The 57120-nt window shown below is 58.1% G+C and carries 49 protein-coding genes and 2 pseudogenes (1 of these 51 only partly in view); 22 read left to right on the top strand and 29 right to left on the bottom strand.

Annotated features, from left to right (window positions below):
• Both ACTJK9_RS12020 and ACTJK9_RS12015 read right to left on the bottom strand, forming a co-directional pair.
• A protein-coding gene (locus ACTJK9_RS12020; RefSeq protein WP_440814009.1) for a pyridoxamine 5'-phosphate oxidase family protein crosses the window boundary here: on the bottom strand, position 1 shows a 1-nt sliver of it. 605 nt of this gene lie to the left of the window's left edge; just 1 of its 606 coding nucleotides falls inside the window; only part of the start codon is in view: it crosses the left edge, with 1 base visible at position 1; its stop codon lies beyond the left edge, outside the window.
• Between the two features lie 17 nt (positions 2 to 18).
• Positions 19 to 504: a GNAT family N-acetyltransferase gene (locus ACTJK9_RS12015; protein ID WP_440814007.1), complete on the bottom strand. Its 486-nt coding sequence runs from the start codon at positions 502 to 504 to the stop codon at positions 19 to 21.
• 141 nt (positions 505 to 645) lie between these two features.
• Between ACTJK9_RS12015 and ACTJK9_RS12010 the strand changes: the two genes are divergently transcribed.
• Genes ACTJK9_RS12010 through ACTJK9_RS12000 form a run of 3 tightly spaced genes read left to right on the top strand, consistent with a single transcriptional unit; the run spans position 646 to position 2678 of the window.
• Entirely contained in the window at positions 646 to 1071 is a 426-nt protein-coding gene (locus ACTJK9_RS12010; protein WP_085610764.1) for a YybH family protein, read from the top strand.
• Between the two features lie 40 nt (positions 1072 to 1111).
• Positions 1112 to 1456: a YciI family protein gene (locus ACTJK9_RS12005; protein WP_007951101.1), complete on the top strand. Its 345-nt coding sequence runs from the start codon at positions 1112 to 1114 to the stop codon at positions 1454 to 1456.
• A complete protein-coding gene (locus tag ACTJK9_RS12000) occupies positions 1449 to 2678 on the top strand; it encodes an RNA polymerase sigma factor (RefSeq protein WP_221397965.1) in 1230 nt (409 codons plus the stop codon). The genes ACTJK9_RS12005 and ACTJK9_RS12000 overlap by 8 nt, the downstream gene beginning before the upstream one ends.
• Before the next feature lie 87 nt (positions 2679 to 2765).
• Here the strand turns inward: ACTJK9_RS12000 and ACTJK9_RS11995 are convergent, their stop codons facing one another.
• On the bottom strand, positions 2766 to 3491 hold the full coding sequence (locus tag ACTJK9_RS11995) for an SDR family oxidoreductase (protein WP_440814003.1): 726 nt from the start codon (positions 3489 to 3491) through the stop codon (positions 2766 to 2768).
• A gap of 111 nt (positions 3492 to 3602) precedes the next feature.
• Between ACTJK9_RS11995 and ACTJK9_RS11990 the strand changes: the two genes are divergently transcribed.
• Positions 3603 to 4439 (top strand): LysR family transcriptional regulator, encoded by an 837-nt coding sequence (locus ACTJK9_RS11990; RefSeq protein ID WP_440814000.1) that lies wholly within the window; start codon positions 3603 to 3605, stop codon positions 4437 to 4439.
• A gap of 1 nt (position 4440) precedes the next feature.
• On the opposite strand, the gene ACTJK9_RS11985 is transcribed toward ACTJK9_RS11990, so the two are convergent.
• Positions 4441 to 5295 (bottom strand): LysR family transcriptional regulator, encoded by an 855-nt coding sequence (locus ACTJK9_RS11985; RefSeq protein ID WP_085745156.1) that lies wholly within the window; start codon positions 5293 to 5295, stop codon positions 4441 to 4443.
• 88 nt (positions 5296 to 5383) lie between these two features.
• Here ACTJK9_RS11985 and ACTJK9_RS11980 point away from each other — a divergent pair, with 88 nt between their 5' ends.
• Positions 5384 to 5821, top strand: coding sequence for a multidrug/biocide efflux PACE transporter (locus tag ACTJK9_RS11980; RefSeq protein ID WP_440813997.1), 438 nt, complete (start codon positions 5384 to 5386; stop codon positions 5819 to 5821).
• Between the two features lie 60 nt (positions 5822 to 5881).
• On the opposite strand, the gene ACTJK9_RS11975 is transcribed toward ACTJK9_RS11980, so the two are convergent.
• Positions 5882 to 6637, bottom strand: a complete 756-nt coding sequence (locus tag ACTJK9_RS11975; RefSeq protein ID WP_440813993.1) for an SDR family NAD(P)-dependent oxidoreductase — start codon at positions 6635 to 6637, stop codon at positions 5882 to 5884.
• A 120-nt stretch (positions 6638 to 6757) separates the two neighbouring features.
• Between ACTJK9_RS11975 and ACTJK9_RS11970 the strand changes: the two genes are divergently transcribed.
• On the top strand, positions 6758 to 7654 hold the full coding sequence (locus tag ACTJK9_RS11970; protein ID WP_440813990.1) for a LysR family transcriptional regulator: 897 nt from the start codon (positions 6758 to 6760) through the stop codon (positions 7652 to 7654).
• 53 nt (positions 7655 to 7707) lie between these two features.
• On the opposite strand, the gene ACTJK9_RS11965 is transcribed toward ACTJK9_RS11970, so the two are convergent.
• Positions 7708 to 9321 (bottom strand): inorganic phosphate transporter, encoded by a 1614-nt coding sequence (locus ACTJK9_RS11965; RefSeq protein WP_007951093.1) that lies wholly within the window; start codon positions 9319 to 9321, stop codon positions 7708 to 7710.
• 256 nt (positions 9322 to 9577) lie between these two features.
• On the bottom strand, positions 9578 to 10600 hold the full coding sequence (locus ACTJK9_RS11960) for a transporter (RefSeq protein WP_064598851.1): 1023 nt from the start codon (positions 10598 to 10600) through the stop codon (positions 9578 to 9580).
• Between the two features lie 275 nt (positions 10601 to 10875).
• Between ACTJK9_RS11960 and ACTJK9_RS11955 the strand changes: the two genes are divergently transcribed.
• Both ACTJK9_RS11955 and ACTJK9_RS11950 read left to right on the top strand, forming a co-directional pair.
• Entirely contained in the window at positions 10876 to 12498 is a 1623-nt protein-coding gene (locus ACTJK9_RS11955; protein WP_440813986.1) for a methyl-accepting chemotaxis protein, read from the top strand.
• 112 nt (positions 12499 to 12610) lie between these two features.
• The gene (locus ACTJK9_RS11950; protein ID WP_440813983.1) at positions 12611 to 13054 is read left to right on the top strand and encodes a hypothetical protein; all 444 of its coding nucleotides are present in this window, start codon (positions 12611 to 12613) and stop codon (positions 13052 to 13054) included.
• A gap of 70 nt (positions 13055 to 13124) precedes the next feature.
• Here the strand turns inward: ACTJK9_RS11950 and ACTJK9_RS11945 are convergent, their stop codons facing one another.
• Positions 13125 to 13430, bottom strand: coding sequence for a PepSY domain-containing protein (locus ACTJK9_RS11945; protein ID WP_007963131.1), 306 nt, complete (start codon positions 13428 to 13430; stop codon positions 13125 to 13127).
• Positions 13431 to 13568: 138 nt separating this feature from the next.
• Positions 13569 to 14696, bottom strand: coding sequence for a glycerophosphodiester phosphodiesterase (locus tag ACTJK9_RS11940; protein WP_221397958.1), 1128 nt, complete (start codon positions 14694 to 14696; stop codon positions 13569 to 13571).
• A 218-nt stretch (positions 14697 to 14914) separates the two neighbouring features.
• Here ACTJK9_RS11940 and ACTJK9_RS11935 point away from each other — a divergent pair, with 218 nt between their 5' ends.
• Positions 14915 to 15241 (top strand): DUF2025 family protein, encoded by a 327-nt coding sequence (locus tag ACTJK9_RS11935; RefSeq protein ID WP_007951085.1) that lies wholly within the window; start codon positions 14915 to 14917, stop codon positions 15239 to 15241.
• 147 nt (positions 15242 to 15388) lie between these two features.
• Here the strand turns inward: ACTJK9_RS11935 and ACTJK9_RS11930 are convergent, their stop codons facing one another.
• Positions 15389 to 15703, bottom strand: coding sequence for an antibiotic biosynthesis monooxygenase family protein (locus ACTJK9_RS11930; protein ID WP_440813979.1), 315 nt, complete (start codon positions 15701 to 15703; stop codon positions 15389 to 15391).
• On the bottom strand, positions 15700 to 16407 hold the full coding sequence (locus ACTJK9_RS11925; RefSeq protein WP_221397957.1) for a CTP synthase C-terminal region-related (seleno)protein: 708 nt from the start codon (positions 16405 to 16407) through the stop codon (positions 15700 to 15702). Before ACTJK9_RS11925 ends, ACTJK9_RS11930 begins: the two co-directional genes overlap by 4 nt.
• A gap of 15 nt (positions 16408 to 16422) precedes the next feature.
• On the opposite strand from ACTJK9_RS11925, the gene ACTJK9_RS11920 reads away from it, so the two are divergent.
• Positions 16423 to 17364, top strand: coding sequence for a LysR family transcriptional regulator (locus ACTJK9_RS11920; protein ID WP_440813976.1), 942 nt, complete (start codon positions 16423 to 16425; stop codon positions 17362 to 17364).
• 6 nt (positions 17365 to 17370) lie between these two features.
• On the opposite strand, the pseudogene ACTJK9_RS11915 reads toward ACTJK9_RS11920, so the two are convergent.
• The 4 genes and pseudogenes from ACTJK9_RS11915 to ACTJK9_RS11900 form a co-directional block, all read right to left on the bottom strand.
• Positions 17371 to 17808 (bottom strand): annotated as a pseudogene (locus ACTJK9_RS11915) (methyl-accepting chemotaxis protein); the annotation flags it as partial.
• A 108-nt stretch (positions 17809 to 17916) separates the two neighbouring features.
• A pseudogene (locus ACTJK9_RS11910) lies at positions 17917 to 18600 on the bottom strand (PAS domain-containing protein); the annotation flags it as partial.
• 265 nt (positions 18601 to 18865) lie between these two features.
• Positions 18866 to 19918 carry a diguanylate cyclase gene (locus tag ACTJK9_RS11905; RefSeq protein WP_221399726.1) on the bottom strand — a complete coding sequence of 351 codons (1053 nt, stop codon included), beginning with the start codon at positions 19916 to 19918 and terminating at the stop codon, positions 18866 to 18868.
• A gap of 146 nt (positions 19919 to 20064) precedes the next feature.
• Positions 20065 to 20673, bottom strand: a complete 609-nt coding sequence (locus ACTJK9_RS11900; protein WP_440813973.1) for a TetR/AcrR family transcriptional regulator — start codon at positions 20671 to 20673, stop codon at positions 20065 to 20067.
• Positions 20674 to 20888: 215 nt separating this feature from the next.
• Between ACTJK9_RS11900 and ACTJK9_RS11895 the strand changes: the two genes are divergently transcribed.
• Positions 20889 to 21941, top strand: coding sequence for an MBL fold metallo-hydrolase (locus tag ACTJK9_RS11895; RefSeq protein WP_440813971.1), 1053 nt, complete (start codon positions 20889 to 20891; stop codon positions 21939 to 21941).
• A 43-nt stretch (positions 21942 to 21984) separates the two neighbouring features.
• Here the strand turns inward: ACTJK9_RS11895 and ACTJK9_RS11890 are convergent, their stop codons facing one another.
• The 3 genes from ACTJK9_RS11890 to ACTJK9_RS11880 form a co-directional block, all read right to left on the bottom strand.
• Positions 21985 to 22245 carry an XRE family transcriptional regulator gene (locus tag ACTJK9_RS11890; protein ID WP_163976215.1) on the bottom strand — a complete coding sequence of 87 codons (261 nt, stop codon included), beginning with the start codon at positions 22243 to 22245 and terminating at the stop codon, positions 21985 to 21987.
• Between the two features lie 11 nt (positions 22246 to 22256).
• Entirely contained in the window at positions 22257 to 22574 is a 318-nt protein-coding gene (locus tag ACTJK9_RS11885; protein ID WP_440813968.1) for an XRE family transcriptional regulator, read from the bottom strand.
• Between the two features lie 93 nt (positions 22575 to 22667).
• Positions 22668 to 23435, bottom strand: a complete 768-nt coding sequence (locus ACTJK9_RS11880) for an AraC family transcriptional regulator (RefSeq protein ID WP_440813966.1) — start codon at positions 23433 to 23435, stop codon at positions 22668 to 22670.
• A 112-nt stretch (positions 23436 to 23547) separates the two neighbouring features.
• On the opposite strand from ACTJK9_RS11880, the gene ACTJK9_RS11875 reads away from it, so the two are divergent.
• Positions 23548 to 24363 carry a sulfite exporter TauE/SafE family protein gene (locus tag ACTJK9_RS11875; protein WP_440813963.1) on the top strand — a complete coding sequence of 272 codons (816 nt, stop codon included), beginning with the start codon at positions 23548 to 23550 and terminating at the stop codon, positions 24361 to 24363.
• A 63-nt stretch (positions 24364 to 24426) separates the two neighbouring features.
• The gene (locus tag ACTJK9_RS11870) at positions 24427 to 25575 is read left to right on the top strand and encodes a hypothetical protein (protein WP_440813961.1); all 1149 of its coding nucleotides are present in this window, start codon (positions 24427 to 24429) and stop codon (positions 25573 to 25575) included.
• Positions 25576 to 25578: 3 nt separating this feature from the next.
• On the opposite strand, the gene ACTJK9_RS11865 is transcribed toward ACTJK9_RS11870, so the two are convergent.
• The 7 genes from ACTJK9_RS11865 to ACTJK9_RS11835 form a co-directional block, all read right to left on the bottom strand.
• On the bottom strand, positions 25579 to 26565 hold the full coding sequence (locus tag ACTJK9_RS11865; protein ID WP_440814096.1) for a hypothetical protein: 987 nt from the start codon (positions 26563 to 26565) through the stop codon (positions 25579 to 25581).
• Between the two features lie 155 nt (positions 26566 to 26720).
• Entirely contained in the window at positions 26721 to 27512 is a 792-nt protein-coding gene (locus tag ACTJK9_RS11860) for a hypothetical protein (protein ID WP_440813958.1), read from the bottom strand.
• Positions 27512 to 28417: a hypothetical protein gene (locus ACTJK9_RS11855; protein ID WP_440813956.1), complete on the bottom strand. Its 906-nt coding sequence runs from the start codon at positions 28415 to 28417 to the stop codon at positions 27512 to 27514. Before ACTJK9_RS11855 ends, ACTJK9_RS11860 begins: the two co-directional genes overlap by 1 nt.
• On the bottom strand, positions 28414 to 30267 hold the full coding sequence (locus ACTJK9_RS11850; protein ID WP_440813953.1) for a hypothetical protein: 1854 nt from the start codon (positions 30265 to 30267) through the stop codon (positions 28414 to 28416). The genes ACTJK9_RS11855 and ACTJK9_RS11850 overlap by 4 nt, the downstream gene beginning before the upstream one ends.
• Positions 30264 to 31262, bottom strand: a complete 999-nt coding sequence (locus ACTJK9_RS11845) for a PD-(D/E)XK motif protein (RefSeq protein ID WP_440813950.1) — start codon at positions 31260 to 31262, stop codon at positions 30264 to 30266. Before ACTJK9_RS11845 ends, ACTJK9_RS11850 begins: the two co-directional genes overlap by 4 nt.
• Positions 31255 to 33891: a Z1 domain-containing protein gene (locus tag ACTJK9_RS11840; protein ID WP_440813947.1), complete on the bottom strand. Its 2637-nt coding sequence runs from the start codon at positions 33889 to 33891 to the stop codon at positions 31255 to 31257. The genes ACTJK9_RS11845 and ACTJK9_RS11840 overlap by 8 nt, the downstream gene beginning before the upstream one ends.
• Before the next feature lie 212 nt (positions 33892 to 34103).
• Complete coding sequence (locus tag ACTJK9_RS11835) at positions 34104 to 34523, bottom strand: very short patch repair endonuclease (protein WP_440814094.1); 420 nt, start codon at positions 34521 to 34523, stop codon at positions 34104 to 34106.
• A gap of 34 nt (positions 34524 to 34557) precedes the next feature.
• On the opposite strand from ACTJK9_RS11835, the gene ACTJK9_RS11830 reads away from it, so the two are divergent.
• The gene (locus tag ACTJK9_RS11830; protein ID WP_440813945.1) at positions 34558 to 36189 is read left to right on the top strand and encodes a DNA cytosine methyltransferase; all 1632 of its coding nucleotides are present in this window, start codon (positions 34558 to 34560) and stop codon (positions 36187 to 36189) included.
• A 170-nt stretch (positions 36190 to 36359) separates the two neighbouring features.
• Here the strand turns inward: ACTJK9_RS11830 and ACTJK9_RS11825 are convergent, their stop codons facing one another.
• The 3 genes from ACTJK9_RS11825 to ACTJK9_RS11815 form a co-directional block, all read right to left on the bottom strand.
• On the bottom strand, positions 36360 to 37223 hold the full coding sequence (locus ACTJK9_RS11825) for an HNH endonuclease (protein WP_440813942.1): 864 nt from the start codon (positions 37221 to 37223) through the stop codon (positions 36360 to 36362).
• A gap of 148 nt (positions 37224 to 37371) precedes the next feature.
• Positions 37372 to 38622, bottom strand: coding sequence for a ribonucleotide-diphosphate reductase subunit beta (locus ACTJK9_RS11820; protein ID WP_007951068.1), 1251 nt, complete (start codon positions 38620 to 38622; stop codon positions 37372 to 37374).
• A 554-nt stretch (positions 38623 to 39176) separates the two neighbouring features.
• Entirely contained in the window at positions 39177 to 39437 is a 261-nt protein-coding gene (locus ACTJK9_RS11815) for a DUF2790 domain-containing protein (RefSeq protein WP_011335542.1), read from the bottom strand.
• A 452-nt stretch (positions 39438 to 39889) separates the two neighbouring features.
• Between ACTJK9_RS11815 and acs the strand changes: the two genes are divergently transcribed.
• The 7 genes from acs to argR all read left to right on the top strand — a co-directional run bounded on the left by acs (position 39890) and on the right by argR (position 47747).
• Positions 39890 to 41845: an acetate--CoA ligase gene (gene acs, locus ACTJK9_RS11810; RefSeq protein WP_007951065.1), complete on the top strand. Its 1956-nt coding sequence runs from the start codon at positions 39890 to 39892 to the stop codon at positions 41843 to 41845.
• Between the two features lie 657 nt (positions 41846 to 42502).
• Complete coding sequence (locus ACTJK9_RS11805) at positions 42503 to 43276, top strand: ABC transporter substrate-binding protein (protein ID WP_011335541.1); 774 nt, start codon at positions 42503 to 42505, stop codon at positions 43274 to 43276.
• Positions 43277 to 43367: 91 nt separating this feature from the next.
• The gene (locus ACTJK9_RS11800) at positions 43368 to 44057 is read left to right on the top strand and encodes an ABC transporter permease (protein ID WP_007951063.1); all 690 of its coding nucleotides are present in this window, start codon (positions 43368 to 43370) and stop codon (positions 44055 to 44057) included.
• Positions 44054 to 44752: an ABC transporter permease gene (locus tag ACTJK9_RS11795; protein ID WP_039772064.1), complete on the top strand. Its 699-nt coding sequence runs from the start codon at positions 44054 to 44056 to the stop codon at positions 44750 to 44752. The genes ACTJK9_RS11800 and ACTJK9_RS11795 overlap by 4 nt, the downstream gene beginning before the upstream one ends.
• 1 nt (position 44753) lies before the next feature.
• Positions 44754 to 45866, top strand: coding sequence for a succinylglutamate desuccinylase/aspartoacylase family protein (locus tag ACTJK9_RS11790; protein WP_085610736.1), 1113 nt, complete (start codon positions 44754 to 44756; stop codon positions 45864 to 45866).
• Positions 45867 to 45889: 23 nt separating this feature from the next.
• Positions 45890 to 46654 (top strand): ABC transporter ATP-binding protein, encoded by a 765-nt coding sequence (locus tag ACTJK9_RS11785; protein WP_003227281.1) that lies wholly within the window; start codon positions 45890 to 45892, stop codon positions 46652 to 46654.
• 112 nt (positions 46655 to 46766) lie between these two features.
• A complete protein-coding gene (gene argR, locus ACTJK9_RS11780) occupies positions 46767 to 47747 on the top strand; it encodes a transcriptional regulator ArgR (RefSeq protein WP_085610735.1) in 981 nt (326 codons plus the stop codon).
• A gap of 45 nt (positions 47748 to 47792) precedes the next feature.
• Here the strand turns inward: argR and ACTJK9_RS11775 are convergent, their stop codons facing one another.
• A complete protein-coding gene (locus tag ACTJK9_RS11775; RefSeq protein ID WP_440813937.1) occupies positions 47793 to 55301 on the bottom strand; it encodes a dermonecrotic toxin domain-containing protein in 7509 nt (2502 codons plus the stop codon).
• Between the two features lie 537 nt (positions 55302 to 55838).
• Here ACTJK9_RS11775 and ACTJK9_RS11770 point away from each other — a divergent pair.
• Positions 55839 to 57059 (top strand): aspartate aminotransferase family protein, encoded by a 1221-nt coding sequence (locus ACTJK9_RS11770; protein ID WP_064598809.1) that lies wholly within the window; start codon positions 55839 to 55841, stop codon positions 57057 to 57059.
• Positions 57060 to 57120 lie beyond the last annotated feature (61 nt).

The following is a 57120-nucleotide window of genomic DNA, read 5'->3' as shown; positions in this document are numbered from 1 at the left end:
TCGTTGCTCCCTCGACGATTAGAAGAACAACCCCATGCGTCGCTCGTAACCGATGCGGCCCTTGTACGCTTCGCCGCTGTCGACAAAGCCGTACTTGGCGTACAGCGCAATCGCGGCGTCGTTGTCGGCGTCCACTGACAGCTCCAGCCCTTTGATTTCCGGCCAGGCCTGGCGCGCAACTTCCGGCAACGCCAGCAGGCAGGCTCTGCCGTAACCCTTGCCCTGTGCGCGGTGATCGACCTGCAACGCATGCAGGGTGGCGCTGTGTTCATCGGCCCATTCCGGCAGAACCGGCGGGCGCTTGAGCAGCAGGAACGCCACTGGCTTATCTTCGGCCAGCAGGGCAAAACCCTTCACGCCAGGGCCGGGTTTCGACAGCAGCGTGTGCAGGGCGCCGTGGATGTCGCCGGAGAACTTGATCTGCTCGGCGTGGATTTCAATCGCTTCGACCTGCTGACGCTGCATGGCGTTAAGGCTCTCGTACGGCACGAGTTTGGCTGACAAGGGAATTTCCTTTTTCCTACAAAGATGAGCCTCGGATTCTAGCGACTTTGCGTTCGCTGGAATTTTTTTGTTTCAGCTGTCGATCCGGCAAATCGCCGAACGACTAAGGGTGTCTTCACAACAAAAACCACGGAGAACACCATGAGCGCACAAAGCGATATCCAGACCCTGATCAACACCTACCGCGAAGCCGTCATGACCAAGGACGTCGAGAAAGTCATGGCGCTGTACGCCGACGACATCCTCTCGTTCGATGCGATCAAGGCCCTGCAATTCAAGGGCAAACCGGCCTACCGCGCGCACTGGGTGGATTGCATGGAAATGTGCCCCGGCCCGCACATCTTCGAGTTCCACGAAATCGCGATCGAAACAGGCGACAACATCGCCTTCGCCCACTGGGTTGCCAACTGCGGCGGCACCAATGAACAGGGCGAAACCCAGAGTTGCTGGATGCGCGCCACCGCCTGTTATCGGCTGGTCGGCGGTGCCTGGAAAATTGCCCACGAGCACTGGTCGGCGCCGTTCGATCCGATGACCGGCTCGACCCTGTTCGATGCGAAACCCTGATCTTCAGCCATAGTTGATTCGTCCGATTCAGGAGAACGCCATGAAGTATTTATGCCTGGTCTACAGCGATGAGCGCCTGCTGCATTCGTCACCCGACAGCCCGGAGGACGCCGAATGCTGGGCCTACGCCGAGTCGATCCAGGGCAGCGGCCGAATGGTCGCCGCCGAAGCGCTGGAGTCGGTGCAGACCGCCACCACGGTGCGCATGCGTAACGGCAAGCTGTCGATCACCGACGGGCCGTTCGCCGAGACCAAGGAGCAGTTGGCCGGCTTCTACCTGATCGACGCGCGGGACCTCAACGAAGCGATTCAGGTCGCCGGCAACATTCCGGCGGCCCGGGTCGGCAGCGTCGAAGTGCGTCCCGTGCGCCAGTTGAATGTCTGAAGTCAGGGCGCGGGTCGAGCAGGTCTATCGCGAAGATTCGCGGCGGATCCTCGCGACCCTTATTCGCTTGCTCGGCGATTTCGACCTCGCCGAAGAAGCCTTGCACGAGGCGTTCTTCGTCGCGGTCGAACGCTGGCAGCGCGACGGCGTGCCGGACAATCCGCGGACCTGGCTGGTGTCCACCGGGCGCTTCAAGGCCATTGACGTGTTGCGCCGTCGCGCACGGTTCAAGGCCTCGCAACCGTTGTTGCTGGCGCAACTGGAAGAACTGGAACAGTCCGAATGGGACGCCGAAGACGTGGAAGACGATCGCCTGCGCCTGATCTTCACCTGCTGCCACCCGGCGCTGGCGGCGGACGCGCAGGTGCCGCTGACCCTGCGTGAAGTCTGCGACCTCACCACCGAGGAAATCGCCCGGGCATTCCTCTCGGCCCCAGCGGCGATTGCCCAGCGCATCGTGCGGGCCAAGGCGAAGATCCGCGACGCGAAAATCCCTTATCAAGTACCGAGCCTGAGCGAATTGCCCGAACGCCTCGACAGCGTGTTGCGGGTGATTTATCTGGTGTTCAACGAAGGCTACTCGGCATCCGGTGGCGCCCAGGTGACCCGCGAAGACCTGACCCGTGAGGCGATCCGCCTCGGGCGGTTGCTGCTGGAGTTGTTGCCGGACCCGGAAGTCATGGGGCTTCTGGCGTTGATGCTGCTGCATGAATCGCGGCGCTCGGCGCGGTCGACGCCGGATGGAGAACTGATTCTGCTGGATGATCAGGATCGCGGATTGTGGAATGCCGAGCTGATCGCCGAAGGCTGTGATCTGGTGGAAAAGGCGCTGACCACGGGACGCTTTGGGCCTTACTGCCTGCAGGCAGCGATTGCGGCGGTGCACGCCGAAGCGCCGACGGCGGGGGAAACGGACTGGGCGCAGATCGTCGGGCTGTATGACGTGTTGCTGCGAGCGGTGCCGTCGCCGGTGATCGAATTGAACCGGGCGGTGGCGGTGGCCAAGCGTGACGGGGCGCTGGCGGGGTTGACCTTGATCGAGGGGATTCTGGGGCGTGGGGAGTTGCAGGATTACCACCTGGCGCATTCGGCGCGGGCGGAGTTTTGTCGGCAGTTGGGGCGGGTTGAGGAGGCGCGGGTGGCTTACCGGCGAGCCTTGGAATTGACCCGGCAGGAGCCGGAGCGGCGGTTTATCGAGGGGCGGCTTAAAGCATTGGACTGATCCGAAAGGATCGTTGGCAATATTGGCCTCTTCGCGGGCAAGCCCGCTCCCNCCCGCGAAGGGGCCATCAAGGTCTGTAACAATGGATCAGGCTTGCTGACGCGTGGCAGCCATCACAATCTCGCGAATACAAACCCCCTGCGGCTGCTCATACGCATAAGCAATCGCCGTCGCCACATCCTCGGCGCTCAGCACCGTGCCGCCCATGTCCTGTTTCCACGCCTGATACCCGGTCTTGATCGCCTCATCCGTGGTGTGGCTCAGCAACTCGGTCTCTACCGCACCCGGCGCAATCGTGGTCACCCGCACGTTATGCGGCGACAGCTCTTCACGCAGGTTTTCCGACAATCCATGCACCGCAAACTTGGTCCCGACATAGGCCACATGGTTGGGGAAGGTCTTGCGCCCGGCCACCGAGCTGACGTTGATGATGGTGCCATGCTTGCGCTCGATCATCCCGGCCACCACCGCGTGCACGCCGTTTAGCAGGCCTTTCACGTTGACGTCGAGCATCTGGTCCCACTGCGCCGGGTCCTGTTTGCTCATCTCGCCCAGCAACATCACCCCGGCATTGTTGATCAGCGCATCGGCCGGGCCGAACTGCGCTTCCGCTTCGGCCACAGCTTCCAGCAATGCGGCGCGGTCGGTAATGTCGACACGGCGGCTGAGGGTGTTCGGCAGTGCCAGAGCTTCAAGGCGTTCGATGCGCCGCGCCAGCAACAACAGTGGATGGCCGGCCGCGCTCAAGCGGCGGGCGGTGGCTTCGCCGATGCCCGAGCTGGCGCCGGTGATGATGATCAAGGGCTTGCTCATGGTTGAACTCCTGAAATAAGAAAAACAAATAACCAGATTCGTGACGCAGTATATTTAGCCCGCTGGAGGCTGAAAAATGCCTTATTCCTCTGTCTGCTATCGGAATCTCCTATGGATATCCGCCATCTCAAAGCCTTCCTCGCCGTGTTTGAGGAACGCAACATCACCGCTGCCGCGCAACGGCTGTTCATCAGTCAGCCCACGTTGTCGGTGACCATCAAACAGCTGGAAGAAGAGCTCGGCGCGACGCTGTTCGTGCGTCAGCCCCGTGGTGTGGACGTCAGCGACGAAGCGCGACTGCTGTACCCGCAGGCACGCCGGATGGTGGCCGAATCCGAGGCGCTGAGCCGGATGTTTCGCGGCCGCGAAAATCGCGTACCGCTGACCCTCGGCATCGAGGGCGACATCGCCGCCAGCCACATCGAAGCCTTCGTGCGGATGGCTCATCAGGCGTTGCCCAATCTGCTGCTGACCCTGGAGGAGGGCTGTCATGGCGACGGTCGATTGGCGGTCGAGGAAATGTGCTGCGAGGACGAACTGTTCCTGCCGCTGTGGGAAGAGTCGTATGTGATGGCGCTGCCTCTCCACCATCCGATGGCCAACGCGCAGGCAGGCTGGGCGCCGATCGAAGACTGGATCACCTGTCCGCAACATCCTTCGCATCAACGGTTGATGGCGCTGTACGGACGCTCGCCGGAAGTAGTGGCCGGGCATGCCGGTTCACTGCAACAGGCGTTGCACATGGTGGCGGCGGGTGTCGGCGTGGCGATGTTGCCGCAGTCGCTGGTGAGCGGGCACGAGCGCATCGTTGTAAGAGCGCTGCACCTGCCGGCGCCGACCCGGCGGGTGGGATTGTGCTACGCGGCGCAGGCGCTGGAGTTGCCGACGATGCGGGGGTTGCACACGTATTTTCAGGTCAATCGCCCGGCAGCCATCGAAGCCGCCTGAGCTATTCCAGCATCTTGCTCAGCAACCAGCTCCCCGCCGGCCCCGGCGGGTACAGCCGCGACCACAGCGCATCGACGAACACCGGTTTCGGCCAGCCGCGCACCTTCAGTTCCACCAGCAAGTCATTGCCGAAACGCTCCACCAGCCAGCGCGGCAGCGGGGCCCAGCCGAAACCTTTCTCGGCCATCTCCAGCAGCATCAGATAACTCGGCGCCGACCACACCCGGCCTTTGCCGCGACTGTCATAGGGATTGACGATGGTGGCCAGGCGCAGCTCGCGATGCTGTTCAAGGACCGTTTGATCGATGGATTCCTGTGTCGCCAACGGATGACCACGCCCCACGAACAAGGCGATTTCCGTACGCTCGGCGACGGTCGCGCTCGCCAGATCCGGTGGGTAGTTGTCCTGCATTTCGGCGAACGCCAGATGCGCTCGACCGCGCTGCACCAGTTCGACCAGGTCATCGCACTCGGCGATCAAGCATTCCAGCTCCAGATCCGGATAACGCTGCTCGAACCCCACCAGTGCCGCTTCGAAACGGTCGGACTGATAAGTGTCGGAAATCGCCACCGTCAGTTTCGGCTCGACGCCCTGAGCCAATTGCCGGGCGGTCATTTCCAGGCGGCTGGTGGCCGACAGAATCGCCTCGGCCCGTTGCAGCATCACGTGCCCGGCCGGGGTCAGCGTCGGCTTGCGGCTGCTGCGGTCGAACAGCACCAGATCCAGATCAATCTCCAGACTGGCCACCGCCGCGCTCACGGTCGACTGACTGCGCCCGAGTTTGCGCGCCGCCGCGGAAAACGAGCCTTGAGTCGCCGCCTGGACAAATGCCAGCAACACTTCCTGAGACGCCATGAACTATCGCCTTGATCGATGGTTATTGGTTATGAAGTATCGGTGTGGTGCTGGATCATGGCAACCATCTTCACAGAGGACTTCGGCCATGACTGCCAACAAATCCATCACTGAGCGTATCTTCCAGGCCATCGGTTTCGAACTGCTGGCGATCCTGATCTGTACCCCGTTGCTGGCGTGGATCATGGGCAAACCGCTGGTGGAAATGGGCGCCGTCACTATCGCCATCGCGTTGCTGGCCCTGGGCTGGAACGTGGTGTTCAACGCCTTCTTCGACCGCATGCTCAAGCGCTGGAACATCGCCCACAACGCCTGGGTGCGAGTGGCGCACGCGCTGCTGTTCGAGGGCGGGTTGATCGTGATGGGCGTGCCGCTGATTGCCTGGTGGCTGTCGGTCAGCCTGTGGCAGGCGTTCCTGCTCGACATCGGCGTGCTGCTGTTCTTCCTGCCGTACACCTACATCTACCACTGGGGTTATGACGTGGTGCGCGAGCGACTGGTGATGCGCAGCGCTTGCCAGAACTGAAAGCAAAAAATCGCCGCCTGTGAGGGCAGCGATTTTTTTTGTCCTGGATTTTTGCCGGGTTTAGAGAAACATCCCGCCGGACGCTTCAATCCGCTGACCGTTGATCCACTGCGCCCCCGGCGACAGCAACAGCGCCAGCGCACCGCCGATGTCATCCGGCTGCCCGGCACGGCCCAGGGCGGTGTTGCTGGCGACCATCGCATTCAACGCCGAATTGTCGCGCACCGCGCCGCCGCCGAAATCGGTTTCGATGGCACCCGGTGCCAGGATATTCACGGCGATCTGCCGCGCCCCCAGCTCCTTGGCCTGATAACGGGTCAACACTTCCATCGCGCCTTTCATCGCCGCGTAAGCCGCGTAACCCGGCAGGGTGAAGCGCGCCAGACCGCTGGAGATGTTAATGATCCGCCCGCCATCGTTGATCAGCGGCAGCAGTTGCTGAGTCAGGAAGAACGGCCCTTTCAACTGCACATTCATCAGCAGGTCGAACTGCTCCGGCGTGGTGTCGGCGAACGACGCATGCACGCCAATTCCGGCGTTGTTGATCAGGAAATCGAAGCGCGGACGCTCGAGCTGTTGCAGCGCCTGCTCGACTCGCTCAGCGAAATCGGCAAAGCCTTCGCTGCGGCCGACATCCAGTTGCAGCATCACGGCTTTGGCGCCGAGTGTTTGCAGTTCCTGCACCAGCGCCTGGGCTTCATCGGCGCGGCTGTTGTAGGTGCCGATGATGTCCACGCCTTGCGCGGCGAGGTGCAGGGCGGCGTTCTTGCCGAGGCCACGGCTGGCACCGGTGATCAATGCGATTTTGCGGTTCATGGGTCTTCCTCGATGGCAGTGACGGTTGATGGGGCACAGTTTATTTATCCGCTGTGAGGTGATAAACAGACTGAAACCGGAATCACTGGTCGGATTGTCCGAACAATCAATGGGTGGCCCATGAACAAACTGGAACTGCTGCGCACCTTCGTCCGGGTCAGCGAATTGTCGAGTTTTACGATGGCGGGGGAGGATCTGGGGCTGCCGCGCTCGACGGTGTCCGAGCAGGTGCAGGCGCTGGAAACCCTGCTCGGCACGCGCCTGCTGCAACGTACCACGCGCAAGGTCCAGGCGACTCAGGACGGCCTCGCGCTGTATGAACGCAGCAAGGATCTGCTGTCGCACATGGACGAAATCGAAAACCTGTTCCGTCAGGACGAAGCGTCGCTGACCGGGCGGATCCGGATTGACATGCCGAACATTCTGGCGCGGCGGCTGATCATGCCGAAGTTGCCGGAATTCATGGCCAGGCATCCGAACCTGGAGCTGGAAATCAGCAGCACGGATCGCCGGGTAGACCTGCTCGCCGAAGGTTTCGATTGCGTGCTGCGCATCGGCGCGCAGCCCGATCAATCGGTGGTGGCGCGGCACCTGGGGGATTTCAGCATGATCAACTGCGCCAGCCCCGCGTACCTGGAGCGCTACGGCGTGCCGCAGACCATTGAAGATCTGGCGCAGCATCGACTGGTGCACTACGTCGGTGTGCTGGGTTCGCGTTCGGAAGGGTTTGTCTACGAGCAGGACGGACAGGTCCACCGGGTGCCGATGACCGGCAGTGTGACGGTCAACAGCACCGATGCGTACGAGTCGGCATGTCTGGGCGGGTTTGGTCTGATCCAGGTGCCGCGCACCGGGATGAACACCTATCTGGACAGCGGCGAGATCGTCACCGTGCTGCCGCAATACACCGCGCCGGCGATGGGCATTTCACTGCTGTACGCGCGGCAGCGTCATCTGCCGTTGCGGGTGCGGGTGTTTATGGACTGGCTGGGGGATTTGATTCGTTCGACGCTCTGATTCCTGCCGCAAATCCCTGTGGGAGCAACGGCTCTCACAGGGATTCGGCTGGATCAGAAAATCTGGGTAAACAGCCAATACAGGCTGCCCGACAACAGAATCGCCGCCGGCAAGGTCAGTACCCACGCCATCAGCAGATTGCGGATGGTCTTCATCTGCAAACCGCCACCGTTGGCGACCATGGTCCCGGCCACGCCCGAGGACAGCACATGAGTGGTCGACACCGGCAGACCAAACATGTCGGCGGCGCCGATGGTCAGCATCGCCACGGTTTCCGCCGAGGCGCCCTGGGCGTAGGTCAGGTGGGTTTTGCCGATTTTCTCGCCGACCGTGACCACGATCCGCTTCCAGCCGACCATGGTGCCCAGCCCCAAAGCAATCGCCACCGCGATCTTCACCCACAGCGGAATGAACCGCGTGGCGTTGTCGATCTGTTGCTTGAACAGTTGCAGCTTGCCGCTGGTGTCGGCGTCGAAGGTGCCGACCTTGTTCTTGTCCATCAGGCGAATGGTTTCGCTGGCCAGGTACATGTCGTTACGCACGTTGCCCATGGCCTCGGCCGGTACTTTCGCCAGCGAGCCGTAGCCTTTGACTTCTTCACCGATGTGTCCGGTCAGCGAGGCAAGGGCCGGGATCAGTTGCGGCGTAGCTTCCTTGCTGCGCACGTAGTCGGAGAGCACGGCGCGCGGATCGGCCGGTGCCGGCAGTGGTGCACTTTTCACCAGCGCTTGCTGGGTCACTTGGGCGACGGCGGCGAATTGCAGCGACTGTTCTTCCGGCATCGTGCGGTTCAGTGCATAAGCCATCGGCAGGGTGCCGACCAGAATCAGCATGATCAGGCCCATGCCTTTCTGACCGTCGTTGGAACCGTGAGCGAACGAAACGCCGGTGCAGGTCAAAATCAGCAAGCCACGAATCCACCACGGCGGCGGGGTATTGCCTTCCGGCGCCTTGTACAGCGAACGGTTTTTCACGAACGCGCGCAACGCCAGCAGCAACAGCGCCGCGCAACCGAAACCCACAAGCGGCGACAGCAGCAGCGCGTAACCGATCTTGGTCGCCTGGGCCCAGTCCACACCGCTGGTGCCGTCGCGGCCGTGCATCAGCGCGTTGGCCACGCCGACGCCGATGATCGAACCGATCAGCGTGTGCGATGACGAAGCCGGCAGGCCCAGCCACCAGGTGCCGAGGTTCCACAGGATCGCCGCGATCAGCAGGGCGAAGATCATCGCGAAACCGGCGGACGAACCGACCTGCAGAATCAGTTCCACCGGCAGCAGCGCAATGATGCCGAACGCCACCGCGCCGCTCGACAGCAGCACGCCGAGGAAGTTGAAGAACCCCGACCAGACCACTGCGAAATGGGGCGGCAGCGAATGGGTGTAAATCACCGTGGCCACGGCGTTGGCGGTGTCGTGGAAACCGTTGACGAACTCAAAACCCAGCGCAATCAGCAGCGCCACACCGAGCAGCAGGAACGGGGTCCAGGTGGTGACCACCGTGCCGAGTTCGTGCATGTCGTGCATCAGGCTGTAGGCGGTGAACAGCAGCCCCATCGCCAGCACCGCGAAAAACACCACGTAGGTGAACGGGCCGGTTTTCTTGTCGAGGGCCGGCCTGCCACTGGCAGCGGGGGCCGGGCTGGCGGTCAGGGAGGGAGTAGCCATGGGCGGACAATCCTGAGCGGGGGAAGGAGTGTCGCCCATGATCGTTGCTAAATATTACAGAGAGGCTGCGACAGATCAGTGTTTGGCGGATTAGCCGCGCCGCTGATCTGAAGGGTGATGAAGATCCAATGTGGGAGCGAGCCTGCTCGCGATAGCGGCATATCTCACACATTACTTTCGGATGTGCCGATGTCATCGTCGGATCGCCGCCCGGAACAGGCTCGCTCCCGCAGGGGAAGTCGGCGCTCGGCAGCGTTTAGTAATCCCGCCGCTTGCGAAACGCCCAGCGCCCGGCGATCACCGTGAACGTCGCCACCAGCGCCACCAGAATCCAGAACCCCTCCGGATCGGTGGCCAGTGGCACACCGCCGACGTTCATGCCGAAGAAACCGGCAATGATGTTGATCGGCAGCGCCAGCACCGTGACCACGGTCAGAGTGAACAGCGTGCGGTTGCTCTGTTCGTTGAGGTTGGCGGCGATCTCTTCCTGCAACAACTTGATCCGCTCGCCGAGGGCGGTCAGGTCGTTGATGATCAGCGCGAACTCCTCGGTGGACTTGCGCAGCTCCTTCACGTCTTCCTTCTGCAACCAGGGCGGCGGCCGATTGAGCAGGCGCAGCAGCGAGCCCGGTTCCAGCGCCAGCAGCCGTTGCAGGCGCACCAGCACCCGCCGGTTGGCGCCGAGTTCGGCGCGGTTGGTCGACAGTCGCGAGGAGAGCAATTCGTCCTCGACCTGATCGACGCTCATGCTGGTCTTGCGCACGATCTGGGTCAGCACTTCGCCCTGGTCGCGCAGCAGGTGCACCAGCAGTTCCAGCGGCGAACGAAAACACTCGCCGGACTTCACCGACGACCGCAGCTTGTCCACCGAGTGCAGCGGTTGCAGGCGCGCACTGACGATCAGTTTGCTGCGCACGCAGACCCACAACGTCGAAACGTCTGAAGAAACCATGCTGCTGAGGTTGAACACCACATCGTTGACCACCGCCAGCAACGCCGAATCGACATGCTCGATGCGGGTCGAACGCGAACCTTCGTGCAGCGCTTCGAAAAATTCTTCGGGCAATTGCAGATGGCTTTTCATCCAGCGCTCGCACGCAGCGTGGGCCAGGTTCAGGTGCAGCCAGAGAAACTCATCGCTGTCGCTATCGTCTTGCAGGCAGCGCAGGGCGGTCGCCGAATCCACCTCGCGCCCGCGTTCGCCGGGTCGAAATCGAAAGCCGTAAAGCAGGCCGAACAGGTCAGGATCGCGATGGCTGATATCGAGGCTGTGGTTCATGAAGGCTCGCTGCGAGGAGGCGTCTGTCGCGGGATTTGCAGATTCACCTGAGCCGCATCATCGCAACGTCACATGACGCTTGTGTGACAGCAAAATGACGTCAAATCAACGCGTTACCGGCGGTCGGAAATCGCTCAAGAAGGCCTCTGGCACGCCGATCACGCATGAGTTAGGTTGCGCGCCTTCGGCCAAGAGCCAAGGTCCGCCGACACGGATGTCCGGCTAAAAAATCACGTCTTACCGGACGTGCCTCATCCCTGTCCCGAGTACCTGCAATGCTGCAAAAATCCCTGAGAGCGCAAATTCTCGCCCTGCTGAGCGGCAGCCTGCTGGCGATGCTGTTGATCGCGCTGGCCTGCTTTCACTTCCTGTCCAACGGCGTGCAGAGTTACAGCCAGTTGATCGCCGGCCCCTTGCACACTTCGCAACTGATCGACGAAGCCAACCTGCAATTCAAGGTGCAGGTCCAGGAGTGGAAAAACGTCCTGCTGCGCGGCAAGCAACCGGCGGATCTGGCCAAGTACTGGGGCCAGTTCGAAGACCGTCAGCGCGATGTGCAGGGCATCCTCGGTGAGCTGGCCAACCAGAAAGGCCTCGAGCCTGCGCTGAAAACCCGCATCGAACGCCTGCGCGAAGAACATCGTCTGCTCGGCGCTGCGTACCAGAAGGGTCGTGATGCCTACGTCGCCGCCGGTGCCGATCCGACTGCTGGCGATGCCGCCGTCAAAGGCGTTGACCGTGCCGCCAGCGATCAGATGAGCGAACTGGTCGCCGAGTTGCGCAAGCAGGGCACCGAGCAATCGGCGCAGATCAGCGCCAGTGCTGATCGCACTGTGTGGCTGGGGCTGCTGGTGATGCTCGCGTCGGGTTTGCTGATTGGTTTGCTGAGCCTGTGGCTGGTCAACCGCAACCTGGTCGAGCCGATCCGCAAGCTCATCGACTACGTCACCCAGTTGAGCAGGGGCCGAATGGTCGAGCGCGTGGTCAGTGACCGTCAGGACGAGCTGGGCAACCTGGCGGCTGCCGCCAACACCCTGCGCGATTTCCTCGCCGAAACCTTCAATCATCTGCAACGCAGCGCCAAGGATCTGGACAACGCCAGCGGCGAGTTGAATGCCATCGCCACGCTGATGGCCGGCGGCACCAACGAACAGTTCAACCGCACCGATCAGGTGGCCACCGCGATGAACGAAATGTCCGCCACTGCCCAGGAAGTCGCCCGTCATGCGGCCGACGCCGCTCGTGCTGCCGACGATGCCGATCAGTCCGCGCAACAGGGCGAGAAGGTCATGCAGAGCACCATCCACAGCATCACCCAGATGCGCGGCGAAATCGCCAACACCGCCACGGTCATACGTCGTCTGGAAGCCGACAGCGGCCGCATCGGCAAGGTGCTGGAAGTGATTCGCGGGATCGCTGAGCAGACCAACCTGCTGGCGCTCAACGCTGCCATCGAAGCGGCCCGGGCCGGTGAAGCCGGGCGTGGTTTTGCCGTGGTTGCCGACGAAGTTCGCAACCTCGCGCAGCGTACGGCGGAGTCGATCATCGAGATCAACCAGATCATCCACAGCGTGCAGACCGGCGCGGTGGATGCGGCCCACGCCATCGACAGCGGCCAGACCCGCAGCGATGAAAGCGTCGAGCAAGTGACCCAGGCCGGCGCCATGCTCGAGCGCATCACCCACGCGGTGGAAGCGATCCGCGACATGAACCGTCAGATCGCCACGGCGGCTGAAGAGCAGACTTCGGTGGCCGAAGACATCTCGCGCAACCTGACCGAGATCACCTCGATCGCCAGCACCAACCTCGACAACGTGCAGCGCACCGAAAGCGCCAGCCAGAACCTGCATGGCCTGTCCGGCCAACTGAACGACGTCACCGCTCGCCTGAGCGTCTGACCGGCCAGTGACTGTGTACCGGTTCGGATACCGAGTCGGTACACAGTCGATCTCAATTCGTGCAGACCGCCGCCGATGCCCGGTTATCTATCACCGGCATTGGAGATTTCCCATGGTCAGCATCACGTCTGTTTCGATCAATCAGACCGTCACTACGTCTACCAGCAAAACCTCGATTGCCGACACGGGCGACGACACTTCGACCACCGCGGCGGCCGGCACCGCTGTGAAGGCCGACACCAGCAAAGTCGCAGCAGGCGGCGGTGCGGCGCCGGCGGGCGACAGCAGTTCCAGCAGCGATGAATCGGACACCGTGAAAGCACTGCGCAAGCAGATCGCCGAGCTGCAGAAGCAGTTGCAGGAAGAGCAAAAGGCGCTGCAAGCGGCCCAGGCCAAGCAGGAAAGTCAGGATGCCAAGGCGGCGGATGTCGCGGCTGCGCAGTCGCAGATCGCGACGACGTCGGCTTCATTGCAGACGGCGACGGCGGCGTTGTTGGCGGCATTGCAGGACTCGGACAGCAGCACTTCCGGCTCGCTGGTCAGCACCTCAGCTTAAGGTCACCACAAAACAATGTGGGAGCGAGCCTGCTCGCGATGGCGNCTCCCACGGGGATTGTTGGGGTGAATCAAGTGTCTTGCTTGTTGCTCAACACTTTGCCGGTGGTGGCATCGAAGTCCACATCGAATTCTTTGCCATCGGCAGTTTTGAGTTCAACTTCGTACTCATAACCATTGAAGTGGTTATCCAGGTCGGTGTCGGTAATGGTCGCACCCGGATGCAGTTTCAGCGCTTCTGCGTTCATCGACTCCAGCGACTTGATCTTGCCTTCCTTGACCAGTTGCGGGATCTGGTCAACGCGAACGTCAGCCTGGGCCAGGCCAGCGGTGAGGGTCAGGGCGGCAGCGGTAAACAGGGCAGTCAAAGTTTTCATCGGTTATTCCTTTGGGTGATTCGTTTAAGTGAGTTCAGGTTAATCGCCGCAACTTAATTCACCCTTAAAACGCAGCGAGCAGGCCGGACTCCCCGAGGGAGCGAGCCTGCTCGCGATACTGACGCCCGAATTTGCAGATCAGAAGCCGTTGTTCTTCAACACCTGATCCACACTGGCGGCGGCCGGGCGTTTGTAGAACTTCAGCAGTTCGCTGGCGCGGTTGGTGAAGATGCCGTCGACGCCGGCGGCCATGACTTTCTCGAAGTCCACCGGCTCATCCACGGTGTAGACGTGCACCAGCAGGCCCTGATCGTGGGTGTACTGGTTCATCCAGGGCTGCACCAGATCCGAATAGCTCTGATCGCCGCCGTGGGTCAGCTTCGCCGAAGGACCAGTGCCGATCGCGCCCTGAGCCTTGGCGTAGTCGATCCACTGCTTGAACTCGGCTTCGGATTTCGGCTCCTGCTTACCGTAGAAAGCGTTCTTGTCCTTCTCGCCGGATTCGGCAAAGGTCACTTTGGATTTCGGCTCGATGCTGCCTTCGCCGACCCACAGCAACAGGATTTTCGGCACCTGCGGCATTTCCTTCTGCAGCATTTCCAGGCTGCTCTTCTCGAACGTCTGCAGGATCACCTTGCCTTTGCCCTGACCGACACCGAGAGCGCTTTTCGCCAGTTTCGAACCGGCCGGGCTCAACCAGCCGCGATCCTGGAGTTTTTCCTTCAGGTCATGCTCGATCCCCGGAAACAGCTTCGGCTCCTTGGTTTCAATGTACAGGCCGGGTTTGTGCTTTGGGTTGGCCTGGGCGATGTCGATGATTTCGTCGAGGGTCAGAATCTTCAGACCGACGTAGGACGGGCGGGCGCGATCCGGGTACTTGGCGTTGTACCAGCTGCCGGCGTCGAGGGTTTTCAGTTCGGCCATGGTGAAGGCATTGGCCGGGCTGTCCTTGCGCTCCGGGAACTTGGTGGCGACGTCGGTGGTGCGTTGCAGGTTGTCGTCGTGCAGGGCGAACAGCACGCCGTCCTTGCTGCGTTGCAAATCCATTTCCAGGTAATCGGCGCCCAGGTCGCGGGCCAGTTTGTAGGACGCAGCGGTGGATTCCGGGGCATCGAAGGAGGCGCCACGGTGGGCGATCACCGCCGGGTGCGGAATGCCGTGAGTGGCGGCCAGTGCGACGGGGCTCGACTGGTTGGCGGCGTGGGCCTGACCGAGGCCGAGCATCAGGCTCAGCAGCAGTGCGCTTTTGGTGAAAGTGGCGGGCATTATCGAGTTCCTTTCGCAGGCATTTTCAAAGATGTACCTTTTAGCAACTCAAACGAAAACCTGCTATCGCGAGACCGACATAAACGTACTGAAAGCGAAAATTTGCGCACTTTTGTGCGTTCGTTTGCAGTACGCTTGGCCACGGCAACCGCCCCGGCAGAGGGCGCGCCACCCATTGCCCTGCGTGTAAACCTTCGATCACTTTTGTGAGGTTTACCATGCGCATCACATCGCAACTCATCTGCCAGGCCGCCGACGACCTCAAGGGCTTTGTCGGCCTCAACCGCAAGACCGGCCAGTACATCGTGCGCTTCAGTGAGGATTCGTTCGGCATGGACGTGGCCGATGACGGCATCATTCCGTGCAGCGAATTCGTCTGGGCACCGACCACCGAACAGACCATGACCCTCAAGCGCGAACTGATCCAGTTGCTGCTGGACCAGAACATCGATGACCGGATCAACATCACCGAGCCGTTGCGCGTTTATATGAATAAACGCGAAGTGCCGGAGATTGAGGCGGTACGTAGTCTGGTGAAGGGCTGAGATTCTGCTGCGACTGTTCTGGCCCCTTCGCGGGCAAGCCCGCTCCCACAGGTACCGCGTGATCTTGAGAACAAGGCAGTACCCTGTGGGAGCGGGCTTGCTCCGGGCGGCGTTCCGACGAAGGGGCCAGTGAGTACACCTTAATAGTCACTGGCCGAACCGATATTCCCGCTCCACCCGACACACCCGCGTCTGATACGCCGAATACCACTCGGCCCGCCCACGCGCCTGAATCACCCGGTGCTCCGGATGCTCGCGCCACGCCAGAATTGCCGCCTCACTCTCCCAGTACGAAACCGTAATCCCCACCCCCTCCGCGCCCCGGATCGAATCGACGCCGAGAAAACCCGGTTGCTCGGCAACCAATTGCATCATGCGCTCGGAGGCCTCGGCATAGCCGTTATCGCCCTCGGTGCGGGTCGAAGTGAAGATCACGGCGAAACACGCAGTGTTCGGATTCATCGACAGTGCTCCGAGCAGGCTTCGACAAACGCTCGCACCAGCGGTGGCAAGTTCCCCTTGAGCGCCGCACGCTCCGGCTGGAACAGTGTGGCGACAAAGAACACATGGTTTTGCAGTTCGATGGCGCGCAGATCGCCTGCCGAATCGTGACCCACGGCGTGTAGTTCATGGGTCAGCAACTCCCTTTCGAACTGCGGATTCACACCGTAGCGGCAGCGATAGCCTTCGCGAATTTCCGACGTTTCGTACGCCCTGGCGATCAACGAACCGGGCACCAGATGAATGCTGTCCACTGCCTCCACCAGCGAGCAGGTCAGCGGTGTGAGCACCGCGCGGCTGGAGTCTGGCGAGGTTTCGCCATGCTCGGCGTCGGCCCAGCCCAGCACGTGGCGGGAAAACTCCAGCGCCGCATGCTGAAAACCGCCGCAGGTGCCGAGGAAAGGGCGCTGCTGCTCGCGGGCAAAGCGGATGGCCCGCAGGGCCCCGTCTTCACTTTTATAGGGGCTGGCCGGCACACACCAGAAGCCGTCGAAATGTTCCAGCGGTGTCTCCGGCAGGATTCGGTCGGTGGCCAACCATTCGAAATCGATCGGACGGCGATGGTGTTCCGCCGCCAGTCCAAGGGCGACCGGGATGGCTTGGTGGGCGGTGACTTGCGGGTCGAAATCACCGATCAGGGCGATGCGCAGGGCTCTGGATTCCATGAGGACTCGCTGTGCTTGTTGAGGGACGAAGCTCACTATAGATTGGCGTTCACGCACTCGAAATTGGCGTTTGCCCAAGTGATCAATGCAGCCACGCAATACCAACTGGATTTCCCGGATCTGGCCCTGATCCTCGCTTTAGTGCGCGGCGGCTCTCTGGCCCGGGCCGCGCAGCTGTTGAGGGTCGATGTGTCGACGGTGTTTCGCGCCGTGCGCCGACTGGAAGCGTCACTCGGCCAGCAACTGTTCGAAAAAAGCCGCGCCGGTTATTTGCCCACCAGCCTCGCGCAGACCTTGGCCGAGCAGGCCGAACGTGCCGAGCAAGCACTGGAAGCGGCGCGTATCGGTGTGGAGCAGGGCGGCGAAGTGGTCAGCGGCACGGTGCGCCTGACCTGTACCGATTCGGTGTTGCAAGGTCTGCTACTGCCGGCGCTCGCGCAGTTCATGCCGAACTATCCGGCGCTGACCATCGAGCTGAGCACCTCCAACGATTTCGCCAACCTCAGCCGCCGTGATGCCGACATCGCCCTGCGCCTGACGCGTACACCGCCGGAGCATCTGGTCGGACGTGAGCTGGCGAAGATTTCCTACCGGGTCTGCGCCAGTCAGCGTTATCTACAAAAGGTTGAAGCGACCGATCTGGCGGCGCTGACCTGGATCGCCCCTGACGACTTTTTGCCTGATCACCCGACCGTCGCCTGGCGCCGTCAGCAGTTGCCCGGTGTGACGCCGAGCTATCGCTGCAACAGCATGCTGTCTGTCACGGAACTGGTCCGCGCCGGACTGGGCGTGGCGGCGTTGCCGGACTTTCTGATCGGTGATGGTCTGCAAGCCCTGAGCGAACCCTTGCACGGTTACGACACCGCGTTGTGGTTGCTCACCCGCCCGGACTGCCGCGCATTGCGCTCGGTGGTCACGCTGTTCGATGAACTGGGGCGGGCGCTGCGGTGGCCGTGATCGCGTTTAACCCGGCGCCCGGTCATTGGCGAACATGCTCACGGCTTCCACCGCTTCGCTGGCGCCGTCACGAATCTGCAAAATCACCGTACCGGCCTGATCCGCCAGCTCAACACCCTGCGCCGCGCGACCACGGGTGCCATCCATGCTTTTGATCGCCTGACGGGTTTCGGTCTGGATCAGGCCGATCATGTTGGAAATTTCCGCTGTCGAGCCGCTGGTGCGCGCCGCCAGTTGCCGCACTTCATCGGCCACCACGGCAAAACCGCGACCCTGCTCACCGGCTCGCGCGGCTTCGATGGCGGCGTTCAGGGCCAAAAGATTGGTCTGATCGGCAATCGCGCGGATGGTGTTGACGATGGCGGTGATCTGCTCGGAGCGCTCGCCGAGTTGTGCGATCAGGGTTGAGGATTCGGCGATGTCGTCGGCAATTTCGCGCATTTCACTGGCCGCTTGCTGAATCACTTGCGTACCTTGCTCAGCGACTTTTCGGGTGGCCACCGAGATGTGATAGGCGGCGCTGGCACTGCGCGCATCCTGCTCGTGCTGCTCGACCCGGGCGGTCACGTCCGACGCGAACTTCACCACTTTGCACAAGCGGCCGGCGGCGTCGTAGACCGGGTTGTAATTGGCTTCAAGCCACACGGTCTGCCCGCGTTTGTCGACGCGTTCGAACTGGCCCTGAAACAGTTCGCCCTGATTCAGTCGGCGCCAGAAATCCTGGTAGGCGCTGCTGTTGACCAGTTGCGCGGGGCAGAACAAACGGTGATGTTTGCCTTTCAGTTCGGCGAGGGTGTAGCCCATGCGCGTCAGAAAATTCTGATTGGCGGTGAGGATATTGCCGTCGAGATCGAATTCGATCACCGCCATGGCGCGGTCGATCGCCTGCAATTTCGCATTGGCTTCGCTTTCCTGCTGCACTTTGGCGGTGACATCCATGGCGTACTTGACCACTTTCACCACGCGACCCGAGTCATCCTTGATCGGGTTATAGCTGGCTTCGAGCCAGATCGGACGGCCCTGGCTGTCGATGCGTTCAAAGGTGCCAGATTGGAATTGGCCGCTTTTCAATCGCGACCACAACTCGGTGTACTGATTGCCACGGGCAAACTCGGGAGAACAGAAATGGCGATGGGGCTGCCCGATCACCTGTTCGCGGGTGTAACCCATGGTTTTCAGGAAGTTGTCGTTGGCGCGCAGAACCACACCGTCGACATCGAATTCGATCACTGCCATGGAGCGGTTGATCGCCTCCAGCAGGCCGGCTTGTTGGTTGATGGTGTTTTGGAGATCGACGAGGGCAGTCTTGTGGCGGTTGAAAATCATGTTCATGGCACTCTGGAAATAGGACTGAAGGTGGGGTCCCTGTTTCCGCGTCAGCCAGCCAGATATCTCGATGGCTGGAAGCAGTGTGCCAGCATCCCGGCTGGCGGATTAACTTATACAAAACTTTATAAACTTGTACAAGAAGTCGATTTTTCTCAATTTTGTACAAGTTTTTTCAGGCGGGTGATCGGCTCAACGCTACGCTGATTGTGTTACGTCCCGTGTGCTTGGCCGTGTACAGCGCCTTGTCGGAATCTTCGAACCACTCAAGGGCATCGGCGTAAGAGGTTTGATAGCGAGCAAGCCCGATACTCAGGCTGACTCGCAGCTCGGGGACGTCGGGATGGCGGTATCGATCCATTCCCTGACGCAATTGCTTCATCAGCGCTTCGGCCTTGCTCAGGGGCAGGTTGGGCAGGATCACGCAGAATTCGTCGCCGCCGTATCGTCCGGCCAGCTCGCTTCCGTCGAGCACGAACTTCAGCTCGTGACTCAATTGCCGCAGCACCGCATCGCCGACGATGTGTCCGTAACTGTCGTTGATCGACTTGAAATGATCGATGTCGATCAGCGCCAGAATCGCTTGGGAATTGTGCTGCCGGCACTGCTGGAACTTGAGATGTAGCAGGTCTTTCCAGGCGCCGTGGTTGAGCAGGCCGGTCAGGCTGTCGGTGCGGCTCAGGGCGCTTAGAGTGCGTTTGTGTTCGGCGAGTTTGATCGCCAACCGGTAGCAAACCATTCCCAAAGCCAGCGGATAAAGCGTCAGCATCGGCAGGCAGGCCCAGACTTGAGTCTGCGTGGCCGTCAGAGTGAACTTGACCCCGAACATTGACCAGCCCAGCAGCACGCCGATCACCTGGGCGAGCGCGCCGAGCCAGAACAGGCGCACGCCACCGGCGGCGACGTTGTTCATGGTCATCATCGACAGAATGGTCACGGTGGTCAGTGGGTTGAACTGGAAACACGCGGTCCAGAAACCGCCGAACACCGAGTCATAGAGCAGGTTGCGGCGTTCGGCGCGATAGGGAAAGGCCGAGCGGGTCGACCATTGATAGGCCACATGCGGCCAGAGAAAGCCGTTAAACAGCAACAAGGTCCATAGCCAGGACGGCATGTTCAACGGATACACCGCGGCGCCCACGCTGAAGAAGCCGATGCCCAGCCCGATGGCTCGCGGCAGGTAAATGCGTCTGGCGAATGACAAGCCTTTGCCGCGTTGGTTTTCCATGGTGTTCTGCGCCAGATTCATTCTGAAACACTTTGCAGTGTAATTCTTCAGCGTGACCGTTCATCGGCCAATGGCAGGCATTGTCATTTATTCCAGCGGGAAAATTCAGTGTCCTTGTGAGCCATTTACTGTGGCGCAGGCCTGATCTAGAGCTGATAGCAGGCCAGGAACATGTCGATTGCAGAATCGACCACGGCATTTTGCATCGTGCTCTCGAGCGAGGGCTGGCCCAGGGAGATCTGCGGCCAGAAGGCAAACGTCTTCAGCAGCCCCTGCACTTGATGGGCGGCGAACTCTGGATCGACCGGTTTCAATCGACCATCCGCCTGTGCGGCACGAATCCACACGGTCACGCTTTCCTCACGTTCGCCCATGCGCGCCACCATGTTCTGCGCGCGTTCCGGCGAGTGGATCGCAGCCGCGATGGCGACACGGGCCAGATTCATGAAGTTGTCGTCCGCCATCATTTGCAACTTGGCCAACAGCATCGTTCGCAACTGATCCCGCAAGGGCTGATCGGGCTGATACGCCACGGCCTGCTCAGTGCTGATCCGTGCCCACAACTGGTTAAGAATTTCGGCGAACAGCTCTTCCTTGCTCGGAAAATGGTTGTACACCGTGCGCTTCGACACCCCGGCGCTCGCCGCGATTTTGTCCATGCTGGTGACCTCGAAACCGTTGGCCCGGAACTCGGAAATGGCCGCGAGGATGATGGCTTCGCGTTTGCGGTCGGTGAGGCGCGTTGGAGCTGTCATAAATTGGATTCGGCAGGAAAAAGGAGGGAATTACACTCGGCAGTTTACTTGGCATCCGGTTTGATGCAACCTAGAAACTACACCGATCAGTGTAATGTTGCCTTAATCGGTGCACCCTAAAACCAGATGTCCGGCTGATGCGTGCGTGCCTTGGCCATTTATCGTCCCACCGTGGAAAGCCGTGAATTGCGCGGTTTACCTGGAGTCTTTCAGTCATGGCCAAATCAATTTCTTCCGCGGTTAGTCCAGCACCTGAAGCTTCGCGCCAGGCCGAGGGGACTTTCTGTAACCACGCGCCGGTGCAGCGCGAAGGTTTGCGCAAGATGCTGCGGATCATGTGGAACATGATCTTCCACAAACCACGTAACACTCGGCCGACGGCAGCCATCCCGGTGCAGCCACTGACCCGCGCCGACCTGATCGCCGCTCCCAACCAGAGTGTCTACCGCCTCGGCCACTCGACCTTGCTGTTGAAGCTGCAAGACAAGTTCTGGATCACCGACCCGGTGTTTGCCGAGCGCGCCTCGCCTGTGCAATGGGCCGGACCGAAACGCTTTCACCAGCCGCCGATCAGCATTGACGAGTTGCCGCCGATCGAAGCCGTGATCCTGTCGCACAACCATTACGACCACCTCGACTACGAGGCCGTATTGAAACTGGCGGACAAGGTCAACGTGTTCCTGACCCCGCTGGGCGTCGGTGACACCCTGATCAAATGGGGCATCGATGCCGGCAAGGTTCGCCAGTTCGACTGGTGGCAAGGCACCGAAGTCGCCGGCATCCGCTTCATTGCCACTCCGTCGCAGCACTTCTCCGGTCGTGGTTTGTTCGATGGCAATCAGACCCTGTGGGCTTCGTGGGTGATCATCGATGGCGATACGCGGATTTTCTTCAGTGGTGACAGCGGTTATTTCGACGGCTTTAAACGCATTGGGGAACAGTACGGCCCGTTCGACGTGACCCTGATGGAAACCGGTGCCTACAACGTCGAATGGCCCCACGTGCACATGCAACCTGAAGAAACCCTGCAGGCCCACCTCGACCTCAAGGGGCGCTGGCTGTTCCCGATCCACAACGGCACCTTCGACCTGGCGATGCATGCCTGGCATGAGCCGTTTGACCGCATTCTGGCGCTGGCCTGGGAACGCAGTGTGTCGATTACCACGCCGAAAATGGGCGAGGCATTCAACCTGGCACAACCGCAACGGGGGAATGCATGGTGGTTGGCGGTTGAAGGGGAGAGTGAGGCGGTTGTGCAAGGGGCCTGACGAGTTTCTCAGGTTCGCTCCCCCACGGGAGCGAACCGCTCTTTCAGGCTTCGTTTACCGATATCTGATTCAGGTATTTTGAAATTGCGGCGGATGGAACGTCGCGGAACCGCCCACGGAGAATTTCCTCTAGTTTCTCCAGCGATATCTCAAGTTTGTCCGCCGCTTCACTTCCGCTCAACTGCGCAGTTTCCATCAGTGCAGCCAACTTCATCACCGCTTCAGATTTGGTCTGCATCTCGCATGCATCACCAACCCCTAGGTCTTGATAAACGTTACCTGTGCTTTCCTCAATTTCGATCAAGTCCTGAGTCCTCAGTCTGCCATTGCATAATTCCCACGTTCCACCGACTCGGCCGTGGTTCCTTTGATGCTTGTGGAGCGCCCCGGCGCAAACCCCGGAAAGAACACCAGCCCCTGCGCCTCAAACCGATAGGTCAACGCCAGCCGCACCTCATCCGCCACGTCCTGTTGTGCTTCGAACCGCTGAATGTCGTCTGCTGAAACCTTGGCCTCCCGCGACAACTGTTCAATACTCCAGCCCAACATCCCTCGGGCCTGGGCGCAATGGGCCGGGGTGAACTGGAAAAGGGCGATACGTTCGAGGATGAGGTTCATCGCTGAAGAGGCCATGGTGTGCTCCGGGCTCGAGAGTGCTGATGGAAAATGTACTGTGTTTTTGTACAGTTGTTTTCGACCGGGATCAAACGCATTTTTTGATTTGCCCTAGTTCGCCGCCTCCAACCAGACGGACGGTGCCTGACCGAGGGTCCGACGGAACATCGTCGAGAACGCCGCCGGGCTGTCATAGCCGAAATCCAGGGCAATCCGCGTCACTGCTTCACCCGCCGCCAGCCGTGCCAGTGCCAATACCACGCAGGCGCGCTGGCGCCATTGACTGAAACTCAAGCCGGTCTGCTGACGAAACAACCTGTTGAAGGTACGTAAGCTTACGTGCAGCTGATCGGCCCATTGCTGGGGTGATTGGTGGGCATTCGGCTGATGCAGAAAGGTCTGACACCGCTCGAGCAGTCGTCCGTCAGACGGCAGCGGGATATGCAACGGTAACGGTGCACTGCGCACCAATTCATGCAGCAACAGATCGATCAGCACGCCCTCGCGCCCGGTCAGGTCATAGGTCAGCGGCAACTCCACGGCTTCCATCAGCAAATGCCGCATCAACGGCGACACACTGATCACCTGACAACGCTCACCCAGATCCACCGCCCCCGGCTCGATATACAAACTGCGCGTGCTGACCCCCAGCATCAACACCTCATGCGCTACCCCCGGCGGAATCCACACCGCCCGCTGCGGCGGCACCACCCAGTTGCCATCATGCGTGCTGACCTGCATCACCCCGGTCGCGCCGTACAACAATTGCGCCCGTCGATGCGTATGACGTGGCAACAGATAGCCGTGGGAATAATCCGTACCGATCGCCACCACCGGGCGCGGCGTGTCATCCAGCAGATTGATCGAAACATTGCGCATCGAGCGGCACCCAGCAGTTGACGTAAACGCAAACATTATTGGCTGACTTGCTGAAGCAGGCCAAGCGCCGCCGCACTATCGTCGACCGCTCCCAACCAACGGATGACGCGCCATGTTTTACCTACTGCTGACACTCTTCGGTTGCCTGACGGGCGTCACCACCGTGCTCTTCGGCTTCGGCGGCGGCTTCGTCGTCGTGCCGCTGTTGTACCGCATGCTCATCGCCAGCCACGGCGCTGACGACCCGATTAGCCAATCCGCCATGCACATCGCCGTCGCCACCTCGACCTGCGTGATGATCGTCAACGCCCTGGTCGCCACCGACAAACATCGCCGCGCCGGCAACCTCATCCGTGATTACCTGTGGCCCTTGGGCGGGTTCATCGGGTTGGGCGCGGTCGTCGGCGCAATCGCCGCGGTTTGGGTCAGCGGCGAAGTCATCCGCCATGCCTTCATTGCCTACCTCGGCGTGACGATTGTCGATTGTCTGCTGCGACGCGGCTTTCTTACGCAGTCCGAAGGCGCCATCCCACGGCGATTGGGAACACTGGAAACGTCCGGCGGCGGTGTAGGCATTGGCGCCATCGCAACCTTTCTCGGCGTAGGAGGAAGCGTCATGACCGTGCCGTTATTGCGGCGTTGCGGGTTGAGCATGTCTCAGGCGACTTCGATGGCCAATCCACTGAGCGTGCCTGTGGCGTTGGCGGGAACCCTGACGTACATGGCGATGGCGGGACTCAGCGAGACAAAACTCGGGCCATGGTTTATCGGGTATGTGGATCTGCTCGCGTTTGCGGTGCTGACGCTGGGCTCGATGTTGGGGATTCGACTGGCCACACGGTGGATCGGGCGGATACCGGATCGGGTGCATGCGTGGGTGTATATCGCGCTACTCATCATCGTGATGCTGGGCATGACACTGAAGTAGCACCTCGATTCCTGCGCGCATCCTCTGCATACTCCGCAGCCTTATTCACTCAGGGATCGATCCATGCTCAAGGGACTGTTGCGCCTGGCGCCATATGCCGCCGCGTTGTTTTCACTGCTTTCCACCGCTCAGGCTGACGACGGCAGACGTGTGTTCACGGGCACGCTGGGCAAGACGCCGATTGTGGTTGAGCTCAACACCCAGCAGCAGGACGAAGTGACCGGCCGTTACTTCTACGAGAAGTATCACCGCGACCTGCCCCTCAGTGGCGCGTTGCAGGACAGCACGCTGACGCTGGTCGAGGGCAATAATCGCTACGGCGATGACAAACCGCTGCCAACCCTCAAACTGAAATCCACCGCCAACGGTTGGCAGGGCGAGTGGCAAAACCCGAAGGGCAAAAAGCTGTCGGTACAACTGGTCGAGGCCAGACTTCCCGCGCCGACTGCAACGACGTTGCCCTTCATTGCCACGTTGCCGAAAGACGATCCCTACGAGTATTTGCGCTTACAGGGGCTCAAGCTCAAACCGGGAAAGAAAGACAACTTCATGGGCTACGACCTGCAATGGTGGGCGGAGCCTGAGTCGAAAATCTCTTTCTTTAGTATTGAGTCCGGTTATCCCAAACAGGAGCAACAGCGGATCAACGAGCAATTGTTGGGACGGCTCTGGAAAGAGGTCATCAGTTATCACGCCTGCATGCTGCAAGGTGGTGAGAATGCCGAGCAATGGCAAAGCGTCGCGCCCACGTTTCTGTCGTCCGATATCGTCAGCCTGAACATCAACACCGGTTACGACTGTGGCGGCGCGCATCCGGATGTCGGCAACTCCCCGATCAATCTCAATGCTCATACTGGGCAAGCGATAAAGCTGGAAGACGTTTTGACAGTGGGTGGAGGGAAGGGCACTTCGACTGGAACAAGCGAAGGTAAACAGAGGGAAGAGTTTGCGCAGTGGCTTATAAAACAGTTCACCTCGCTGTATCCCGACGAAATGAAGAAGCCAGCCGAAGGTGATGAAGACAGCTGCGACTACACCGATGAAAACGTCTGGGGCGTTTTCGATTGGTATTTCACCGCCAAGGGCATTTACCTGGGGCCGTACTTCCCGCGGGTACAACGTGGTTGCGATGAACCCGAGTGGTCGATCCTGCCGTACTCAGTCGTCAAGCAACATCCCGGCGCCGTCAAACTTCAACTGCCCCAAGGCTAACCATCACGCCAGCCCCGGCGCTTCACGAATAATGAAGTGATCCAGGTTCTCGATATTGGCATTGAAGACCTCGAAAGGCTTTTCGGGGTTCTTCTTGCCCGGCACCTGCTTCAACTCCGGCGTCACACCATAGAAGAAGCAAAACAACTCCTTGTCGCTATCAATGGCGTGCTTGATCTCTTCCAGAAACGCCTTGCGCTTGCGGTAGTTGTCGATCAACTTCTTGTTGAGATAAACACTGACCGGATAAGGCTTCTTCTTGCTGTCCTCCGGCTTCCTGAACCAGACCTTGTCCTCGAAATCGATCCGGAAACTGGCGCTGTGAAAGTCCTCGATCTTCTTGATCCGACCCCAGTAAATCAGCCCCTTGTTGTCCATCAAATACTCAATCTTCTTGAAGAACGAACTGTACGGCGCCGTATGCTCGCCAATCTTCAACGGCATGCGCTTGAGCAAATCCTTGTCCGCGAAGTTCGACACAAAACACTCCACGGGGTGAGCGAACACACTGGTCTTGTCCGGCGCCGTCTCACGACTCGGCGATTCTTTTGAAGGGGTAGTCGCCCCCCGCACCGGATCATCCCGCAACACATCCGCCGCCCCCGCTGGCGCGACAGGCTTGCGCACATACTCACGGCGCGTCAGCAACAACTCCGACGGAAAATGCTCCTCCCGCCCGTCATCCGATTCCCCATCCGCCGCCTCAACCCCCGACGCCGACGTCTTCAAACTCACATACGGACAACCCGCCACATGCTGCGTACCGGGCAGATTCTTGAAGTGCGGCGTGCGCACGTAATTCACGTTCTTGGCGTTGAACGTGCCCAACTCGTTGGACGCATCGAACGCCGAACGACAGGCGTCGTTGGGGCACTGGAAGTGTTCCTTCGCAGAATCGAACGCCACCGTCTCATCGAAATTGAGATCGCGAACGTCATAGATCGACAGTTTGTCGTCGAGGCTGAGGCAGTAGGCGAGGTCGAATTTCATGGTGGGGCTCGGGTCCTTGAGTGGGGGAGGGGTATTAATAGCGGGTGGTACAAAACTAATCGATAAGCGCGAGGCGACTAGGGCGAGTAGGTAGGCCTTGAAGAAAACGTCAATTGGAAATTGGTTGGTTTCATCCCCCAAGAAAACCTTGTTTTTCAAGTCTCATGCTCAGATTTAACAGTTTTAACAAACGCGCGTGTTGCAGTCTCGAAAGTATTCAGGATTACGTTCTCCAGCTCCCCGGGAGTTAGATATCCTAGATCAATGATCTGGTTCTTCACTCGAAGAATCTTGATAGCAGAACGCATTACTCCCTCCATTGGACCTCGACCAACCTTAGCTACAGTGCTCAGCCAGCCTTCAGCAATTGCGATGGCCAAGGGAGGGTTCCCACCTATCGATGCACGCTCGAAAATCTGAACCATTGCATCTTCAGTCAATTGCGTTAATAACTCCCAACGCTGTGCGTGCCCCTCGCCTCGATCGAGAAACGTCCCTCGCACCCATAATCGTTGAAACGAGTTACGGACACCTCCTGAAAACCGTGCTGTTCGCTCGCGATTTTTATCGGTAAAGCGCCATACGACTATGTCCGGGGCTAGTACCGTTGTCATGAACGCCCATACGTCGTCACGTAATGCTTCGCCTGTCTGCAAGTCTTTTAATTGGGCAAGGTAAATGGCTGCATCTTGATCAAACTTGGCTCTGGCTGCTTGGGTTTTAGAATTTGGGAATCCCGCTTTCTGAGCAATTTTCCGTAGTTCGGCGGCTATGTTGACGGCTGCGCTATCAGCTCTTGTCCCACCACTTGGAGCGCTAGTCTTCCAGGCAGAGTATTCTGTCAAACGGTCGATGTTGTCTTTGGGAGATGGAGCCTCACTCTTAAGTCTTTCAAGGATTGTGGCGACACCGTGTGCTTTCAGGCGTGGCAGAAGTGGAACACGCATCAATCACCCTCTCTGAAGTCGGCTATGGCCAGAATCAAGGCTTTAAATTTTCCAGGAGCATAGATCCGCATTTGTCGGATGTTCTCGAGATTTTGTCCAGGAAATGACATCTCCATCCATGCCCTTGCTTGATAACCTATCGAACCTTCTTCATATCGATCGAGTTCGGCTTCATTTTCAACGTCTAGGGCGGCTTCGATTAGTTGCGTCATCACATCAGCAACCATTGCTTGGAGCGTTAGTGCATCACCCTCAACGAACCTTGAGCACGCGCTTTCGATATCAGAGTTGACGTAAAGTCTTACGTTTCCGCTGAAATCCGCATCCAAAGTTGTCGGGGTCCAGTCTACAAGCCAAGGAGCATATTGCTCTGGCCTAGCCTCGAAACTCTCGGAAAAGCTGGCAAGCTCAATTGGAAACCTAGATTCGCCACCATCTTCAAGAAGAATATTTTTGTGGTACTGCCAGAGGCGCGCGCCCCTTTGCTTTGGAGAAAGTGGTCCTCCAGAGTCAATAGGGGCTTCAAGAATGATTCTGAGGCTGAGATGAAGCTGCCCTGAAAGGGTACGTCCTAGAATGGTTTCTTCGAGAGTAACTGCTGGTTCATCGATATCGATTACCGCAGTTGCTAAGCGATCTACTCGCCGAGGCAAGCTGCCAGCACCAGTGCCCACTGAGAGCACTACGGCCAGTTTCAGGTCGGCGACATCTATTCCCAATAAAACTGATGCTTCTTTGACGTCTATATGCACATGAACATTGACTTGAATGTCTTGTTCATAGTCCCAGTTTTCCAAGACGTCGGAAGCCGGGGATAAAGGTTCTCCCGGAGGTCCGATCATCCATCCGCTGAAGTTGACCAGCTCATTGGGAAGGGTCAGGAATGGGAAGGCTATACGGCTCACTCTCTACCCTCGTTCAGAAAGCGAAGTCGAACACCCACGGCTGCTTCTGGTGGGCTCAAAACTGAGATGCCGATCGTGCCGCTTTCAGTACCTACCTTTATTGTTGAGTCAAACGTTACGACATTGGCGGCATCAAACGACATTCCGATCACTTGGGTTTCAAAGCCAGCTGGCAAATCTTCACCATCAGCGACGGCCCCGTCCGCAATTAGATGAGATTCAGCAGATATTTCAAGCATCGCGTTCGCTCCATCGTTCTGCAGATGTGCTTCAAAAATGGCGCAACGTCGATTCTTACCATCAATTTCAAGACGCATAAATCTGGCTGGAGATATAGCAAGCTCCTGCTTTGTATGTGGCGTGCGCGTACCCGGCCTAGGTCTGCCTGGACCTTTTCCCGAAACTGAATCAAGTAGCCGTCCCAGACGGCTAGCTGTACCAGCAAGTGAAGGTCCACGTTCTTTACTACTGTTTGCGACTGCCATGATTGGAGCTGCGAAAGTATTGGCGGCTTGTTCGACTCGCTTGAGAGCCCCCCGAACGAATGTCTTCGCATTACGATCGGGAAGATTGTCAGGTATCCAATCGTCATGTGCAGGGGGCTCGGACATTGCAAACGCGGACTCTACGTCATCTTCATCCGAACATATAAATACACCAGCCCACTCAAAGCGTGTATCAGCAAAGGGGGTGCCCTCTATATATTTCACGACCAATTCTACTGGTCGCATCAAGGCAATATGACAAGCCTGTTCAGGGATTCCAGAACTCTCATCCAGAGCGGGTCCTGAGCGATCGGCACAAAGCCCCTTTTTGATGATCAGCTTGCCCAAATCCTTTTTAGGGCGCTCACTTTTAATAATCTGTACGTCATCAGCATCATCTCGATAAGCTTTCATGGCAGATGCAAACAGATCAAATGGAGGGAAATCCTCCGGGGCGGGCAGCGCTACTTCTTGCTCCTCGATTTGTATTCGAATATTGAGCTTCTTGTCTTCAGGAGTTGACGCCGTGAGCCGTGGCCAGAAGTTCCAGAGAATTGTTTCTTGGATGTAATGACTGATCGACCTGACGTCTCCTTCCTCCTCAATGTAGGGATCAAGAATAAGGATTGAGGTTCCAGTATTGTTCTGATCTCGTTCAGGCATTCCCAAAGAAGCTGCCAGTTCAGCAGCGTTGGAGCCAATCAGGGGATCGATGCCACCGTCCCCATCGCCGGTCCCCCACCAGTGTCGTCCTGTAAATCTTCTGCGCCTGTGATCGGCTGTATCAGCATCGAAGGCCGAACCCAAGTGACAACCCATGAATCTGCGTACAGGTTTACCTTCGCACGTGGTCTGGCTATCTACAAGAATCGTCGAGCACGCACTCATTGCATATAGAGAGGTCTTGCCATAACCGTAGGTACCTCCTCCGTGATATGTGTCACGAGCGACGCCGACGTTACGCAGAAAATTTACGAAATTGAGCGCTTCGTGCCCATCTGAAGCGACGTCTCCCGACGTTGGTCCACTGAGCCCGGTTGAACGGAAGTCACAGATTTCAAGCACTTTGAGGTCAACCGATACAATCGAGGCTGCTACCTCATTCCTGGTGTGATCTCCTGGTGGGAGTTCTGCCAGCACAAGCTCTCTCAGTGTTGTGCACTGCTGTGGTGTCAGCGTACGAAATCTAATCGATAACGACGGGCCGACCCCCGGCAGAGCAGCATCAATACTATTCTGAATAGACTCACGGAGCACTGTTTGCAGAAGATCCTGAGCAGGACAGCCCAGTAGACGTCTAAAGCCGTCTGCGGCGATATTTCCCGTCTTGGAAAAGGGTTCGCTAAAAAGCTCCAGTCGCGTCATTTTGCAATCCTTTCAAATGCAACTTCGATATCTCCCGCAGAAAGTTCAAAGGTCCTCGCATGGCTTAAGTCAATTTGATACTCCAAAGCCAAGACGCCTGCAGGTAAGACTTCACCTTTGAAGCTGGAATCAATAATTCGTGGAAAGCCGTCCAAAACCTTGTAGACCTCCAGTCCTTCCAGGCAATAGGAGAGGCGATTCCATTCATCTCCATGAGGATCCAAACATCCTAGAGCCTCCAACCCCTTTTCGAGTGTTCCTCTATGGGCCCCCGACCTCATAAGACCATCAAAGACTGAGCCTACCGTAAGTTGGCCATTTTCAACTCTCTCCAGACGGACATGCACAAGATGAAGCGTTCCACCGACTGGGGGAGAAAGTTGGTCAATTCCATGAATTGATACTTGGGTTGTGTCGGATCTCCGAGAGGTTTTCACCTCGAGAGCATGGGCGCCTCGGCGAAAATCATGACGAAGTTCAAAAGGACCGGTCCAGGTTTTCACTGCAATTTCATTTAGAGTGACAAGACGCCGCATTACTTCTAGCTCGCCTACCAAACCTTGGATTTTACTTTCGGGGATCTCTTCACGAACATTTTCTTTCAAAAGTTCCCGAAAGTCATCGATAGACGCAGTTACTGCTTTAAACGGTGAAAATCCCTCCTTGATCCGTCGAAGAATTTCTTCTGCCAATTCAGCAAATACCATATCAAGAGCTCGATCCAAGCACATGATGTCGATGTACAACGTATCTTTGTTGGAAACCTTGTAACTCGAAGTCGTGACGAGGAGTTTTGACGTTGGTGCCAAGCCACGGGCGGCACCTCGACCACCGATTGGCACCAAAAGTCGAGGCTGCCCCTGTGCTCCGATCGCGTATCGTGCTGTACCGAAGCCCGTAGAGATACCCGAATCAATACTGGGAACCTCAATTACCCCATCACCCGAGCCTGCAGTCGTGAGGCGTTTCCAGCGCTCAATCGCCCTTTTAGTCATCAACCGCCCCGTCCAGTGCTTCGGCGAGCAATTCTTCTTCCGAAGCTATCTGCTCTGGTACCGGCGCGTCCAGTTCCACCGAGAAAAAATCGCCCGCTTGATCGGGTGCTCCCGGAAAAACGATACCAATACCTATCAAATCACCTACAGCATCCAAATCCTTGCGGGATGTTGACTGCGCCGTGGACTTTCCGTCGATGACATACAACAGGAGAAGTGGAACTTGTGGTCGTCCATTTTTTATGTCTGCCCAGCTGGCGTTACTTTTAGCTGTCTCAAGTTCTGTGGCATCAATGAGAATGTCGCTTTTAGACATCAACGCTTTGATGTCAGCATATCCTCTTTCGTTGTCTTTCAGCTGCGAGCGACAAGCGGCATTCACTTGACCTAGCGATCCCAGAGGTTTTTCGGCCTTCTTGCCGATTGGGGTAATGATGCCAACATTCCACTCTTGAAGACTATCTGCTGCTTGATCAATATAACCGAGGAGGAGATCTTTCTTTAGATCCATGTGTTGCTCACAGATGTCATAAGCTACTAGAAACTTACGTACCTCTTGGAGTTTCACGTTTCGTGCAAGATGGCGCTTGCCACCGCCTTGAGTTTGGAATGAATACTTGGTGTCTACCTCGTCAACAAACTGAACGGCAGCTCCCCAATTATTCGTTACTTTGGTATTGCTCTGGTGATCAAAGCGAATGGTCTGCACATGTCGGCCCTCGAAGCTAATATTGCTTCGATAAGCGTGTCGCATCTTGGATGCAGCAGTAATTGCCATGCCTGGGATAGCGCGGACCCGAACGGCGAATTCTGTAGGAGTGACGCCATGCTTGCGGTAGTTGCTGATGTCTTCGCGAATTTCCTCTTCAATACGTGCCAGTGCACGGAAGTTTGAGGAAAGATCAGCAGTCGTCCATAGACGCGGCAGATCCTCGTATCCTTTTCTATATCCAAACCAACGTCCCATTTGAAGTAGCGTGTCATATTGCATGGATGTGCGCAGAAAGAATGAAACGGATAAACCTTCAAGCGTCAGTCCCCGGGCCAACACCGTCCCTCCTACCACGATGTAAGTCTTGGGCTCTTGGGTGTAGTCCAGCCTTTCAAAGCTTTCACCATTCTCTATAGCAAACTCCAAGGCATCTAAGGTGGTCTTGAGATAAGGGCGTAGATCGGCTAAGGAGCTATTACCGCTGTACTCAAGAGGTACTTGACTTGTCTCCTCTTCTAACACCTGCTCCAGCTTGTTTTGGAGTTCACCAGAATCGCTGGTCAGTTCATCGAGGTTACCCTTGATCCAGTACTCAATTAACTTAGCCATCCGTTCATGCTGGATGATGTAAGGTGACGTATGCACCAGCATTGTCATGTGCTGATCATGTTGTCCGCGTGATCTACGGATCGCACAACTGAGAAGGAACCAGAGCACTCCCTTCTCCAACTCCTCTGTCATCTGCGGGTAGAACGAGTCCTTCTCGCTAGAGCGGGCCGGTTGCAACAGGTTAAGTTTTTCATCCGGCACATGGCGAATCATGTTCCTGCCGGCTTCTTCGGAAGACTCAGGTCCATCGGGGTTGGCTGGAGCGTATCCGAATACTTCTCTTGCACCGAAGTAACCATCGGTACGAGGTAAGGTGGTAATGAAGTCCTCCGGATAGAGGTCGTCCAAATCGTTTGGATTCAGTGGGTACGGGTCGATAAATACGTTTGCAAATGGTGTAGCCGTATAACCCACATAAGATACTGCGGGGAGCGCCCTTATGATCTTTCGGATCTCGGCATTGATCCGCGTCATGTCATAATCATTATTAGACGAGTTGACAGATGCTTGATCGCACTCGTCGTCAATCAGAAGCACCTTGAGCTGGCGAAGAATTGCCAAAGGAGTCTTTGGCTTGCCTTTGTCGTCAATAATAGTCTTGCGGAACGTCTCGAGTCGCGAAGTGATTTTCTTCATCACGACTAGCTGCGCTCGTCCTGGAACCGGCATCGTGAAAGAGCCGTTCGCAGGATACGTGTAATCCCCGTCATTCTGCTCAGTCGTGTACAACTGCCAAAAATGGCGGTGACGATTCACGATGTCGTGTTCAATACGTCGCTGGGTCTGCGCACGTAATTTATTAGTTACACCACCCAATAGCACGATCAGGTTATACCCAGCGTCCACAGCTTTGGCTATCACTGCGGTCATATTCGCTGTCTTACCTGACTGGACGTATCCCACTACTAGACCACGATGGCGAAAACCTTCGTTAGTCGGATTTGCAAGCAGTGAAACAACCTCTGAGGAACTCTCATCGATAGATGTAATAGTGCTTTCATCCCACCCCTTGCTATTAGTGAGATAGGCCTTTAGAGCTGGCCAATGAAGATCCTTCGAGCTAGGTCCCTTGTACCAAGGATCCCTTTTTTTGATCAGAGAGCTGCGACGTAGAATCTCAACATCCTCCAGTGACGCGACTACCTGCTCAAGCGCTATGGCAAGATTCTGGTCCATCTCAGAGGTAAAAAAGAAGCCGATACTGGTGAGATCCTTTTTCAAGGCCTCTGCTGCCTGTTGCGGTGAGTCGTGCGTGGGAAGTTTTTCCCGAATTTGACGGGAGAAGGTTTCAACCTGTGGGTTTGTCATCGAAGCAATCCTTACTTGCTATCCCTGGGTATAGGCGCTACTGGAAGCTGAGCATGGCGTTTCAGCTCAGCTTCCAGACCACCTGCAATGTGTGGCATCACTTTGCCATTTTCTTCTTCAATGGCCCACCCTATTTTGCGTAGGTCAGCAGCGACAGTCGGGGAAACAGGCTGGTGGCGGTAGATTGGACGTCAGCAGTAGGCCTCAGAGCATCAGTTTTCTGGCACAGGAAAGTTGGGCCATGAGAGATATTTTTGATTACAATCCGGCACGGCTTTCAGAAGCCATTTCATTTCTGCTTCAGGTCTGCGGATACCGCATTCCCAAAGCTCGAAAACACGCCAGCCCTGCTGGAGCAGTTCGGCTTTGTTTCTGAGGTCTCGTTTCACGTTCTGGTCGAATTTCAATCGCCAGAATTCTTCGCGAGTCCGAGGAGTTGTGGCATACCTACAGCCAGGGTGCCTGTGCCAGAAGCAGCCTTGAATGAAAATGCAGACTTTGTGACGAGGAAGCACCACATCTGGTCGACCTGGAAGCTCTCGAGGATGCAGTCGATACCTGAAGCCATTTCTATGTAGCAGCTTCCGGACCTTCAATTCGGGAGATGTATTGCTGCCGCGGATAGCGGCCATCATCCGAGACCTGACCTCTTTACTGACTATGTCCATGACTGAGCCCCAGATGAATTTGCCTTTAGGCCGAGATACCGCTATTGAATGTGACACCGAGCATTCGAAGCCAATTCAGATTGTCGACCTCTTCGCCGGCCCAGGAGGTCTTGGTGAGGGGTTTGCATCTTCCGGCGACGGATCCCGATTTGAGATTTTAGTCTCAGCCGAAATGAATCCAATTGCCCGCGAAACGCTCAAATTGAGAGCGTTTTATCGGCTTCTGAAAAAGAATAATCCTGAGCAGCTATGTGATTATTACAATTTTTGTAATGGGCAGACTCCTAAGCCATATAGCGATCTGAGTAAAGCCCAGTGGGTTGAGGCAGAAAAAGAAGCTAGATGCATTACTTTGGGATCCAAAGAAGGTGACGCGGAGCTCGATGCGATTCTTGATAAAAAACTCAAGGATAGGCCTTGGGTTCTCATCGGTGGGCCTCCTTGCCAAGCCTATTCAATTGTCGGTAGATCTCGTAATCAAGGAAAGGCTGATTACAGTGCTGAAAATGATCATCGTCATTTTCTATACAAAGAATATCTCCGCATCATCAAGGAGAGAAAGCCAGCTGTATTCGTAATGGAGAACGTGAAAGGAATTCTATCTTCAAAGATAGCTGGGGAAAGTATTTTTACGCAAATTCTTGAAGATCTCACCGATCCGAATAAAGCGCTTGGTGATCCCTCACCAGGCAAAAAATATCGCGTCTGTTCTCTTGTGACTGATCAGTCCTTTGGTCCTGGTGAGGATGTAAGCAACGTCGATCCTCGTGGTTTTATTATCAGAGCAGAGGAGTATGGAATCCCTCAAGCGAGACATCGAGTGATCCTGTTGGGGATCGCTTTGGATGAGCGCGGTAATATTGAACAATATGAGTGTTTAGCGAAGGCAGTAGGGCGAGTAACTACAAAGCAAGTTCTCGGGGACTTACCAGAGTTGCGCAGCCGTTTGACCAAGCAGGCAGATAGTGGCGAGGCTTGGTACAAAGAAGTTGCAGATCATCTTGATGGTCTTGCTTCAGAAGTTGATAGTAATGTTGAGCCGAAACTCAGCGCTGAGATGAGTATTGCGCGTAAGGCTCTCATTTCCGCTTCTCTTGAAGTTGGAGCGCTACGTGTTCCTCGTCGCAAAAATGATGGAAAAATTAGAGATGAAAATTTAGATCGTTGGTATCGAGATGATAAGCTAAAATACTGGTTAAATCATGATGCTCGCGGTCATATGTCATCGGATCTGCGCCGGTATATGTTTGCCAGTGTGTATGCCCGGGCCTACGAAATTTCTCCGAAAGGCCATCAGCAGTTTTGTCTTTCGGATCTTGCACCAGCTCACAAGAACTGGGAGAGCGGTAAGTTTAGTGACCGCTTTAGGGTTCAAGTCGAACATCTCCCTGCAACAACTATTACTAGCCATATTTCGAAAGATGGTCATTATTTTATTCATTACGATCCCAAGCAATGCAGAAGCTTAACGGTCAGAGAGGCGGCCCGACTTCAAACTTTCCCGGACAACTATTTTTTTCAGGGGAATCGGACGCACCAATTCCATCAGGTTGGAAATGCAGTGCCGCCTTTGTTGGCTAACAAAATAGCTTCGGTAGTATTTGAAATTCTTAGTAAAAAGTCGCAGTGACATGAAAAATCGGCTTTGCTTGAAACCGAGATCTAGTCGTTTGTGAGTGCTAGTTTCTACTAATAGCTGCACATCCAGTACTTGGGCTTAGGGTAGTCGAAGCTTTGGATGTGCGGGTAAGGCGGTAGCGCTGGAAGGCAATCCTTCTGCGGGGAGGGGGGTAGCTGACGCTAATACGTGTACCATGATTGGTAGTTGTCAGATGTAACCGCCTCTCCAGCTCTTTTTTCATGTTGATTACATTCTTTGCAAAGTAGCTGAATGTTAGAGATGTCATTCAGTCCGTGCTTGGCTAGTGGTACGATATGGTCGTAGTTCTCTTTGTTTTCTAAGTTTATTTGTCCAGAGAGGTCTTTGTTGCATAGTACGCATCGCCCCCTATCTCGAAAAAAAACGGCCCTTCGTGCCCATTGTGGTATCGCTGCGCGTTTCAATACTCCAGTTCGACTAAAGATTTTTTTAATCTCGCTTGGTCTCTCTTGTTTGGATTCGTATTCCAGAGCGTTTGCCATTAATGTGTTGAAATTTTTCATGAGGTCACGATTTTGAAAAAGAACATGAAAAACTTCTTTGGAAATGTGCTCAACTAGCTCGTGAAATACGCCCGTCTCGCGTAGCTTATGGATGAACTCATAAATATCATCTATATTGCACTCGATAAATTTTTTACTTTGCTTATCTAGAAAATCTTCGAAGCTTTGATGTGGCATGTTGTGATGTTTGAGCGCTAACTCTATCGGTAGTGTGCTCGGCCTCAGGAGGCTTAAAGCGATAGGTATGTCCTGATAATTTTCTTGGATTTTCTGTTTTTTTTCTAAGGCTGCTTCGCTCGATTGATCGTAATAAACATCATGGATAATAAACTCTATGAATTCATGAAGGATTGAGTATTTATTGAAAGTGCTTAATCTGTAATAAATTCGACCGTCGCCGTAAAAGTCATTCAGCACTCCTAGGTAACTCTCTGAGTGATAAAGGACGCTTTTTACAACGTTGCAGAAGTAGTAGGTGTCGTAAAATTTGGCCTCAAGCATTTTTTACTCTGTCTATTATCGTAAAGTGATGGGGTATTTTATTGTGCTTAATCGATGTCCAATAAAAAGCCCCGATCAAATCGGGGCTTTTTGCTTTCTCAATTCGACGACTCAAGCAGCAATCGTCAAACCATGGCGAGCGAGACGATTAGTCCCAGCTCAGAGCACCACCAGTTTGGTATTCGATCACTCTCGTCTCAAAGAAATTCTTCTCTTTCTTCAAGTCCATAATCTCGCTCATCCAAGGGAACGGGTTAGTGGTCCCTGGGTACTCTTCCTTCAAACCGATCTGCGACAGGCGACGGTTAGCGATGAACTTCAGGTAGTCCTCCATCATCGCTGCGTTCATGCCCAGTACGCCGCGAGGCATGGTGTCGCGGGCGTATTCGATTTCCAGTTGAGTGCCCTGCAGGATCATCTGCGAAGCTTCTTCCTTCATTTCGGCGTCCCACAGGTGTGGGTTTTCGATTTTGATCTGGTTGATCACGTCGATGCCGAAGTTCAGGTGCATGGATTCGTCGCGCAGGATGTACTGGAACTGCTCGGCGACGCCGGTCATTTTGTTGCGGCGGCCCATGGAGAGGATCTGGGTGAAGCCGCAGTAGAAGAAGATGCCTTCCAGAACGCAGTAGTAGGCGATCAGGTTGCGCAGCAGTTCTTTGTCGGTCTCTACGGTGCCGGTGTTGAATTCCGGGTCGGAGATGGCGCGGGTGTATTTCAGGCCCCAGGCGGCTTTTTTCGCGACCGACGGGATCTCGTGGTACATGTTGAAGATCTCGCCTTCATCCATGCCCAGCGATTCGATGCAGTACTGGTAGGCGTGGGTGTGGATCGCCTCTTCGAACGCCTGGCGCAGGATGTACTGGCGGCATTCCGGGTTGGTGATCAGGCGGTACACGGCCAGGGCCAGGTTGTTGGCCACCAGGGAGTCGGCGGTGGAGAAGAAGCCGAGGTTGCGCATCACGATGCGGCGCTCGTCGTCGGTCAGGCCTTCCGGGTTTTTCCAGAGGGCGATGTCGGCGGTCATGTTGACTTCTTGCGGCATCCAGTGGTTTGCGCAGCCGTCCAGGTATTTCTGCCAGGCCCAGTCGTACTTGAATGGCACGAGCTGGTTGAGGTCGGCGCGGCAGTTGATCATGCGCTTTTCGTCAACGGCGACACGGGCGGCGGAGCCTTCGAGTTCGGCGAGGCCTTCGGCGACGTCGAGGGAATCCAGTGCAGCCTTGGCGCGGGCCACGGCGGCCGAGTCTTCGGCGGTCACGGCGCGGGCTTCGAGGGCGGCGGCACCGCCGGCGCTGTCGAGGCGGTCCATGTTGGCTTCGCTAGCGTGGCCGGCGTTGGCGCCTTTCACTGCTGCTACTTCACTGTCTTCTTTGTCGAATTCGTCCCAGCTCAGCATGACGTGTCGTCTCCTGCGTGAGGGCCTGTGCCCGTGTGAAAACTGATTGTTGGTTTTTCACACGGCCGTACAGGCCGCGTTGGATGTCGTTTTTTGCAGCGGTGCTACGCAGGCAATAAACAGAAAATTTTTACGGGTTTCCGAGAGCCTCTGACGGGCGCAGGCCAGCGTTGTCGCTGCTGCGGGGCTTCAGAATGGCTTTGATCCCTGTAAGGGAATATTGCTGACCCGATTAGGGCGGCATTATAGGGAAAAAAACACGGGCGTGGGGGAGGGCGAAACAGCGCAGGGCGGTCGAGCGCGCGGGTGATTTCGATCGGAGCGAGGGTTTACAGGGCTTTCGCCGGGATTGGCCCCGGAGAAAATTTTTTCATTAATTTTTTGGCGTGTGATTGATTGCTCAAAAAACGAGCAAAAAAACGCGTTTTTCACTATATCTTGTGTTTTGCAACCCTTTTGCGCCGCTTCAAACACAACTGAGCCCGACCGAAGCCGGGCTGGAATCGACCCTCGATGTTGCGCTGAGTGATCCGATTCGGTGCAGTCTCAACGCATCAATTGGTGCAGCCGTTGCCCATGATGCTGTAACGCAGGATGTGACGCTGACCCTTGGAGTCGTCGTATTCCATTTTTGCCGGAACAACTTCGCAGACATTCGGAACTTCGCTCATGGAAACAACTTTGGCGATGTCCAGGTGAGTGGAGTAAGTGTATTCCTCGATAGCCGGTTGTTGCTGGGCGACATCAGTCGGAACCTCGTCTGCCATGGCGGTTGCGCACAGACTGCTGAGGGCCAGAACCAATAAAGCTTTCATTTGAAATTTACCTTCTTGAGGTCGAGTGGGGTCACGCAACCTTTTTGGGGTTGCGTGTGGAACTTCATCGTTTTGCTTTGTTACTTCAGAACTGGATTAACGGCCTTCGTGGGGGCTGTAACCTTGTTAATCGCTTTGCCTTGTCGGCGAGGTGAATTTTAGGGAGGCGGGGCAGGGGTAAACAGACCCGGTTTTGATAAACACCTTTGGCAGATTTGGTAACAATCCTTGGAGAGGGTGTTACCAGCGCTGCGGCTTTCTCGGGAAACCGGGTCGTCCGAATCGCTGGCAGGCCAGCTCCCACAAGGGTTGCGGGGTTTGCTTCAGGGGTGTCTGTGGCATTTCTGGATGTTTTGTAGGGGCTTGTTACTACCATCGTCGAATGGTTCTATACGGGCGCCCCGGCTACAACAGGGTCATACAAAAACAACTATTACACCGAGGTAGGAAAGATGAGTGCGGCTTCCCTGTATCCCGTTCGTCCCGAGGTTCTGGCCAATACGCTGACCGACGAGGCGACCTACAAAGCCATGTACCAACAGTCGGTCGTCAACCCTGACGGCTTCTGGCGCGAACAAGCCAAGCGCCTCGACTGGATCAAGCCTTTCACCACGGTGAAACAGACTTCGTTCGACGATCACCATGTCGACATCAAGTGGTTTGCCGACGGCACCCTGAACGTTTCCTACAACTGCCTCGACCGCCATCTGGCCGAGCGCGGCGACCAGGTCGCCATCATCTGGGAAGGCGACGATCCTTCCGAAAGCCGCAACATCACCTACCGCGAACTGCACGAACAAGTGTGCAAGCTCGCCAACGCCCTGCGTGGCCAGGACGTGCACCGCGGCGACGTGGTGACCATTTATATGCCGATGATTCCCGAAGCCGTGGTCGCCATGCTGGCCTGTACCCGGATCGGCGCGATTCACTCGGTGGTGTTCGGCGGTTTCTCGCCGGAAGCCCTGGCCGGCCGCATCATCGACTGCCGCTCGAAAGTGGTGATCACCGCTGACGAAGGCATCCGCGCCGGCAAGAAGATTTCCCTCAAGGCCAACGTCGACGACGCGCTGACCAATCCGGAAACCAGCAGCATCCAGAAAGTCATCGTGTGCAAGCGCACCGGCGGTGACATCAAGTGGAACCAGCATCGCGACATCTGGTACGAAGACCTGATGAAAGTGGCGGGCACGGTCTGCGCGCCGAAAGAGATGGGTGCCGAAGAAGCGCTGTTCATCCTTTATACCTCCGGCTCCACCGGCAAGCCGAAGGGCGTGCAGCACACCACTGGCGGCTACCTGTTGTACGCGGCCATGACTCACGAGCGCGTGTTCGACTATCGTCCGGGCGAAATCTACTGGTGCACCGCCGACGTGGGCTGGGTCACTGGCCACTCCTACATTGTCTACGGCCCGCTGGCTAACGGTGCGACCACGCTGCTGTTCGAAGGCGTGCCGAACTACCCGGACATCACCCGGGTGGCGAAGATCGTCGACAAGCACAAGGTCAACATCCTCTACACCGCGCCGACCGCGATCCGCGCGATGATGGCCTCCGGCACCGCCGCCGTTGAAGGCGCGGACGGCAGCAGCCTGCGTCTGCTGGGTTCGGTGGGCGAGCCGATCAACCCGGAAGCCTGGGATTGGTACTACAAGAATGTCGGCAAATCCCGTTGCCCGATCGTCGATACCTGGTGGCAGACCGAGACCGGCGGCAACATGATGAGCCCGCTGCCGGGCGCTCACGCGCTGAAGCCGGGTTCGGCGGCACGTCCGTTCTTCGGCGTGGTGCCGGCGCTGGTGGACAACCTCGGCAACATCATCGAGGGCGAGGCCGAGGGCAATCTGGTGATTCTCGATTCGTGGCCAGGTCAGGCGCGCACGCTGTACGGCGACCACGACCGTTTCGTTGACACCTACTTCAAGACCTTCCGTGGCATGTACTTCACCGGTGACGGCGCGCGCCGTGATGCCGATGGTTACTACTGGATCACCGGTCGCGTGGACGACGTGCTCAACGTCTCCGGCCACCGCATGGGCACCGCCGAGATCGAAAGCGCGATGGTGGCTCACCCGAAAGTCGCCGAAGCGGCGGTGGTCGGTGTGCCGCACGACATCAAGGGGCAGGGCATTTATGTCTACGTCACCCTGAAAAATGGTGAAGAGCCGAGCGAGCAACTGCGCCTGGAGCTGAAGAACTGGGTGCGCAAGGAGATCGGCCCGATTGCTTCGCCGGATGTGATCCAGTGGGCGCCGGGGCTGCCGAAGACCCGTTCGGGCAAGATCATGCGCCGTATCCTGCGCAAGATCGCCACGGCTGAATACGAAGGGTTGGGCGACATCTCTACCCTGGCCGATCCGGGTGTGGTGCAGCATCTGATCGATACGCACAAGACTATGAACGTCGCGTAAGCGGCGGGTCTGAAGTGCAGAAAGCCCTGTCCGGTTTCGCCGGGTGGGGCTTTTTTGTGTCTGATGTTTTTGTAGCGTCGGGGTGGGCCTCTTCGCGAGNCTCGCGAAGACGGCCTGTCATTCTCCGCAGTGTTCCGCTGTCTTACCTCATCGGCATCCAGCCAATAATTATCGGTTTCACTTGTCAGAACATTCCCACTGTTACCCGTTCGCCTTCAAGTAACCGAATGTGTAACCGCCCGCCCCGCAACGGGGCAATGAGAAACGCATCGCCCCGTTTTAGAGCCTCAAAACCCCCGGTGAAAAATAAGACATAACCCCGCGCTTGCCGGATTAGAAGGGTTTGCGAATAATAGGCCCGCAATTTGCAGCATAGATCGGTTCACTGTCTTTCGCTCTTGCATGAAATTGCAGGGCTGTCAATGTGCTCAAGCGGGTTTCTCGGTGCATCTGTAATTAGTTGTCGCATTGAAGAAATATCGGCTTCGGGCCTGTCGTTAGAATGCCGATCACTCGCTCGTCGTGGCTTGCGTTGAAGCCGTCGCGGTTTTGACTGGAACTGTCCCACGCACGCAGCAACCGATTTCGTTACACCCATTCGCATATTGGGCTGTCGCTCACTCTGCCGTTTTTGCCCTTTACCGATGGAGTCCCAAGATGAAGAAACTTGTGCTGCTTGGCGCCCTGGCACTGTCCGTGCTGTCCCTGCCGACGTTCGCCGATGAAAAGCCTCTGAAAATCGGTATCGAAGCGGCTTACCCTCCATTCGCATCCAAAGCCCCGGACGGCAGCATCGTCGGTTTCGACTACGACATCGGCAACGCGCTGTGCGAAGAAATGAAGGTCAAGTGCCAGTGGGTCGAGCAAGAGTTCGACGGTCTGATCCCGGCACTGAAAGTGCGCAAGATCGACGCGATCCTGTCGTCCATGTCGATCACTGACGACCGCAAGAAGTCCGTGGACTTCACCAACAAGTACTACAACACCCCGGCCCGCCTCGTGATGAAGGAAGGCACTCAGGTCAGCGAAGGTCTGGCTGAGTTGAAAGGCAAGAACATCGGTGTGCAGCGTGGTTCGATCCACGAGCGTTTCGCCCGCGAAGTCCTGGCCCCGCTGGGTGCCGAGATCAAGCCGTACGGCTCGCAGAACGAAATCTACCTCGACGTGGCCGCCGGCCGCCTCGACGGCACCGTGGCGGACGCTACGCTGTTGAATGACGGCTTCCTGAAAACCGACGCCGGCAAAGGCTTCGCGTTCGTGGGCCCGGCGTTCACCGACGTCAAATACTTCGGCGACGGCGTAGGCATCGCGGTACGCAAGGGCGACGCCCTGAAAGACAAGATCAACACCGCCATCGCGGCCATCCGCGAGAACGGCAAGTACAAGGCAATCCAGGACAAGTACTTCGACTTCGACATTTACGGCAAGTAAAGACGTCGCTCGACCCGTCCGAAATGGCGCAAGCAACAGGATCTCTGCGGTTTGCGCCATTTTTTCATCCCAACTTTCGAGGACCTGAATCATGTTGAAAGGCTACGGGGCTGTCATCCTCGATGGCGCTTGGCTGACGCTTCAGCTCGCCTTGTCGTCCATGGCCCTGGCCATCGTTCTCGGGCTGATCGGCGTCGCGTTGCGCTTGTCGCCGGTGCGCTGGCTGGCGTGGCTGGGCGATCTGTATTCCACGGTGATTCGCGGGATTCCCGACCTGGTGCTGATCCTGCTGATCTTCTACGGCGGTCAGGACCTGCTCAACCGCGTCGCACCGATGCTCGGCTATGACGACTACATCGACCTGAACCCGCTGGCCGCCGGTATCGGCACCCTTGGTTTCATCTTCGGTGCGTACCTGTCGGAAACCTTCCGCGGCGCGTTCATGGCGATCCCCAAAGGTCAGGCCGAAGCCGGCATGGCGTACGGCATGAGCAGCTTCCAGGTGTTCTTCCGCGTGCTGGTGCCACAGATGATCCGTCTGGCGATTCCGGGCTTCACCAACAACTGGCTGGTATTGACCAAGGCCACCGCGCTGATTTCCGTGGTCGGTCTACAGGACATGATGTTCAAGGCCAAGCAGGCGGCCGACGCCACCCGCGAGCCTTTCACCTTCTTCCTCGCAGTGGCGGCGATGTACCTGGTGATCACCAGTGTCTCGTTGCTGGCGCTGCGTCACCTTGAGAAGCGCTACTCGGTAGGCGTAAGGGCGGCTGATCTATGATCTTCGACTACAACGTCATTTGGGAGGCCCTGCCGCTGTACTTCGGCGGTCTGGTCACGACCCTCAAGTTGCTCGCGCTGTCGCTGTTCTTCGGCCTGCTCGCGGCCCTGCCGCTGGGGCTGATGCGTGTGTCCAAGAACGCCGTGGTCAACGGCGCGGCCTGGCTGTACACCTACGTGATTCGTGGCACGCCGATGCTGGTGCAACTGTTCCTGATCTACTACGGTCTGGCCCAGTTCGAAGCGGTGCGTGAAAGCTTCTTGTGGCCGTGGCTGTCCAGCGCAACGTTCTGTGCGTGCCTGGCATTCGCGATCAATACCAGCGCCTACACCGCCGAAATCATCGCCGGCAGCCTGAAGGCCACGCCGAACGGCGAGATCGAAGCGGCCAAGGCCATGGGTATGTCGCGCTTCAAGATGTACAAGCGCATCCTGCTGCCATCGGCCCTGCGTCGGGCGCTGCCGCAGTACAGCAACGAAGTGATCATGATGCTGCAGACCACCAGTCTGGCGTCCATCGTGACCCTGATCGACATCACCGGCGCGGCCCGTACCGTCAACGCGCAGTTCTACCTGCCGTTCGAGGCGTACATCACCGCCGGCGTGTTCTACCTGTGCCTGACCTTCATTCTGGTGCGCCTGTTCAAGCTGGCCGAGCGTCGCTGGCTGAGCTACCTGGCCCCGAGGAAGCACTGATATGGAACGCATCGACCACGTTCTGCCGTGGAGTCATTTGGGCAGCGAGCGCCGGATTTCGGTTTTTCGTTTCGGCAGCGGCGAGCGCAAGGCCTACATCCAGGCCAGCCTCCACGCTGACGAACTGCCCGGCATGCGCACTGCCTGGGAACTGAAAAAACGCCTCGGCGAACTCGAAGCCAAGGGCCTGCTCAACGGCGTCATCGAACTGGTGCCGGTGGCCAACCCGCTGGGTCTCGGCCAGTTGCTGCAAGGCAATCATCAGGGCCGTTTCGAGGCCGGCAGCGGCAAGAATTTCAACCGTGATTTCGTCGAGCTCAGCGCCCCCGTGGCCGCCAGGCTGGAAGGACAACTCGGTGATGATCCGCACGCCAACATCCGTCTGATCCGTCAGGCAATGGCCGATCACCTGGCCGCATTGCCCGAGGCCAGCAGCCAGTTGCAAGGCATGCAGCGCATCCTGCTGCAACATGCCGCCACCGCCGATGTGGTGCTGGACCTGCATTGCGACTGCGAAGCCGCGCTGCACATGTACGCCTTGCCGCAACACTGGCCGCAGTGGCGTTCGCTCGCCGCGCACCTGGACGTGAAGGTCGGTTTGCTGGCGGAAGACTCCGGCGGCAGCTCGTTCGACGAGGCCTGTTCGCTGCCGTGGCTGCGCCTGTCGCGGCTGTTCCCGGACGCGCAGATTCCACTGGCGTGCCTGGCGACCACCGTCGAACTCGGCGGTCAGGCTGACACCACGCCGACGCAGGCCGAAGCCTGGGCCGAAGGCATTCTGGCGTTCCTCGCCGAGCAGGGCCTGATCCGTGGCGAGTGGCCGAGCGCGGCGCACGAGCCGTGCGAAGGCATGCCGTTCGAGGGCACTGAATTGCTCCTGCCGCCGCATCCGGGGGTGGTGAGTTTTCTGCGCAAGCCCGGCGAGTGGGTTGAAGCCGGTGACAAGATTTTCGAAGTGATCGATCCGCTGTCGGATCGGGTCAGCACGGTGTGTGCTGGTACGTCCGGGGTGCTGTTTGCCATTGAGCGGCTGCGTTACGCCCAACCCGGTTTCTGGCTGGCCAAAGTGGCGGGGCGCGATGCGCTGCGCGACGGCCCTTTGCTCAACGACTGACTGTTTTTGTGAGAACCGACCGCATGTACAAACTTGAAGTCCAAGACCTGCATAAACGCTATGGCAGTCACGAAGTGCTCAAGGGCGTTTCCCTGAAAGCGGCGGCCGGCGATGTGATCAGCATCATCGGCTCCAGTGGCTCCGGCAAAAGTACTTTCCTGCGCTGCATCAACCTGCTCGAGCAGCCGCACGCGGGCAAGATCCTGCTCAACAACGAAGAGCTGAAACTGGTGGCGAACAAGGACGGCGCGCTGAAAGCCGCTGATCCGAAGCAACTGCAACGCATGCGTTCGCGCCTGTCGATGGTGTTCCAGCATTTCAACCTGTGGTCGCACATGACCGCGCTGGAAAACATCATGGAAGCGCCGGTTCATGTCCTCGGCGTGTCCAAGGCCGAAGCCCGCGAGAAAGCCGAACACTACCTGAACAAGGTGGGTGTGGCCCATCGTAAGGACGCGTTCCCGGGGCACATGTCCGGTGGCGAGCAGCAGCGTGTGGCAATCGCCCGTGCGCTGGCGATGGAGCCGGAAGTGATGCTGTTCGACGAACCGACTTCGGCCCTCGACCCGGAACTGGTCGGCGACGTGCTGAAAGTCATGCAGGCCCTCGCTCAGGAAGGCCGCACCATGGTGGTGGTGACCCACGAAATGGGCTTCGCCCGTGAAGTGTCGAACCAGTTGGTGTTCCTGCACAAAGGCGTCGTGGAAGAAAGCGGCAACCCGCGTGAAGTGCTGGTCAATCCGCAATCGGAACGTTTGCAACAATTCCTCTCGGGCAGCCTCAAGTAATCGCTCCCGTTATGCACCAGATTAGGTCATGCTGCGCAGCGCGCCAGATGGTCTAATTTGGTTGCAGCCGATTTCGGTTTTTCCCTCTGTTTACGTTTCGGATCGCCCGCCCATGACTGCCCATCGAATTGGTTTCCTGATTTGGCCCAGCACTAAAGCTCTGACTTTGGCGCTGGCAGAGGAGGCCTTGCGTGTTGCCCAGCGTGTGCATCCGGATGTGGTTTACGAATTGTCGTTCCTGCAGGCCGAAGCACCGACTGACGGTGAGTGGCAACTGCCCGGCGAACCCTGGGCCGGCAAACTCGAAAACTTCCAGAAACTGTTCCTGCTCGCCGATGAGCCACCGACGACTTTGGCGCCGGCACTCAGCAGCGCGCTCAAGCAATTGGTACGCGCCGGTTGTGTGATCGGTGGTTTGTCGGCTGGCGTGTATCCGCTGGCGCACCTCGGTCTGCTCGACGGCTATCGCGCAGCGGTGCACTGGCGCTGGCAGGACGATTTCGCCGAGCGCTTCCCGAAAGTCATCGCCACCAGCCATCTGTTCGACTGGGATCGCGATCGTCTGACGGCGTGCGGCGGCATGTCGGTGCTCGATCTGTTGCTGGCAGTGCTGGCACGTGATCACGGCGCGGAACTGGCCGGTGCAGTGTCCGAAGAACTGGTGGTCGAGCGCATCCGTGAAGGTGGTGAGCGTCAGCGCATTCCGTTGCAGAACCGTCTCGGCTCCAGCCATCCGAAGCTCACCCAGGCGGTGCTGCTGATGGAAGCCAACATCGAAGAGCCGCTGACCACCGACGAAATCGCCCAGCATGTGTGCGTGTCCCGTCGCCAGTTGGAGCGGATCTTCAAGCAATACCTCAACCGCGTGCCGAGCCAGTATTACCTGGAACTGCGCCTGAATAAGGCCCGGCAGATGTTGATGCAGACCAGCAAGTCGATCATCCAGATCGGCCTGTCGTGTGGTTTCTCCTCGGGGCCGCATTTCTCCAGCGCCTATCGCAACTTCTTCGGCGCCACGCCGCGGGAAGACCGCAACCAGCGGCGCAGCAGCAGTCCGTTCGAACTGTCGTCGGTACCGCCCGAGCGCGGTTGATTCCGGGTATCAGCGCCTCGAGGGCGCTGATACTCCAGGTCTTGCTCAGTCTTCGATATTGACGACGGGCCGTATGACCTGGGGCGGATGATCGAGAATGCCGTCGACGTTCAGGGTGTTGCCCGTCTCCTGGAAATAGGCTCGGATGCGGTTCATCGCACGCATGGAAAAGGGGTTGCCACGTAAATCGTAGCGATCACCGACATAGGCCGGTACCTCCATCAGTTCGTCCGGCATTTCGCTGATTTCATTACCTGACAGATCGATTTCCATCCAGTTGAAGTTGCCAAGCGCACCCCTGGGAATTTCGCGGATGCCGGTCGTGCTCAAGTCCAGATCGGTCAGTGCCGGCAGGTTGCTCAGGTCGGGAGCCAGTCCAAGCGGGTTGTCCTGCAGGTGCAAGAGCTCGAGAGTGTGCAGCCCCGCCAGGCCGTGCACATCGTTTGGCGTCAGGGTGATGTTGCATTCCGGCAGGCTCAGCGACGTCAGACGTCCCATCCTGAAGATGGCTTCGGGGACGGTTCTCAGGTCGTAGCCTCGGATATCGAGGCTATCAAGACTGGGGAACGCCTCCAGGAAACGGCCGATGCGCGGCGAGTGATCGCTGACACTGAGCAGGTACAGATCCGATACGTGGCCGAATTGCGCCGTCAGTGTCGGCAGTTCACCTCGCAGCGGCAGGCTCGACGCGAAGCGGTGATCTTCGATATCCGCGCCTTCCAGCGGTGTCTTGCGCCAGCAGGTCAGCAATTCCTCCTTGAAACGCGCACGGTTTTGCTCTTCTTTCAGGCGCTCCGCGGCGTTGAGTGGCTGGCCGCTGATGTCATGGACCGGCAGGTCGGCCTCCCATGCCGCAAGATCACCCAGCAATGTTGCCAGTTCGGTTTCAAGACGTGTCAGTTCGCTCCGCCCATCCGCCAGCGAGCCGTCCAGTCGGTAGATGAAGGCGCTCGCCTGTTCGTCGTCGAGGGCGGGGTGCAGGGTCTGGACTCGGATCAGGTCTGTCATTTCGGCCATGACCCCAAGGTCTTCGCCGTTACGGCGATAGTAAATCTTGATCCGGTCACGGGTGGCGGCATTCAAGGGATTGTCGCCGAAGTCATAGCCATTGCCGACGGCTGCCGGCAAGGCGAAGACATCTTCGGGAAGCTCGGTGATGCGGTTGTTGTTGAGTACAACCGTTTCAAGTGCGGGGTGGTTCAACAGCCCCGTGGGAAGTTCGGTGATGGCCGTCGCCGACAGGTCGAGGTACTCCAGTGCTCGCAGGTTGCGCAAGTCAGGCACCATGCCCAGCGGATTGCGATAGAGATCCAGGCTTTTGAGTCGGGTCAGCATTCCAAGAGCCGTGTGGCCTTCGCTGTCCAGCACCACGTCGCAGTCACTCAATGCCAGCTCCTCGAGTGCAGGCATCCGGGTGATCGATTGTGGAATTCGTCCCAACGCCAGCTCCCGCAGCTCCAGGGTTTCGAGGCCGGGAAAACAGTGCAGAAAGCTGTCATTGATCCGCAGTTGTGAATTGCCGTGTAACGACAGCGCCGTGACGTGGCTGAAGTCAGTGCTCAAGGACGGCATGTCGCCAATGAACGCAAGATTGAGGCTCAGTGTTACAGCCCGTGTTTCCGGATTTTCCTCCAGTCGTTCGCGCCAGAACGCCTCGAGTTCCAGGCGAAAGGCCTCGCGTTCGGCACGCTCGGTATCGCGTTCGATTTGACTGAGTACTTCATCGGTGGCGGGGAAACGCTCGGGAATATCGTTCACCCAGCGGTCCAGCTCGTCGACCAGTTGCCGCCGTTCTGATTCCCAGCGGGCAATTTGTGCACGCCCTTGCTCGATGGTTCCCGGCAGCAGGTACAAGACGCGTTCGGCATCCTCGCGATCCAGTGACGGGAACAGTTCGATGAGCCGGTCCAGATCTTCGTTGGGCATTGAGACGCCGAAGTTCTGCCGGTGCTGCTGGAAGCAGACTTTGATCCGATCGCGAGTGGCCGCGGTCAGCGGGTTGTCGGCGAAGGTGAATTGTCGGGGGGTGTTCACCGGAATATCGAACAGGTCTTCGGGCAGTTCGCTGATCCGGTTGCGATCGAGGATCGCGACGGTCAGGCGCGGGCGTGTGAGCAGGCCGTCCGGCACGCTGGTCAGTTGGGTATCGACCAGACGCAAATGAGTCAGTGCCGGTAGGCTCTCGAGAGGTGGAGGCGCACCCAGCGGGTTGCGACTCAGATTCAGATACTGCAGGGCATTCAAAGGGGAAAGGATGGTCTGGCCAGGCGAAGTCAGTGACAACCCGCAGTTTTCCAGGATCAGGCGTTGCAGCGAAGGCATTCGTGCGCAGGCTCGCGGGATCTCTGCGAGGTTGAAATCATGCAGCTCCAGATGACGTAAGCCGGTGAAAGAACCCAGAAAGGCGTCGGTGGCGCTCAGGGTCGTACTTCCATGGACTGACAACTCTGCAATATGGCTGAAGTCCGCCGACAACCGAGGCAGCTCGCCGATGAACGTAAGCGTCGTTATCAGGGTGTCGTGCCGCTGCCTGGGGTTGTCCGAAGACCGCATGTGCCACAACCGCTCCAGTTGGTCGGCAAAGGCTGTTCTCCTGGTGTGCTCGACGAACATCTCTGCCGGGCTCAACAGTTGACCGCTGACCGGATGTGAGGCGGGAATCGCGGTCTTCCATTGTTCGAGGTCCGCGACCAGTTGTTCGATTTCCGCCTTCCAGTGCCTGAGCAGGCTGCGGCCCTGTTCCAGGTCGCCGGGCAAGCCATAGAAGACGTCGCTGGCTTCCTCGGTGTCCAGGGCGGGGAACAGGGCTTTGGTGGCTGCGATATCTGCTGCATCGGCAGGTACGCCGAAATCCGGACCGATTTCCCGAGAGTAGGTCTTGATGCGCTCCCGGGTCTCTGCGCTCAGCGGGTTGCCGGAAAAATCAAATCCTTCGCTGACGGTGGCCGGCAGTTGAAAAAAGTCCTCGGGAAATTCGCTGATGCGATTGTCACTGACGATGGCCGTTCTGAGGTTTGGATGGCGGGTCATGCCGATTGGTGCTTCGTTGATTCCCGTGCTGGAAAGATCGAGGTAGTTGAGTTGGCTCAAGGCGCCGACATCGGGTGAATCGCCCAATGGGTTGCCGGGCAACTCAAGGGAATCCAGCACGGGCATGGCGGCCAGTGCCGCTTGCGCTTCGGCACTGAAAGTCACGCCGCAATTGTTCAAGACCAGCGCTTCGAGGGCTGGAAGGCGGGCGAGCGTTTGCGCAATCCGGTCAAGTGTGAAATCGCGCAGAACCAGCGTAGTCAACCGCGGGAAGCTGGCGAGGAATGAAGATGTGGAGGTGATCGATTTGTTGCCACTCAAGGACAACGTGCGGATGTGGCTGAAATCCGCACTCAGTACGGGCATGTCGCCCATGAATGTTGCCTGCCCAGTCAAGGTTTCGGCCCGTACCAGCGGCTGAGTCGTGGATCGGTGACGCCACAGCCGTTCGAGGCGCCCGGCGAACGTTTCCCTGGCAAAGTGTTCTTCGAGTCGTTCATTGAAGGTCAGTGTCTCGCCACTGAGTGGATTGCGGTCCGGAATGTCCCGGGCCCAGCTGGTCAGGTCCGCGGTCAAACGGGTTATTTCGGCTTCCCATTGATCCAGCTGAAGCCGGCCTTGGGCGAGAGAGCCTGGAAGTCGGTAAATCAGCTCGCTGGCCTGGCGATCGTTAAGGTCGGTGAACAGCATTTTGGTGCGGTCGATCTCGGGTTGTTCTGGCCGCACGCCCATGTAATTGCCGGTGCGGTTGAAATAGACTTTCACCTGTTCGCGCGTGGCGTTGGAAAGTGGATTGCCGGCGAAATCGAATATCGCCCCGGTGCTGGGCGACAGCTCGAACAGCACATCGGGCAGCGAAGTGATCTGATTGCCGGCCAGCCAGGCGCTTCTGATGCGCGGATGATCCAGCAGCCCGGCAGGCAGTGCGGAAATACCGGTGTCCATAAGATTGAGATAGGTCAGCGCAGAAAGGCCGTTGACGTCCATCGTGATACCCAAGGGGTTACCTTGCAGATCGAGCGCCGTCAGTTCGTTGAGTGACGACAGCAGCAGCTGGTTTTGTGGGGTGAGAACGACGCCACATTGGCGCAGTCTCAGTTGTCGCAGCGAGGGCATCGTCTGGAGACTTTGCGGCAGGTCGTCCAGGTCGAAATGGTTCAGGGCCAGGCGTTGCAAGTTTGGGAAACGCTGGAGAAATGCGTCGACGCCGCCGGGATTATCTGTGCCGGTCAGTTCCAGGTTGGTGATGTGATCGAAATTGGCGCTCAGGACGGGCAAGTCCCCCGGCAGTGGCTCTGAAAACAACAGACGGAAACCGATCGCTTCCGGGGTTTCTCTGCGCCAGCATTTGCGCAGAAGATGGGCGAACAGTTGGCGGTCGCGCAGGGTGGCCATCTGTCGGGCGAGGGACGGAGAGAGCCCGGTTTCCGGATTGTTGGGAGCAGCGGCGTGTATCCACTGATTCAGGTCGCTGTCGAGCTGGGCGTATTCGAGGCTGAGCCGCGACAGTTCTGCATTCGCCCCGTCAGGGTGGGCTTGCAGTCGCGCGACCATGTCCTGCAAGTCGCCCTGCAACAGTCTCGGGTACACCTGCCTGATGCGGTTTTCCAGAGTGCGCGGGGTGCGCGGCGTTTCTCGGGCGTAACCTTGTGCCCCGGTCAGGCGCAGAGTCTCGATGGCCGGCGGGGAAGGGGGCTCGTCGACAATCGTCAGGCGCAGATCACTGCGTGGCAGCGGATTGTCACGCAGGGCCTGCCTGAGCTTTTCACCTTCACCGATGTGCAGATTCAATGCCTGGCGCTGGGCGTCCGGCAAGGCTTGCAGAACGCAGGTGTAGAAATCGGCGGTCCCCTGCAACTCCAGGCCCTGCTGGTCATACGGCTTCCATCGACCGTTGGCGTCGAGTACCAGTACCCTCCTGATGGCGGCCGATTCGGGCCCCGTACTGTCGAGCAGTTGTCCTTGCGGGGAGCTGGAACGTACCTCCAGACGTACGTCGCCAGACCAGCCCGGTAATCGCTGGAGGCTGTGCAGCGCCAGGGTGTCGGAGTCGGGGTTGCGCACCGAATCCAGCTCCAGCCCTTCGTAGGCGCGAGTCACCCGCAGTTCATGCCGGGCCTCTTGCGCCAGTTCCTGTTGCCGAGCGGGCCAGTTTCCGGCTTCGATCTCCAACAGTTCTGAACCCGTGGCAGTATTGAGCAGCGCTTCGCTGATTTTTGCGGGCAGGCGAGGTTCGTGCAGGGCCACGGTTCTTGCCAGCGGTTCATCGCGGTGTTGAAGCGCCTGATAGCGCGTCTCGAACAAGGCCGTGCGTTCAGTTGTCGCGATCTGCGTCAGACGGGCACGCAGGTTTCGGGTGCGTACTTCGAGGGCGATCACCTGGCCGAATTCCTCTTCAAGCAGCGTATTGATTTCGTGGTTGTCGAGTGTCTGCAGCAGAGTCTTGAGCAAGTCGCCGTCGGTCAGTCTGTTCTCATGGATGTCCGTCAGCGGCAACTGTTGATCGGCGGAGGATTGCCAGACGACGTCGCCCTGTTCGCTGAACAGGCGTAGTCGTCTGCCGGAGGGCCACAGGTGCTGATCCTTGAGAAGCTGGAGTTGAATCAGCGGATCGGCGGTGAGGTAATCCTCGGCCTTGCTGCTGCCGATCCGGTCGATGAAATCCTGCAAGTCCCGATCAATCAGAAAACGCTGGAGACTGTCGGCCAGCAAGGGCGGCATGGGCTCGCGGTTCATGTGCATCCTGCGCAGGACGTCTTCGTCGCAACCGCTGACCTGGAGCAGGCGTTCGCGTCGCGCCGGGGGCAGCGATTCAACACTTGGACCCAGGCGCTGCAATACCGTCGGTCTGTCCCATTCCAGCGGGCGCTCGAGCTCGGTGTGGAAGGCGCCTTCACCGTTGTGGAAAACGGTAGGGCGATACGCGTCCGGTCGGCTCGGATGTTCGATGTACAACTTGTCCGGCTGTCCCGAATGGCTGACGGCGTAGTGCCCCTGTTCGGCCGGCAGCCATTTGCGGCCTTGATACTCATGCAGGCCGGACGGGTCCGGCACGCTTCCATCGGGCGGCAGGGCCTGCTGTTCATAGGGCTTCAGGTCCGGCTTCCAATACTGCGTTTTGCCATTGCGCAACTTGACCGGCCGGAAACGATCGATGAAGGCCACGACGGGGGCCGGCAGTATCCTGGGAAGTTCGGCCAGGGCGATACTGCCGCCAATCCCGAAAGCGCCGAATTGCACCAGGGATTCCAGCGCGGCGAACAACTGTTCGCCGGCCTCGGTGGCCGATCCTTCAGCCCAATCGACAATGCCCTCGAATACCTCGTCGAGAAACTGATAGGCCATGTAAGCCATCATCATTTCACCCAGGAACGGCACGAAGGGCAGCACGACAAACGCGGCAATCTGGAGAATCGACGTCGCCACGCTGACAAAGGAATCCCATCGTGCCCAGCGGGCATTGCGGTCGACGGCCGCGGTCGGGACGGCAAGGGTGGCGGCATCGTTGAGTATCTTGTTCAGCTTGCGTTGGTAAAGGTGTTCCGACAGGTCGCCAGCGATGGCGCTGATCGCCAGTTGCAGCTTGGGGTGCTCGATGGGGGTATCGCGCCAAGTGGGCTGCGGGTTGCCGGGTTCGGGGGCGTGCCATTTCACTTGGCTCAGGCGCCGGTTCAGCTCGGAGAAGAAATGCCCCCGCTGGTCATGGGCGACGAATCCGCTGAAAAATCGCTGATACTGCGGGGAGCGCAACTGACGGGTGAGTTCCTTCTCCAGATCGGCGGTCGAGGCATAGTATTTGACCGGGTGTTCAGGGTCGTCTGGCACGTAGGCCACCACGCCAGCCGGTCTGCTTGCCTGTTCAAGGTCCGGCGCAAAAATCACGATACCTGCCAGCTCTGCCGACATCATCGTCAGATCGTGACAGCGCAGGGTTTGGCCGTTCACCCGCATGCCCTGCAAACCGTCGCTCAGGCCACCGATCAGGCGATACCAGCGTTCGTCGATATCCCGGTTGAGGCGCGCCAGCTCAAGCGCGGCTTTGAGGCCTGCGATCTGGGTCGCCTTGACCTTCGGGGTCAATTCAGCGGCCACGGCAGGATCGGAGATACCGAGGCTGGTTTCAAGGTAGCGCTTGTAGCCTGCGCCGATATCCAGCTCCCGGCACAGGCGAGTGAAAGCAGGAATGCCAATTTGTGTGCCGAGCGCCGGCAGTGTCTCGAACTGTCCTGTGGCCGACGGTTTGCTGATGAAGCAGGAGTCGCTGTCGTAGGCGTCGGCTCGTGTTTCATGTTCTTCGAAGTTGTGCAGCGCCGCGTCCAGCAAGGAAACCGTCCAGACCCGTACGCCGGTGCGGATGGAAAGGCCGGGCGGCGTGATCGGAATATAGAGGCGCAGGAAAGTTGCCCTCACGTCCAGCTCAAGACCGTAGCGTGATTTCAACCCGGTTTTCAGCAGGGGTTCGGCAAAAGTGTGGGCGTCCTGCACGCCTTCCAGTAACCGATCGACACTGTTTTGCGCCTGCATGTGATCTGCGATGGCGGCGCGTAGCGCGAGGTGTTGTGCCCGTGGTGCCAACTTGAATGTGTCGGGAATTGTTCTGCGCGCATTTTTCAGTGCGTCGCGCCTGGTTTGCGAGGACTTGCCCAGCCATTCAGGGATGCCATTGAGAAGGGGTTGATAGTGTGGCGGCGGATGAAGCGGGGCGTACCCGGAAGCCAGGGGGGGCACGGGTGGTTTTTCGGTCGGTGATTGCATGGTGATTGCGCCTTGGCGTCTGGAAAAGTGCCAAGCGAATCAAAATGCGCACGATGAAGTGCGGTACATAGTTATCGCAGCGACAAGCTGTGGAATTGATATCCTCGCAGGCCTGCTGCAATTGTCGTCGACGGTTTAAACTGCGCCTTTGCGACGGTATATGTCGCATTGCCGTAAACCCGGGAAAATCCGGGGTTTGCGCTATAAGAAGTTGTCGCTTGGCGGCAAGGCCGGGCACAAAACTGTCCTTACAATCCCCCCATCGCTCGCCAGTTTCAGGCGGGTGGCCCTCATCAGGAGACTCCGATGTCCGTTGAGCACGCTGCGGTACAACGCGCCGATTTCGACCAGGTTATGGTTCCCAACTACGCGCCTGCCGCTTTCATTCCGGTGCGTGGCGCCGGTTCCCGCGTCTGGGATCAGGCCGGCCGCGAGCTGATCGACTTCGCCGGCGGTATCGCCGTCAACGTATTGGGTCACGCGCATCCGGCGCTGGTCGGTGCCTTGACCGAGCAAGCGAACAAGCTGTGGCACGTGTCCAACGTGTTCACCAACGAGCCGGCCCTGCGTCTGGCGCACAAGCTGATCGACGCCACCTTTGCCGAGCGCGTGTTCTTCTGCAACTCCGGCGCCGAAGCCAACGAGGCCGCCTTCAAGCTGGCCCGTCGCGTCGCGTTCGACCGTTTCGGCACCGAAAAGTACGAAATCATCGCCGCGCTCAACAGCTTCCACGGCCGTACTTTGTTCACCGTGAACGTCGGTGGCCAGTCGAAGTACTCCGACGGTTTCGGCCCGAAAATCACCGGCATCACCCATGTGCCGTACAACGATCTGGCAGCGCTGAAAGCCGCTGTTTCCGACAAGACCTGCGCGGTTGTTCTGGAGCCGATCCAGGGTGAAGGCGGCGTGCTGCCGGCCGAGCTGGCTTACCTGCAAGGCGCCCGTGAACTGTGCGACGCCAACAACGCGCTGCTGGTGTTCGACGAAGTGCAGACCGGCATGGGCCGCACCGGCAACCTGTTCGCCTACCAGCATTTCGGTGTGGTTCCGGACATCCTGACCAGCGCCAAGAGCCTGGGCGGCGGTTTCCCGATCGCCGCGATGCTGACCACCGAAGCGCTGGCCAAGCATCTGGTCGTCGGCACTCACGGCACCACCTACGGCGGCAACCCGCTCGCGTGCGCCGTGGCCGAAGCGGTGATCGACGTGATCAATACCCCTGAGGTGCTGAACGGCGTCAACGCCAAGCACGACAAGTTCAAGACCCGCCTGCAGCAGATCGGCGAGAAGTACGGCCTGTTCACCCAGGTGCGCGGTCTCGGTCTGCTGATCGGTTGCGTGCTGAGCGATGCCTGGAAAGGCAAGGCCAAGGACATCTTCAACGCCGCCGAACAAGAAGGCCTGATGATTCTGCAGGCCGGCCCGGACGTGATCCGTTTCGCCCCGAGCCTGGTGGTTGAAGACGCGGACATCGACGCCGGTCTGGATCGCTTCGAACGTGCTGCGGCGAAACTGACGCAAGCCTGATAGACCCTTCGGCGCCTGACTTGATCAGGCGCCGAACCCAATTTTGATGCCGGGCAAAATC

It is taken from the genome of Pseudomonas sp. 22082, assembly GCF_052046055.1.
In the GTDB taxonomy this organism is placed as follows: Bacteria; Pseudomonadota; Gammaproteobacteria; order Pseudomonadales; family Pseudomonadaceae; genus Aquipseudomonas; species Aquipseudomonas pharyngis.
This window is presented reverse-complemented; position numbering and strand designations above follow the sequence as displayed.

Coding starts and splice junctions, on each gene's coding strand:
- ACTJK9_RS11785 (WP_003227281.1), top strand. CDS start 45,890: ATGTACAAACTTGAAGTCCAAGACCTGCATAAACGCTATGGCAGTCAC.
- ACTJK9_RS11885 (WP_440813968.1), bottom strand. CDS start 22,574: ATGGCCTCTTCAGCGATGAACCTCATCCTCGAACGTATCGCCCTTTTC.
- ACTJK9_RS11860 (WP_440813958.1), bottom strand. CDS start 27,512: ATGCGTGTTCCACTTCTGCCACGCCTGAAAGCACACGGTGTCGCCACA.
- ACTJK9_RS11900 (WP_440813973.1), bottom strand. CDS start 20,673: ATGACAGCTCCAACGCGCCTCACCGACCGCAAACGCGAAGCCATCATC.
- ACTJK9_RS11950 (WP_440813983.1), top strand. CDS start 12,611: ATGGTCAGCATCACGTCTGTTTCGATCAATCAGACCGTCACTACGTCT.
- ACTJK9_RS11955 (WP_440813986.1), top strand. CDS start 10,876: ATGCTGCAAAAATCCCTGAGAGCGCAAATTCTCGCCCTGCTGAGCGGC.
- ACTJK9_RS11840 (WP_440813947.1), bottom strand. CDS start 33,891: ATGACAAACCCACAGGTTGAAACCTTCTCCCGTCAAATTCGGGAAAAA.
- ACTJK9_RS11970 (WP_440813990.1), top strand. CDS start 6,758: ATGAACAAACTGGAACTGCTGCGCACCTTCGTCCGGGTCAGCGAATTG.
- ACTJK9_RS11995 (WP_440814003.1), bottom strand. CDS start 3,491: ATGAGCAAGCCCTTGATCATCATCACCGGCGCCAGCTCGGGCATCGGC.
- ACTJK9_RS11800 (WP_007951063.1), top strand. CDS start 43,368: ATGTTGAAAGGCTACGGGGCTGTCATCCTCGATGGCGCTTGGCTGACG.
- ACTJK9_RS11980 (WP_440813997.1), top strand. CDS start 5,384: ATGACTGCCAACAAATCCATCACTGAGCGTATCTTCCAGGCCATCGGT.
- ACTJK9_RS11830 (WP_440813945.1), top strand. CDS start 34,558: ATGACTGAGCCCCAGATGAATTTGCCTTTAGGCCGAGATACCGCTATT.
- ACTJK9_RS11905 (WP_221399726.1), bottom strand. CDS start 19,918: ATGGAAAACCAACGCGGCAAAGGCTTGTCATTCGCCAGACGCATTTAC.
- ACTJK9_RS11965 (WP_007951093.1), bottom strand. CDS start 9,321: ATGGCTACTCCCTCCCTGACCGCCAGCCCGGCCCCCGCTGCCAGTGGC.
- ACTJK9_RS11975 (WP_440813993.1), bottom strand. CDS start 6,637: ATGAACCGCAAAATCGCATTGATCACCGGTGCCAGCCGTGGCCTCGGC.
- ACTJK9_RS11835 (WP_440814094.1), bottom strand. CDS start 34,523: ATGGCCGCTATCCGCGGCAGCAATACATCTCCCGAATTGAAGGTCCGG.
- ACTJK9_RS11845 (WP_440813950.1), bottom strand. CDS start 31,262: ATGACTAAAAGGGCGATTGAGCGCTGGAAACGCCTCACGACTGCAGGC.
- ACTJK9_RS12000 (WP_221397965.1), top strand. CDS start 1,449: ATGTCTGAAGTCAGGGCGCGGGTCGAGCAGGTCTATCGCGAAGATTCG.
- ACTJK9_RS11945 (WP_007963131.1), bottom strand. CDS start 13,430: ATGAAAACTTTGACTGCCCTGTTTACCGCTGCCGCCCTGACCCTCACC.
- ACTJK9_RS11850 (WP_440813953.1), bottom strand. CDS start 30,267: ATGACGCGACTGGAGCTTTTTAGCGAACCCTTTTCCAAGACGGGAAAT.
- ACTJK9_RS11895 (WP_440813971.1), top strand. CDS start 20,889: ATGGCCAAATCAATTTCTTCCGCGGTTAGTCCAGCACCTGAAGCTTCG.
- ACTJK9_RS11790 (WP_085610736.1), top strand. CDS start 44,754: ATGGAACGCATCGACCACGTTCTGCCGTGGAGTCATTTGGGCAGCGAG.
- ACTJK9_RS11825 (WP_440813942.1), bottom strand. CDS start 37,223: ATGCTTGAGGCCAAATTTTACGACACCTACTACTTCTGCAACGTTGTA.
- ACTJK9_RS11795 (WP_039772064.1), top strand. CDS start 44,054: ATGATCTTCGACTACAACGTCATTTGGGAGGCCCTGCCGCTGTACTTC.
- ACTJK9_RS11985 (WP_085745156.1), bottom strand. CDS start 5,295: ATGGCGTCTCAGGAAGTGTTGCTGGCATTTGTCCAGGCGGCGACTCAA.
- ACTJK9_RS11960 (WP_064598851.1), bottom strand. CDS start 10,600: ATGAACCACAGCCTCGATATCAGCCATCGCGATCCTGACCTGTTCGGC.
- argR (WP_085610735.1), top strand. CDS start 46,767: ATGACTGCCCATCGAATTGGTTTCCTGATTTGGCCCAGCACTAAAGCT.
- ACTJK9_RS11925 (WP_221397957.1), bottom strand. CDS start 16,407: ATGGAATCCAGAGCCCTGCGCATCGCCCTGATCGGTGATTTCGACCCG.
- ACTJK9_RS11935 (WP_007951085.1), top strand. CDS start 14,915: ATGCGCATCACATCGCAACTCATCTGCCAGGCCGCCGACGACCTCAAG.
- ACTJK9_RS11875 (WP_440813963.1), top strand. CDS start 23,548: ATGTTTTACCTACTGCTGACACTCTTCGGTTGCCTGACGGGCGTCACC.
- ACTJK9_RS11930 (WP_440813979.1), bottom strand. CDS start 15,703: ATGAATCCGAACACTGCGTGTTTCGCCGTGATCTTCACTTCGACCCGC.
- ACTJK9_RS11865 (WP_440814096.1), bottom strand. CDS start 26,565: ATGAAATTCGACCTCGCCTACTGCCTCAGCCTCGACGACAAACTGTCG.
- ACTJK9_RS12005 (WP_007951101.1), top strand. CDS start 1,112: ATGAAGTATTTATGCCTGGTCTACAGCGATGAGCGCCTGCTGCATTCG.
- ACTJK9_RS11820 (WP_007951068.1), bottom strand. CDS start 38,622: ATGCTGAGCTGGGACGAATTCGACAAAGAAGACAGTGAAGTAGCAGCA.
- ACTJK9_RS11990 (WP_440814000.1), top strand. CDS start 3,603: ATGGATATCCGCCATCTCAAAGCCTTCCTCGCCGTGTTTGAGGAACGC.
- ACTJK9_RS11805 (WP_011335541.1), top strand. CDS start 42,503: ATGAAGAAACTTGTGCTGCTTGGCGCCCTGGCACTGTCCGTGCTGTCC.
- acs (WP_007951065.1), top strand. CDS start 39,890: ATGAGTGCGGCTTCCCTGTATCCCGTTCGTCCCGAGGTTCTGGCCAAT.
- ACTJK9_RS11770 (WP_064598809.1), top strand. CDS start 55,839: ATGTCCGTTGAGCACGCTGCGGTACAACGCGCCGATTTCGACCAGGTT.
- ACTJK9_RS11940 (WP_221397958.1), bottom strand. CDS start 14,696: ATGCCCGCCACTTTCACCAAAAGCGCACTGCTGCTGAGCCTGATGCTC.
- ACTJK9_RS11815 (WP_011335542.1), bottom strand. CDS start 39,437: ATGAAAGCTTTATTGGTTCTGGCCCTCAGCAGTCTGTGCGCAACCGCC.
- ACTJK9_RS12010 (WP_085610764.1), top strand. CDS start 646: ATGAGCGCACAAAGCGATATCCAGACCCTGATCAACACCTACCGCGAA.
- ACTJK9_RS11775 (WP_440813937.1), bottom strand. CDS start 55,301: ATGCAGGCGCAAAACAGTGTCGATCGGTTACTGGAAGGCGTGCAGGAC.
- ACTJK9_RS11880 (WP_440813966.1), bottom strand. CDS start 23,435: ATGCGCAATGTTTCGATCAATCTGCTGGATGACACGCCGCGCCCGGTG.
- ACTJK9_RS11870 (WP_440813961.1), top strand. CDS start 24,427: ATGCTCAAGGGACTGTTGCGCCTGGCGCCATATGCCGCCGCGTTGTTT.